Genomic DNA, 57,671 nt, shown 5'->3' with positions numbered 1-57,671 from the left:
CCCGACGCCCAGTTTTACGTAGGCAAGAACGATGTTTTCGATGTGTATCAAAGTGATGAAAACCTTACGCTCGATCTTTATCCCAGCAATGTGATGCAGACCTATACGTTTGAAGTTCGAGGTGTGAGCGGTACGAAGTTTATATCTGCCACCCGTGGAGCTATATCCGGTATGTCGAACTCATACTACCTCAATTCGGGAACGCTGAGCACTACTGTATCTACATTATTGTTTAATGCAACGGCCGATGTGAGTGGAAGTATGATAACAGGCTCTTTCCGTACGTTTGGGCGGATAGACAATACAACCAACAATTTCACCATCGAGGTGCTCTATCCATCTTCTACCGGAGGAATCTTGCAGAAGACGTGGGATGTGACCGACCAGATATCCAATGGAACCAATTTCCATATTATTATCGAAGATTCCGGCATTGATGTGCCCGATGAAGGCGGCAGTGCCGGTGAAGGTGGAGGTTTTGAAGCCGACGTGGAAGAGTGGGAAGATGAAGTGATCGAACTTAAGTGAGAACTAAAATATATTATTGTTAAACCCAATTTTTTTAATTAAAAGACAAGATTATGAGAAAAAGTTTAGTAATGGCGGCAGTTGCCGCAATGGTTTTGGCTGGATGTAGCAAGATGATGGTTTGAATCCGAACGTTGATCAAGGCAACGGTACGCCTATTGCATTTCGTACAGTAACGAATAAGACGAGAACTACAGAAATGGATAAAGATAACATTGGCGACTTTAAAGTGTCGACAATTAAGAGTTCCAGCACTAGTTTCGATTTCGCTGACGACGTAATGAATGGCATGGCTGTTATTAGAGGAATAAATGCTAATACATGGAGTTATTCTCCCATTAAGTTTTATCCAGATGTTGCTGATGTATCTTTCTTTGCTTACAGTCCTTCTGGATCTGTAAATGTAACAAAATTCGAAGGACAGGCACTTAAGAAAGCAACGATTGCTTATACAGTACCTACTAGTAATGCTGATGCGAAAAAAGCAGAAGATTTTCTTGTGGCTAGTACAAATGTTGTAAAAGATGATTATGATGAGAATGTGATTCTAACTTTTAAGCATGCTCTTTCTTTAGCTACTTTTGAAGCGGTGAATGCCAATGATGGTGCTACTTTTATTGTTGAGAAAATTGAATTTTCAAATATGGGTAATTCAAGTACTCTAACAGCTGATGCTGCTACTGCTGCAACTTCGACTTTTTCGTGGGCCCAGCCAGCTCAATTAGACCAAAATAAAACTTATGCTGTTTCACTTCCGGAAGCAGGGATTTCTATTTTGCCTAATGGAAATGGGAAGTTAACTCCCGAAAAGGAAGGCTTGATGATTCTTCCTCAAGAGATAATTGGTACAACAAGGCTTATCATAACGTTTAGGGCAATAGATGGTGAGTATAAAGATATTTACGAATCTGGTAGTGTTAAGGAATTTGAGATTCCTACGAATGTTGCTGCCCCGGCTCTTTTCACTTTTGCAATGAATACGAGGTATCATTTTAAATTTACATTTGATGCTTTGAATGATATTAAGTTTGAAGTTAAGATGTCTCCTTGGGAAACTGATCAGACTGTTCCAGTACCAACTCCTTAATCCCTAGCTCAAATTAACTAGTTAGGTATAAACAGGCCGGGCGGGGTTGAATGTCCCTTCCCGGTCACAAGAAGACTGCACGTTGCAGCCAGTTCTAAATAGAGAGAACAAAATTTATGAATAACCAACCGAAAACTAGAAAAAGAAGGTTAGCTATGTATGCAGCCTTAATAATGCTTAGTCTGGTAGGTACTATAGGCATAGCTTCATGTACGTCGGACTCCGACGACATGGATCAACCATCCGGTGGCAATACTGCCATTGGCTTCGGCTTTACTTCCCAAGCCACCAGAGGAACTTCCACAGAAACAGCTGATTTAAAAAAGATTGGTGTTTTTGGCTACTCACATACCAATGCATGGAGCGCTGGTAATACCGCAGGCAATTCTCCCGACTACTTTCTGAATAAAGCCGTAATAAAGAAAAATGGCACTTGGGAGTACGATGGAGTAATTAAATACTGGCCGAGCGACCGCAAAGTTTCTTTCTTTGCTTACGCCCCTTATTCCGATGTAGAGGGCACTTTTGATGAAGTGTATCCCGATAGAGAAACCGATGTAGCATCATCACCCTATATCAAATACCTTCTGCCAACTGACGTCACCAAACAGATTGACCTCTTGTACGCAAATAAGCTTGATATGACCTATGCTACAAGCAACGCAGGTAAAGTACCATTTACCATGAAGCATGCACTGACCAAAATAGGTTTTACTGCCAAACGTGATGCAGCCGATGCAAATAGTTGGCTGACAGTAAAAGTGACCGCAATAGAATACAAATATATTTCAGGCATCGGAACTTTAAATTTGGAAGATGGAATCTGGGATGTAACTTTTCCCGCTCCGGGAGATAACGGTAGGTTTCCTACTTTTACTTTAACTCCCGACAAAGATGGCGGATTGAATCCCAATACTGTAGAGATAAAGAATACGCAAACCTCTACTGTTCAACTCAACACTAATGATGGTTACTTCTTGTTTATTCCACAACAATTGAGTGGAAGAGGTACAGGCATTGAGAATACCATCTTGAATATTTATTATGACTTAGTTGAAACAACCTCCGGGAAGATTATTTCAGAGCAAGAAGTGAAGAAATATGAATTAAAGGGTTTCTATGAAGCGGGAAAGAGTATCGTCTACAATATGACGTTCAATACATCGAGCAATGAAGTCGATTTAACTTTATCCCAAACAATTGTTGATTGGGTTACAGGAGCCACAATGCCCAATCAACCTGGTGGAGAAAATAGCTGGTGGTAAGAAACTAAAAACCAACAATTATGAGAAAAATAATCTATATATGTTTATGTTCTGTTGCCCTTGTGGGGTGCAGCAACAATGAAAACGTTCTCGAACCAGGGAATGTTGAGATGCGTATTCTGCCCCAAGTAGAAAATACTTCTCCGGCAGATACCCGTACCATCATTACCGGGACTCAGTTTCCCAGTGGTTCTTCTGTGGGTCTGGCAATCTACAACAAATCCACTACTAATCCGCACAGAACCGGTTATGACCGAATAAAAGCTATATACAGCGGTACAAATTGGGCGTATTATGTGGACGGAAGTAATGCAAGCACCCTTTTGCAAGGGTATAATAATACGAACTTAGATGTTGTGGGCTATTACCCTTACAACGACCTGGTGACAGATGTTGCTAAAGTCCCGTTTCGCATCGGAAATACCGAAGCAACCAATGAAGACTATATGTGGGCATACCAGCCTAATCAAGCAATGGGAACAATTCCCCTTACATTCAACCATCTGATGACCTGTCTTGAGTTTAGAATACGTAAGCTATATGCCGGGCCTAAACTGACAATTAAATCGATCGTATATTCGATAGCAGGTCGAAAATTTGTTGTGGCTGGAACCTACGATGCAAAGAACGGCAAGATATCTCCTACTATGACCGAAGATAAGTTTGGAGTCGTATTCGATAAAACAATCAAGCAGAGTATTGATTATCCCAACCTTAATACCGAAGTAGCCTCATGTGCGGTGATGATGCCTGAACTGATAGTTTCAGATGGAGGCGATGCTACAGTTTCGGCAACGATCGATTTTGATAATGAAACGTTGCACAACAATGGTGGAACCTATACATTCAAGCTGTCTGAGGTGGTAGATGGCTCTGGTGCAAAGGGATTACTTGCAGGTAAAAAATATGTAGTGGCAGTAGACGTTAGTAATTTTGTGAAGTATGCCGGTTTTCCTGTTTGTGTAGATTGGTTGGAAGATGCTGATGAAACGGTCACAATTCCTATCGAAGTAGAATAACCTCTTTGTATGATGATAAGACAATTAATAAATATGAATCGAATAAAATATATCATTCCAATAATGCTTCTTGCCTTTTACGCGTGTAGTGAAAGTGATGAGGTAGGACCCGTGCAACCTGAACAGGAATTGCATGAAGTTGACTACTCTTTGGCTACCCGATCCGATGTTTTTCCTAGCACAGGCGATACCTATTCTTTTATAAGTACGACTTCAGATAAATCGAAAAATCCGATTATAATAAGAAATGATAATTGGAGAGGATATTACGCTTACGATGCAAACCAAACCATGCTTGTGCCTGTGGAGAATAAGTCGGATTGGCCGCATCAATATCCGGCTGATGGTATTGTTCGTAGGAATGCCTCCGGGCAGAAGTTGGGAACATACGGGTCAACAAGTACTGACTATTATACAGCAATCTTTTATCCCGGAATTCCAATGTTTGCAAGTGGAACCTATTATGATGCGACTGGAATTACTCTCGGACTCCTTGGTGTATTTTATAGACAGTACAACCGCGATAAAAATAATAAGGTATACGTTTCCAATCCTTGGGATAGAGACATGCAGGACAACAATCCTGATGATCCGTTTAAGATAACTGTTGAAAGAAATTCTACGATATATACAGTAGATGCCGGAGTGAAATTATATCCCATTACGGCTGCCATTAAAGTTTATTTTTACTCGTCTACGGGTTTGGACTTTTCAATAAATCCATCCGGTGCCCTTCCAAGACTGCTCGATGTAGGAGCTAATGGTTGGTATAATCCCTTCCAAAGGCTGACACATATTAATTATAATAATGTGAATTATCAATATCATGATGAATTGGTGGCAGGAGCCAATATCAATAGTTATGCATATGCTTGGCGTCGGGGTACAAGTGAAGACAAAGTGCCTGGCAATTGTGATGTGGAATACGTGATTGACGACGAACCGCTGTATGCGGCTAGATATAAGTCTGGAAATAACTTTAATGGTACCGGCAGACCTTATCTGCGGACTGTCACGCTAGAAGTAACTGTTCGCAATAAGATATCCAGTAAGGATTCGAATGTCACAATTCCTTTAGAAATAGATATGGAATCTGGCAAGCGGTATTCATTCTATGTAGATGTGAAAGAGAATGTGGTTACTGTGACTTGGGATGTGAGTTGGCAGGTAGAAAGTGGCGGCTGGGAAGATGGTGGCGGCGGCGATGAAGAAGTCGGAGGTGGCACACTGGGCAGTTTTATCTTAAGCGGAACATCTCCGGGTTGGGAAGATGGTGGTGACGACAATGAGGAAGTTGGTGGAATATCAGGAGAAACTTTCCCCTTAGGCGGATCACCCGGAGAATGGGAAGAAGGAAATGAAGAAAAAGAAGAGAGTATAGGCGGATAGCATATAACTCTTGTATACATTTAAGATATAGAAGAAACTAAATAATAATTGTTATGAAAAAATTAAATAATTACCAGTTCATACTGCTACTGGGTGTTCTTCTGCTTGCTTCGTGCACTGATGATCGCTATGAAGTGAATGACTCCCGCCCTACGGGCGAAACGGTTGAAGTATCGTTTACTTATACGGTAGATAAGATGCTGAATGTTGGAGAAAACGATATTCCATTGAACGGCGATGGCCTGCTCACACGTACGGTACCTGAAGACTTAGATGGTAATGACGGTGCAAATGCAGAAGTCAAGAAAATGACGGTTCTTCAGTTTAACGAACTAGATCGTTTTATACGAAAGTCTAATGCAACCCTGGGAGCCGGCGGAGCAGTTTCAGTTGATTTAACACAATGTACAGGATTATCTAAAGTGATTGTGTTGGCTAATGCGCCCGCTAAATTTAGTGCGGTGACTCCAGAACTCGGTGAACAATTTGCGGTTGTTGCCAAGAAAGTAATAGAGTTGACTCAGGAGTCGGACCTTTATTATGTAGATCCGGATGACTCTAAAAATTATCTCTTTATGAGTGATATAGCTACAATCGACTTTACAGCTCCCCCCGCTGCGCTCAATCTTACATTCAAGCGTAATGTGGCAAGAGTCAATTTGAAGTTAGAATTGAGTAGCTTTACGTTAAAGTCTGTTCGTTTGCGTAATGTTCCCAAACAGATGCTTCTTGCCGATCAGGTATCCGAAAAACAGAGTTTAGTGCCTTACGATACTAGCACCGGAGAGAATATCTTTCCGTTTGAAAGCGGACTGATCGATTATGATGTTATTACCGACGTATCTGATTATCTAAATGCCGGAAAATATTCGTTCTCATGGTATGTTCCTCGTAACGAGCAAGGCGTAATCACTGCTGCTACTTCGAAAGAAAAGACGAAGGAGAAAAAGCCTTATGCTACTTATTTTGAGATTGTAGTTGAGGACAATACAGGTTATCAAGCCACTTTTAGCATCGTGCCTGGGGCGAACAATGTAGTCGACTATAACTTAATGCCCAATAAAGTATATACTACATCCCTTAAAGTTGCCGGATTGGGCGAAGATGATGACCGTATTAGTAATTTGACTACTTTTGAGGGTTACTCGAACTCATATATACTGAATCCTCCGGCTGTTGGTAAGAGAACATTTGCTATTCCCATCAAGCAGGTATATAAATATTGGAAAGGCACTGCTGCCGGATATGGAAATGAATCCTCTGTCCTTACAGGCACATGGGAAGTATCTCATTTGTGGAGTGACGTGACAGCTACCGGCGTAACTGTATCAACGAATAGCGGCTCTTTCAATTCTACAGCGGAAGATGGAGAGTTTGAAGTGAAAGTTGAATCAAGTGCGACCAACGGTAATTATATTGTTGCGCTGAAAGCTGGCGGCAAAATACTTTGGTCATGGCATTTGTGGGTAACAGATTATAATCCGGATGCTTTTACAGGACCCGTTGATCAGGCTATATATAAATATAAGGTTAATGGTGGCTATGTGGATCGTTACGGCTCTTTTGGTACTGGCGGGCTACCATGGAATCCAGGCGGAGGTTATGGAAATGGTGTTATAATGGATCGTTATCTGGGAGCGTTAAGTGATAAGCATGTATTTAGTAAGACAGGTAAATCGGGGCAATTATATTATCAATTTGGGCGCAAGGATCCATTTTGTCCTCCTTTGAGTTCGACCAATATAAAGACATCTGGGGCGCTGAAGGAAATCAAGGAAATAGTTCAAGAGCCTCAAGCTTTCTATACAATTTCAGTAACAACTTATGGGTATCAATGGACATCTTATGGGAGTTCGATTGAGTCTGGTAATATTTGGTACGATTCCTCTCTGGTGGATGAAAGAAGTATATATGATCCATGTCCTGAAGGATGGCAATTACCTACCAGTAATGGTTTCTTAGGCGACTTTAGAGCAGGCAATACTATGTATACAGGCACTAATCTGGCAGCAGCGAGTGGGGCAGGTCGTACAGGAGTAGGTGTACGTTATTGGCCAGGTGGGGATGCTGAAGCTTCAAATACTAATGTAGTTTGGTATCCGGCTGTGGGTTATATTTCGCACTGGAATACCGCAGGGCAGCCTAATGGAGCGCCTATTGGAGAAATAACTCAGGCTTATGATGCCGGTACATGTTATATGGCAAATACACATACCCATTTAGGTATTCATTTGGTTTATCGTCCTGAAACTTCCTATTTTGTTGCAAATGCTACAATTGCTCCATCTTCAGCTAACCCTGTGCGTTGTGTGAAAAAGGATGTAGCTGAGTGATATTACTCGAATGTGAGACTGTAAGAGTCTAATCAGATAAAACTGATTTTTAGTAATAGGGGCTATCCAACTTTTTGGACAGCCCCTATACTTTATATATTCAATCTTTACCACTCTATTTCCTAGGGCTTACAAGCGAGCCTACTTTTATAAAAGTGCAAGCTCTGCTCTACTGCTTCACCTCCAGCATAGCCCGCATTAACATTAGCAGGTTATCCTTCCACATGAGGAGGAATGCTTTGAAATCTTCCTCGTTCTCCGAAAACAACCACATCGTGAGTCGCTTCGTCAGAAAAGGGAACACCAACTGACTGTAAAGGGTGAGGAACAACATTTGCATCGGCACACGCTTGATATTGCCTTGCTCCATCTCTGCATCAATCACCTTGCCAATCTCGATTATGTAATTGTCGAGCGACAACTCACGCATGCTGCCAACCAAGTGCGACAGATCGCGGTGGATCTCGTTGACAATGAATCGGGGGACCATGGGATTCTCGAGAAAAACCTCCAGGTAAATGTCGACCACCCGCTCCAACCGTTCGAAGAACGGGATGTTCTGATTGAAAATAGACTGTACATGTGGCAAGACCTTCGCGATGATTTCGCCGAACACCGCCTGAAATAGTTTCTCTTTGGTACGGAAATAATAATGTAGGGTAGGGCGGTTGATTCCGATCTGAGCCGCAATGTCACTCATGCTTGTCTTGTCAAATCCATTTTCTACAAACAGTTGTTTGGCAGTCTCTATGATACGTCTTTCTATATGGTCTTCGTTGTTTGGCATAACGCTTATTTAAAATGATTAGTAAAAAGTAAGAGGCGGTTGGCAATGTTGACATCGCTCACGCCACTGTCGAAATCTAGCGAGAGCAGATTCATCTGTGGATAAAGCTCCTTGATTTTCTTCTCTACCCCTTTGGACACGATGTGGTTGGCTATGCAGCCGAATGGTTGCAGGCTGATCACGTTGTTCACCCCGTTGCGGGCATACGAAACCACCTCAGCAGGCAGTCCCCAACCTTCGCCGAACTGTGCCGAGAGCGATATGATCTCCCGGGCGTGACGAGCTTCCTCGAAAATGTCGGTAAACGGTGTGAAGTGGCGGAACTGTGAAGCGAGCCGATTGACCTGCTTCACTTTTCGGGCAACAAGGGCGTAGGCGGCATTGGCGAGGAACTCCGGCATACGGCTCTTCTCCACATGCGTCTCTTTCCGCACCTTGCGGTTGACAAATCCTTGCATGAAGAATCCCAGCATAAGGGGAGGTTTCACTTCTATGTTGCGATGTGCCAGATAATCGACCACATTCTTATGCGCGAAGGAGTTGAACTTGAGATAGATCTCGCCTACAATACCCACTTTCGGCAGTTGACGGTCGACAACGGCGGCGTCGTTGAACGATTTGGCCGCTATACCGATCAATTCGTATAGCTCACCGATCTTATTACGCCGAATGATGTCCTGCGCCACGGTAAGGTAATAGTCGCGTAGCCCGTCGGCTACTCCCGGAACGGCTTCACGTGCCAGCGTAGCATAGTAGAACTGGGCAATACAATCCGCATAGAATACGATTCCCAAAGCAAGCGGGAGCACTTTAAGCCACGGAATGTTGAAGCCCGGTTGCTCGTTGGTCACATCGCCGCTCATGGCTACCGAGAGCACAGGCACTTGCGGGTATCCGGCATCGATCAACGCTTTTTTGATCAGGGCGATGTAGTTGGTGGCCCGGCATTGTCCACCGGTCTGTGTGATGGCAACCGCTGTGTTCTCCAAGTCATAGCGGCCGGAGACAAGCGCTTTCACCAAGTCGCCCACAATGAGCGTGGCGGGATAGCATACCTCGTTGTTGGCATACTTCAAACCATATTCCGCCGACTCGGTATCGCTCACGGGAAGCGTCTCGAAATGGTAGCCTGCCACTTCGAAAGCCGCTGGAATCAGTGGAGATACAAAACCGGTGAAGAAGGGTACAAGGATCGTTCGCTTCCGGTCGGCACGCTGAAACTTACGGGTGGTAACAAACGGTTGAGCCGCATGCAACTGCTCGCCGCGTTGGTTGTATTTCAGACTATCGACCAGCGAACGCACCCGTAGCTTGATCGATCCGATGTTGTTTATATCGTCTATTTTCAGCAGTGTGAGTGATTTGCCTTTGCGGTTGAGAATGTCGCGCACTTCGTCGGTCAGGAAAGCGTCGGGCCCGCAACCAAACGAAGTCATCTGCACAAAGTGCACACGTTCGTCCCGGTCGGCTACCCAGGTAGCTGCTTTGAGTATGCGATTGACATACGCCCATTGCTGCACCATGTGGCTCTCGTCCACTTGAATGGAGTGGTCGCCCCGAACTAAGTCATCGCTCACCACATTGACACCCAGCGAAGCGATCATTTCGCCTAACTTATGTTGTATCAACGGATCGGCATGGTATGGACGTCCGGCGAGTACGATGGTAATCTCGTCCTGTTCGCGGCTGCGGTCGTAGATGTTCCGGTTGAGTGCTACCAATTGCTGCTCGTAGCGTTCTTGTTCTTTCACAGCCCGTTGGAAGGCAAGTGGAATAAGCGCCCGGTCTATGCCGATGGAAAGCAGGTATTCGGTGCACGCCTTTTTCAGGTTGTCTTGTCGTTTGAACGAGATGGCGGGCGAATCGAGCGGGATTTTCATCTCGGTAACGTTTCGTATCACATCGGAATAACCTGTCACGATGGGGCAGTTGAAGCTGTTGTCTTCATGCTTGCCGTCTCCTTTAGCGAAAACCACGTAAGGCATGAAGATGCGGTCGACTTTCCGGCTGAGCAAATCGTCAATATGACTATGCACAATCTTGGCGGGAAAGCAGATGTTGTCCGACATCACAGCATGCACATGGGCTTCATAGCGCAGGAAGGTGGAAGGCGATGAGAGTACGACTTCCATACCCGCTTCGGTGAAAAGTGTATGCCAGAACGGATATTCCTCGTACATATTCAGGCAACGGGGAATACCGATGGTAGGAGCGTTGGGCGGAGGCGCTGCATTGCGGTCGAAAAGTAAATTGTACTTTAGCGGATAGCTGTTTTCGCCGGTTTGCCTGTCGGCTCCCCGGTTAGAAAAGATGCGCTCGCATTTGTTGCCCGACACGTACTGATTGCCATTCTCAAACTTATAGCGCTGCATATAACAATGGTTCTCGCAACCGCTGCACCGGCTATTCCGGCGTGTGTACTTGGCTGCCTGAATGAGATCGGGCAGGCTGACGTCGTGCTGCTCGACAGCATTGAGCGCATAGAGTGCACAGCCGTATGCACCCATCAGTTCGGGGCAAGAACTCCGGTGTACTTTTTGTCCGGTGAGTTGCTCGAAGGCGCGGACTACGGCATTGTTGCGCATCGTTCCGCCCTGTACTACGATATGCTCGCCCAATACGGCGGCATCACGCAGTTTCAATACCTTATATAAACAGTTCTTTACTACGGAGTAGGCGAGTCCGGCGGAAATATCGCCTATCGAAGCCCCTTCGCGCAATGCTTGTTTCACTTTCGAGTTCATAAATACCGTGCAGCGTGTGCCCAAATCACGGGGATAGTTGGCTGTACAGGCCATGCGGGCGAACTCTTCTACGGGATAACCTAACGAACGGGCGAAGGTCTCGATGAAAGAACCGCAGCCGGACGAACAAGCTTCGTTCAGTTCCATGCGGGAAATGACTCCTTTTTCTACAAAGATGGCCTTCATGTCTTGTCCGCCAATGTCGAGTATAAACGATACGTCGGGCGAGATTCGGCGTGCTGCCAGGTAGTGGGCGATGGTTTCGATGGCTCCGTTGTCGAGTTTGAACGCTGCTTTTATCAGGTCTTCGCCATAGCCGGTGGAGCAACTGCCTTTTACAGTGACGTCTACTCCGGCAAGGCGGCATTGTTCGTGCCATGCTTCCAGTCCTTTGGTCACCGTGCGGATGGGGTCGCCTTCGTTGCTGCGGTAATATTGGTAGACTATGCGTCCCTGCGTATCGATGGCTACAATTTTAGTGGTGGTGGAGCCGGAGTCGATGCCCAGATACACTTCCGTCGGCATGTGGTCGGCATAGGTTATGTTGTTGCGTTGTTTATCGGCTGTCTACGCATCCAGTTCGGCTTCGTCGGTGAAGAGTTGCGGCAGCGTAGGCGCAGAGGAGGAGACAGGCTGATGTGCCAGCGCATCCACTTGTTGCAACAGTTGCGAAATGTCGTGCTCTACTTGGTGAGAAGCGCACAAGGCTGTGCCATAGGCCGGTATGAGTTCGGCTTGAGGCGGAAGAATAAATTGTTCCTCCGTCAGGTCGAGGTAGTCGGCAAAGGCTTTACGCAGGGAAGGTATGAACGATAACGGTCCCCCACAAAACAAGATGGGAGGGGTTACTTCGCATCCGTGCGAAAGGGTGGTTATAGTTTGCACGGCTACCGCCCGAAAGATGGAGGCGGCAATGTCGTACCGGCTCACGTTGCGGGCCATGAGATTCTGTATGTCGGTTTTGGAAAACACACCACAGCGTGATGCGATGGGATGTGTTTGTTGTGCCCGGGCGCTTAACGCGTCGAGTTCGCTGACTTCTACTCCAAGCAGGATGGCCATCTGGTCGATAAATGCCCCCGTGCCTCCGGCGCAGTTACCATTCATGCGAAGGTCGGTGGCTTCGTTGTCTTTAAGATAGACTATCTTGGCGTCTTCGCCACCGATGTCGATCATGCTGCGTACCTGCGGATAGAGTGTGCGGACATACGTGGCGGCTCCTACTACTTCTTGTACAAAGGGGATGTTGAGACGTTCGGCAAGTCCCATACCTACCGATCCGGTGAAACTAACCGAGAGTCTGCGGTCGCTGTATTTCTTTTCAATGGCGCGTAGGAATTGCTCCACAACACCTGTGGCATCGGCATTGTGTCGCTCGTATCGGGTAAGAATAGCTTGGTTGTTTTCGTCGAGTAAAAACATTTTTGCCGTGGTCGAACCTACATCGATACCTAGTCGTATAGCTCTGTTATCTTCGTGCATATCTATTTTTAGTTAAGTGGAACATAGGTATGTAACACGTGTGTTTGACAGTAGTGTCAGATGCAAAACTATAAAGATTTATTTCATAGACAAACTTTATTAGTTTTATTTAACTATTTTGTTTGTGTAAATAGTTGACGAAGGTAGACGGTCTCACCATATGTTTTTACGCGTGCGAAAAGAGAGTTTGATGGTTTGGAAAAAAGATCAGGTTGAATTTTAAAAAGATCAGGATGTTTTATCGAAAAGATCAGGTTGAATTTAAAAAAGATCTAGCTCTTTTTTCTCAAATGGATTTGGACAAATAGACAAAAGGCCCTTATGACCACCTATAAAAATGATATTGATATCTTTTTTCTGTTAAGTTATTGATTATAAGTGTTTTGCGTTCTTTATGGGTGCTTCGTTAGTTTTGTAGCTGAGAATGGAATTTACCTGAAAATAGCAGGTGAGCCATGATGTATTTGTAGGTATATGCGCAGTCGGCAGTATATGAATGTCTTGATTTATTGAATATAATAAAGAGGTGTGTCCCCTAAGTGCATTTTTGAAGTAAAATAATATATACTTATTTATAAATGAATAATTGATCGTATTTTTCATTTTCGGAAAAATGCGTCAATGGGATTTACCCAATTTAGATATAGTTATATAGGCCTTTTGACCATTTGTCCATTCGGTAAAGAATGATCGTTGATGAATAAAAGGAATTTAATTTCTTTGTAATTTTAAGATAATCAATACTTTGATAATTATATTGTAATCTTATTTGATTTTACGTAGTGCTGAATCGATGCGAAATTGGCGTAATTTGTCTTTTTCAAAAACGGAGGAAAATGCTGCTAAAAACAGCTGGATAAGATGGCGAATGGTTCCTTTTATTACTTTTTTACTACTTCTTAAATTCGTACAATTAGTAGCCACCACTTTTTGGGACGATTGGCACGTGGGAGAGTAGCGCAGCCAAACCCCGAAAAACGGAAGAAAAAACGCTGAATTATGCGGAAATCTAAACTATTTGATTATTTTTGTCTTCTAATATATTCTAAAACAATAAATGTATATGGGAACAGTAGCTATTCTATTGATTATACTGGCGGTAATCGTCATTTTTTTAATTGCAGTTTATAACAATCTGGTGAAGTTGCGCAACAATCGTGAAAATGCTTTTGCGGATATCGATGTGCAACTTAAACAACGTTACGATTTGATTCCCCAATTGGTGGAAACAGTGAAAGGTTATGCCAAGCATGAGCGGGAGACGTTGGCTCGGGTTATTGAGCTGCGTAATCAGGCTGTGTCGGCTACCACGATTGATGGTAAGATTACTGCCGAGAATCAGTTGTCGAGTGTGCTTTCGGGTTTGAAAGTTACGCTGGAGGCTTATCCGGATTTGAAGGCTAACCAGAACTTTCTGCAACTACAGGAAGAGATGTCCGACATCGAAAACAAGCTGGCTTCGGTACGTCGTTTCTTCAACTCGGCTACGAAAGAGCTTAATAACGCTGTACAGGTGTTTCCTTCCAACCTGGTAGCTTCGATGTTTGGATTCCATAAAGCGGAAATGTTTGATCTAGGTACGGACCGTGCTACGTTGGATAAAGCTCCGACGGTAAGTTTCTAGGCCTATGACTTACGTAGGAATTCATACCCAGCAGAGCAGGAACAATACGAAAACGGCTCTGCTGCTTTTGATGTTTCCGGCACTGATCTTGCTGCTGGTCTATCTTTTCTTTTATGTGATCGCTTTCCAAAGCACGGAAGAGGTGCAACCGCATGAGTTGGCTTTGAACGGATTGTTGCATACGGCTCCGATTGTTTTCGGCGTCGTAGCCGTATGGTTCCTGATCGCATACTTTTTCAACACAAGCATGATTCAACGAGCTACGCAGGCTCATACGCTGGAACGACGAGATAATAAACGGGTTTACAACCTAGTGGAGAACCTTTGCATGTCGCAGGGAATGGAGATGCCGAAGATCAATGTGATTGAGGAAAATTCGCTCAATGCGTTTGCTAGTGGGATTAATAAGAAGAGTTACACGGTCACGCTGACGCGTGGAATTATCGATACGCTGGATGATGCGGAACTCGAAGGAGTTATCGCTCATGAGCTGATGCACATTCGTAACCGGGACGTCCGCTTGCTGATTGTGTCGATTGTATTTGTGGGGATTTTCATGTTCATCGCGGAAATCGCTTTCCGAATCGCCGCGACATCATCGTGGACTCGTGGACGTGATAAGAATAATGGCGGGGCTATCGTGGTCATTTTGCTGATCGCCTTGCTTGGTTGGTGGGGTATTTCTTCTCGATCTTGCTCCGATTCGCAATTTCACGGAAGCGTGAATATATGGCGGATGCCGGTGCGGCGGAAATGACGAAGCAACCACAGGCTTTGGCTTCGGCCTTGCGGAAGATCTCGCAACGCCCCAAGGTGGAATCGGTGGAACGTGAAGACGTTGCCCAGCTTTTTATCGAGCATCCGGCTAAGGGTGGGATACGCGGATTGTTCGCTACGCATCCACCCATTGAAAAACGAATCGCTATTCTGGAACAATTTTAATCGAAATGTGTTGTAGTGAAAATAATTTCGCTGCAACATGAAGCATTTTTTTATAGAAACTTTACGACGGTACGGCCCTGTTTCCAAAGAAACGGAACAGGAGCTGTTGCCGTATGTGCGGCATTGCTTTAAGAAGAAGGGGGCTTTGCTGACCCGAAAGGGACAGATCAACGATCGTCTGTATGTAATGGAGAAGGGTATCACACGCTTCTACTATTACCGGGGCGATAAAGAGATTACAAGTTGGTTTTGTACCGAGAATATGACTTCGTTCACTTCTTCGTCTTTCTTCGCGCACCTGCCTTCGGATGAATATCAGGAGGTGCTGGAGGATTCTTCTATCTATTATATATCCAAAAAATCGTTGAGCAAACTCTATAAGACCAATCTCGAACTGAGCAATATCGGACGGAAGATTGTTGAGGAGTATTGTCTGGCGTTTGAAGAGCGTATTGCTTCGCTGCACGCCCGAAGTGCGAAGACGAAGTACACGGCATTGATCGCTGACTTTCCGGAACTGTTGCAACGAGTTTCGTTGGGACATATCGCTTCTTATCTCGGTGTATCGCCGGAAACACTCAGTCGGATTAGAAGAAAAGTCTGATTTTGGTCGCTTTTTGATAAAAGTCAAAATCTTGCGTGCCAATCTGCCGTATCTTTGCTAACGATAAATAAATGAGTAAGATACTCTTAACTGAGTAATGATTCTATTGTTTTGAATAAATGTTCGTAAATTGGTATCCGCAGCAAAGTGATGCTGTGGGTGTATTAAATCCCTTTTTGTTTAATTAATACTACAAAAACACTTTTCCTAAACTAGACCTGAATAGCAACGTCGATTCTCGACGTTGCTATTCTTTTTTGTAGTTATTTCAACGGTTCTTATTGAAAATATATTATATTTGTCTGCTAACCTGAATATTTAGTAAAATTGAGATAGATGAAGAATATATTTAGAAAAAAAGGAAACTTCCGGAATGCCATTTTTGTGTTTCTAATCGCTTTCTCTGCTTTTCTCGCATTCGAACCTTTGTTTGCCAGTTTGAAACAGAATGCAGCTCAGGAGTTTGCTTCGGCCATCTTCGGGACTATATTTGCTGCCGTTATCACCATGGTGCTACTGAGTAAACAGACCGAAACGGAAGAAGAAAAGAGCCGGAATGAGAAAGTCTTTGAGGAGAAATTGACGCTTTATAATCTGGCTATTGATACACTGCAGGATATATTTAAAAAAGCAGATGATGACAATCAGGTGGAAATGAAGCGGTCGGACTTGGTCGATTTGGAATTTATTCTGGCGAAATTGATTATGATTGCGGATGAAAAGACCATACATGAATTTCGGATGATCTATCAGGCATTACGCGAAATTACGAACCGGAAACCCGTTTGCTTCGACTGACCTCCGCAGATAAACATACCATATTCCGCTTCTCGGATTATTGCCGTAAAGAGTTGGGACTGTGGGACAAAAACATCGAAGCGGAGATTCTGGAAGATATTGTGTTGGACGGTGAGTTATTCTATCATCTGCAAGAAGAGGAGCACTTTTCGCCCGACATATTAGGTACGCTGAAAGATATTTATGGTTTTCTGGTATTCAACTTATCGATCCCTCTGCAGCAGGTTACTTTTGGGGCGGATGGCTTTGAGGTATCTCGCAGTGATAATGAAAAAGAACCTTTTGTGAAGTGTAAGCTCACCGACGAAGGCCTGGTTGTGACATTGAAAAATACGAGTCATAAATTAAAGCATTTCAAATACGATCATGCGAATACGTTGCGTATCGGCAATAAAGACCGAACTAAGTTTCTGGAGGATTTCGCCAACCTGAAAAAGGCGTTGATTTTGAGCAAAAATAGTTGATCGATAAGGCTGTAAAATATAGATAAGTGGTTGGAACATTGAAAAATGGTATTGTTGTGATCTTGTGCGCTGTGTGTATCTGTTCGGCAGGTTATGCGCAGGATGAAAAAGCTTTTCTGCCTAAAGTAAGTTACACAGGCGATGTGATAAACAATTTCAGTGGAGGTGGCAGGCGTTCGTTGCAATACATGGGATTGCTCGACGTAGGTTTTCAGTTGAATACAGAAGCTGCCCGCTGGTGGAAAGGTGGGACGTTTAGTGCGGAGGTGCTAAGTACGCATGGTAAGGGAGTTTCCGCCACAACAATTTATGATATGCAGGCCATCTGTAGCATCGAAGCGGGCAACCATGCGTTGCTGGCGTGGGAGTTATGGTATCATCAGCAATTAGGCCGATTCGGTATTCGAGGAGGTTTGATGAATATCACGGATGATTTTATGTGTCAGCCCTTTACGGATGCTTTTTCGGGCAGTTCGTATGGCACTTTCCCTACATTGTCTCTCAACTATTCGCTGCCTAATTATCCTACTGCCGGATTAGGATTGGCTGCCTCTTACCAGATCAATGCGAACTGGTCTGCGTTGACTGCCTTGTTCAACGGCCGGGTGGCGGATATTGATGAAGATCGTTTCAACATGAAGTGGCGTGCTAATCCACGCAAAGACGGAGTTCTGTCCATGACCGAACTGAAGTATGTTTCCGACTCGACACAGTTCCCCGCTCATATGTTTGGTATAGGAGCGGTTTACCACAATAAGAGATTCCCGTCGATTCGAGATGTCGAGCGCAGTTATGCGAACAACTATACCTTTTACGCCTTTGGCGAGCACGATTTTTATCAGCGTGAGGGTCGAACGGCAGGTGCTTTTCTGCAAGGTTCGTATGCGGTGAAGAACCGCAACGTTGCGTATGGCTATTCAGCTGTTGGTTTGATAGCCAGTGGTTTCTTTTCGCGTTCGCGCACCGATGTCGCCGGCATTGGGCTTACTCAACTATATTATCAGTCGGCAGAGGAAGATGGTGTCCGGGACCGGACGGAGCATACGATTGAGGTCTTTGTGAGGTATAATCTGAATAAGTACGTGACCATCAAACCTACCTTCTATACAATCTTCTCGCATCCCAAAACGGTTGTCACGGCGGCTATGGTGGAGTTTGGTATTAATCTGTTCTGAACTCGTTTTTCTGTAAATAAACACTTCCTTGAGGATTTTTATTTAAGTAGAATAAAGCCGTATCTGTAGTGTGCGCTACTTGCTTCGAATTGAAATAAATAAGCATAAACTATACGTATGTTTGGCTTTTGGGAGGAGCTGGTGTCTTTTTGTCTGATAAAAAGACTGAAAAATAAAGAGATTGTATTTTATTTTTATAAATTTGTACGCTTTTGTTTTTCTCCGGTATTACTTATATCTAACATTAACGCACGCAAACTATGAAGTATTTAGGTTTATGTATGGCAGTCTTTTGCTGTCTCACGGTCAAAGCTCAACAATTGCAAGGCTATATATTCGATCAGGCGAAAGAACCTGTCGAAGGGGTGGCGGTTATGTTGCAAACCGTGGACTCGGCGTTTGTCGAAGGTACAATAACGGATGCCAATGGTCTTTTTCGGTTGACGAATCGTCCGGCAAAGTTTCGGTTGAAGTTGCAGCATTTGGCTTATCAAACAAAATTCGTGGAGGAAGGAATGTTACGAGATACGCTTTATCTGGAAGATAATACGGAGTTTCTGGATGAGGTGGTGATTAAGGCCGAACGCCCGTTGGTACGCGTGGAAGATGGGCGGCTGAGTTATGACCTTGCTGCTTTGTCGCAACGGAAATCTATCAGCAATGCGTACGAGGCTATCAAAGAGTTGCCGGGTATCAGCGAGAGCGATGGTGCTCTTTCGTTGGCAGGTGCGGCGAGCCTGGCGGTTATCATTAACGGAAAGCCGACTACAATGACTGCCGGACAACTGGAGACTTTGCTTAAAAGTACGCCGGTTGATCGTATCGAGAAGGCGGAGGTGATGTATAGCGCCCCTCCTCAGTATCACGTTCGGGGTGCTGCGGTGAATCTGGTGATGAAACGGGCTGCAACTTCTTCGTTTCAGGGTGAAGTGAAAACAGGATATAACAATCAGTATTACAGTTCGGGGTATATGAACGGGAACTTCCGGTTGACGACTCCTCAATATGCTTTCGATTTTATGTATAATGCCGGGCAGATGAAGGGCTTTACGCATATCAAAACGGAGTCGAATCACACGCTGAAAGATAAAGTCTATGAGATTCGGCAGGAGCAAAACCTGTCGGAAAAAGGTTGGCAGCATGATTTACGTGGAGCTTTTGAATACAATCTACCGGAGAACGGTTGGTTGAGTCTGGCGTATACGGGAAGTTTCTCTCCATCGGACAAAGGAGACAGCCGTACGTCGGGAAGCTATCAGGAGAGTCATGTATCGCGGCAGGGTGACAGTTGGATGCACAATGTGGCGGCTTCCTATCGTTCGGGCTTCGGATTGGACTTGAACATGGATTATACTTCTTATAAATCGGGCAAAGAGCAGCATTTGAAGAGTACGCTTCGGGATGAACAGGCGAACTCTTTCGACTTGTCCGGTGAGCAAACTATTTATCGCTACTCATTCATGGCAGATCAGAAACATGAATTGGCGAATAACTGGAAGTTGGGATATGGAGCAGCTTATGCATTGGTGAAGGATGATGACGCGCAGACTTATTCGAATGTAGCGGGTGATTTGGAAACACAGAACACTTCGTCGAAATTGGAAGAGCACACAGCTTCGTTTTATGTAAATGTGGATAAGAAGTTGTCCGAACGCACTACTTTCTCTGTCTCAGGCACGGGCGAATACTATACGATTGGCGATTATCACAAATGGTCGGTATATCCACAGGCATCTCTGACGTTTATGAGTTCGCCGGATCAGATCTTTCAGTTTTCGTTGTCTTCGGACAAAGCATATCCGAGTTATTGGGATATGCAGTCGTCAATTACTTATTTGGACGGGTATGCGGAGATACACGGAAGTCCGGAGTTGCGTCCCATGAGTAGCTATAATGTGAATGCGAATTATATTCTGAAGCGGAAATATATTTTCACGCTATTCTATACCCATAAAAAAGATTTCTTTACGCAGGCTGCCTATCAGGCTACGGACAGACTGGCACTTATCTATAAAACGCAAAACTGGAATTATATGCAAAACTGGGGCGTGAATGTAATTGTTCCGTTCAAAGCCGGGAGTTGGTTGGATTCGCGTTTCAGCGTTGCCGGTTTTCTGCTGAAAGAGAAGTGCGATGATTATTTCGACATTCCGTTCGACCGCAGCAAGTATGTGACGTCGCTCTCTTTGAAGAATAATTTCCGGGTGTCTAAACATATTAGCTTCGATTTGGACGCTAGTTATCAGAGTCCGGCTATTCAGGGTACTTATGACATCGAGAATGTTTTCAACCTAACGGTTGGTGGTAAGTGGATATTCTGTGGCGACAGGGCAACGCTGACTCTCCGTTGTACGGATTTGCTCGAACTGGGGACACCGAAAGCTACGATTGCGTATAAAGGACAGAACCTGATTATGGATTCCGGTTACTACAATCGCCGGGTGGCTGTATCGTTCAGTTATAAGTTTGGCGGATATAAGGATAAAGATCATAAAAAAGTGGATGTATCACGATTTGGACATTGAGTGGACTCCCTCAAAATCAATATTTAAGAAGCCGTTTGCTGACTGTACGATTACATGCTGCAAACGGCTTTCCGCTTGTAAAAAATAACCTCATTGAAGCTATCTGATCAAATTAATTGATAAGCAAAGAAATGCAATTACTTGTGAATTTGACTTAATTATGTGGCTTTATTGTATGAAAATAGTTGAATGTTTCTAATTTTACTTTACTGAACCTGCTATATACTAGAAAAATGAAAGATAATGAAAGACATATTGAAGAGAAATTTCAACGTTTTTTTAAAGCGAAATTTCCTCAAGTGAAGAATTTTGCCCGCATGTTACTTAAATCGGAAACAGAAGCGGAAGACGTGGCTCAAGACGTGTTTTGCAAACTTTGGTTGCAACCTGATACCTGGCTAAATAATGATAGGGACTTGGATGGCTATCTTTTTATTATGACCAGAAATATGATTCTAAATATCTTTAAACATCAACAAATCGTGCAAGAGTATCAACAAGAGGTGCTGGAGAAAACAGTGCTTTATGAACTCACTGAAACGGAAGATATACTGAAAAATGTCTATTACAAAGAGATGTTGATGGTTATCGGTTTGACGTTGGAGAAAATGCCGGAACGCCGCAGGATGATATTTGAAATGAGTCGCTTCAAGGAATTAAGTTATAAAGAAATAGCGGAACAACTGAATATTTCCGTTCGCACGGTAGAACATCAGGTCTATCTGGCACTGATTGAATTGAAGAAAATCCTCCTTCTTCTATTTTTTCTTCTTTCTTTTTAAGTAGTATGTGTATTTGGGGTGTATTTAATATATAACGATAGAAAAACAATGAAAAATTATATTCAACAAATTATCGATTTATTCAGTCGCAACGATTATTCAGCGAACACGCAAAAGAAGGTGCGCCAATGGTTGGCGGACGAAGAGCACGCTGAAGAAAAGAACGAAGCGCTCGGTATGTTGTGGAACAGGGCAGGTGAAGAGAAAGCTCCCCGCAATATGCAACAATCCGTGCAGCGTATGCAACGGAATATCGGTATGAGGGAGGCCGTTACTCCCGGCAGAAACTATCAGTTGCGTATATGGCAGGCGGTGGCTGTTCTTTTGTTGGCGGTGTCTACTGTTTCGGTCTATTTGATATTGGAACACGATAATGAACCTAAAGATTTAATAGAATATTATACGCCTACGGCTGAGGTACGGGAGCTGACATTGCCCGATGGTACGCGAGTGATGCTGAATTCTAAAACTACGTTGCTCTATCCGGAACAGTTTAATGGCAAAACCCGCAGTGTGTATCTGATCGGGGAGGCTAATTTCCAAGTACAGCCGGATAAAGAACATCCGTTTATTGTGAAAGCGAATGATTTTCAAATTACGGCTCTGGGCACGGAGTTTAATGTAAATGCGTATCCGGAGAATGACGAACTGATAGCGACTTTACTGGAAGGTAGTGTGAAGGTGGAGTTTAACAATCTGGCTACGCATGTTATCTTGAAGCCGAATGAGCAGTTGGCTTATAATAAGCATACGCAAAAGCATAGCTTGGAATTGCCTCAGGTGGATTATGTAACTGCTTGGCAGCGGGGCGAACTGGTTTTTAGCAATATGCATCTGGAAGATATTTTTACGAGTCTTGAACGTAAGTTCCCGTATACGTTTGTGTATAGCCTGCACAGTCTGAAGGATAATACGTATAGTTTCCGTTTCCGGCAACAGGCTTCTTTAGAAGAGGTAATGAAGATTGTATCGCAGGTGGTGGGAGATTTCAGTTATGTGATTAAAGGAAATAAATGCTATATAAACAATAATAAATAAAATAATTGTATAACCTATAAACGAATAACCTATGTAAAAAAACACCCGGAAAGAATGGCCGTTCTTTCCGGATGTGAAATCAAAATCTTTTAATACTAGCGCGTCTGGACGCAATTCTGAATGTTACAAGAATATTAACCAAATAACTAATACTAATAAAGATGCTACAAACTTACAAAAAAATAGCAGAAAAAATAGGCTTTAAGCGGGTCTTTCTCACTTTTTTAGGTCTGTTACTGTTTATGCAGACTCCTGCTTTAGCTCAAAATGATAGTAAAGTTACTATCCGGCAAGCAAACATCACAGTTATTGAGGCGTTGAAAGCTGTTGAAAAACAGTCTCAAATGTCAATAAACTATAGTGATTCGCAATTGAAGGGAAAAGAAATTCCTGATCTAAACTTGAAAAACGCGTCAGTATCTACTGCGCTTGATACAATCTTAAAGGGAACAGGGTTCTCATATCAAATTCAAGGTAACTATATCGTAATTATTGAGAAGAAACAAACGGTAACAAAACCCACTAAAAATGTCAAAGGAAAGATAATTGATGAGGGGGGTGAACCGCTGGTTGGGGTAAATATATCTGTGGACGGTGGTTCCACAGGTACAATTACCGACTTCGATGGAAACTTTGAAATCAAGGTTTCGGATAACTCCAAGCTGAAGGTGTCGTATATTGGGTATACAACCCAGACGGTGGCTATCTCCAAGCAGGACTTCTATTCCATCACCATGAAGCAGGACGCTGAACTACTGGAGGAGGTTGTGGTTACGGCATTGGGTATTAGGCGTGCCGAAAAAGCTTTGTCTTATAATGTACAGCAATTGAAAGGTGATGACCTGACTGCTGTGAAAGATGCCAACTTCATAAACACATTGAATGGTAAGATTGCCGGTGTGAGCATTAACAAAAGTGCAAGTGGTGTCGGTGGTGCTACACGTGTGGTTATGCGTGGAGCCAAATCAATCGAGGGAGACAATAACGCTTTGTATGTGGTAGACGGTATCCCTTTGTTTAATACCAATATGGGAAATACGGATAGTGGTATCATGGGTGAAGGTAGAGCGGGTACGGAAGGTATTGCTGACTTCAACCCGGAAGATATCGAGAGTCTGTCAGTGTTGAGCGGACCTTCGGCTGCTGCACTGTATGGTAGTAGCGCCGCAAACGGTGTTATCTTGATTACTACCAAGAAGGGTAAAGAAGGAAAAATGCAATTGTCTTTCTCTTCTTCGACCGAATTCAGTAAAGCGTATATGACTCCTGAGTTTCAAAATACGTATAGCAATAAAGACGGGATGTTCGAAAGTTGGGGCGACAAACTGGCAAAGCCTAACTCGTACGATCCGAAAAAGGATTTTTTTAATACCGGAACGAACTTTATCAATTCACTGACCTTGTCGACCGGGACAAAACAGAACCAGACTTTCGCTTCTATTTCATCCACTAATTCAAAAGGGATTGTTCCCAATAACGCTTACGATCGACTGAACTTTACAATTCGGAATACATCGACTTTCTTAAATGATAAATTGCAGTTGGATCTGGGTGCGTCTTATGTGAAGCAGGAGGATAAAAATATGCTATCTCAAGGGCAGTATTGGAATCCGGTAATGGCGGCTTATCTGTTCCCACGAGGTGAGAACTTTGAGGATATCAAGACGTTTGAACGTTACGACCAGAGCCGTAACATCCCGGTGCAGTATTGGCCGATCGCTGATGCAACTTATGGATCGCAGAATCCATATTGGACAGCTTACCGAAATGTGGCTACGAATAATAAGAGCCGGTATATGTTTAATGCGGGGTTGACTTACACCATCACTGACTGGCTGAATGCAGCTGCCCGTTACCGAATGGATGATACCTATGTGGAGTTTGAACGTAAAGTGTACGCTACTTCCGATCAGAAATTTGCTGAAGGAAAGAAGGGGCTTTATGATTATAATAACTACAAAGACCGGCAAGAATATCTGGACTTTATGTTGAACATCAGTAAGCAATTGAATGACTTCAATATCTCTGCTAACTTGGGATATAGCTATTCGAATTACTGGGGTATGCAAAGAGGCTATAAAGGTACATTGCAAGGAGTCACGAACTTGTTTGCTGCCAGCAATATTGACCCGGTCAACGGTCGTATTTCAGAAAAATGGAATGGGAGCGTACGTAATCATGCAATCTTTGCCAATATAGAATTGGGATGGAGGAGTATGCTTTATCTGACTTTGACCGGACGTAATGACTGGAATTCGCGTTTGGTTAATACTAACGAAGAGTCGTTCTTCTATCCGTCTGTCGGTCTGTCCGGAATCATTTCGGAGATGGTAACGTTGCCTGAGTTTATTTCGTACTTGAAGGTACGCGGTTCTTTTACTGAGGTAGGTGCTCCGGTTTCAGGACCAGGTCTTACTCCGGGAACTGTTACTACTCCCATTGTGGGTGGTGCGTTGTCGCCTACAGGTATCTATCCGTTTACGGACTTTAAAGCGGAACGTACCCGCTCGTACGAATTTGGCTTGAGTGTTCGTTTCTGGAAGAAGCTGAGTGCTGAGGTTACGTATTATAAATCGAATACTTACAACCAGACATTTGTTGGTGAACTGCCGGAATATTCGGGTTATAAACAAATTTATTTGCAGGCGGGTAATGTGGAAAACCGTGGATGGGAAGCTTCCTTAGGATATAATGATAGCTACGGAGACTTTAGTTTCTCGTCATCATTGATATTCTCACGCAATGTAAACAAGATCAAAGAGATGGTGGAGAACTACAACACTTCGATGAGCTTGGAACCGATCAATGTGCCGGAAGTCCTGAAGGATAATGGACGCATCATCTTGAAGGAGGGCGGTAGTATCCATGATATTTATGCCAACACTTTCTTTAAGAAGGATAGTCAGGGTTATGTTGATATCAAACAGGATGGTTCGTTCGGACTAGAGAAAGGTGATCCTGTCTACTTGGGTAAGACTTCGCCGGATTTCAATATGGGATGGAGCAATTCATTATCTTACAAAGGATTTGGAATGAGTTTTCTCATCAACGGACGTTTCGGTGGGGTGGTAACTTCTTCGACACAAGCTATTCTGGATCGGTTCGGAGTTTCTAAAGCATCAGCCGAAGCACGCGATGCGGGTGGAGCTTTATTTCCGTCGCAGGGTAGAGTAGACGCTCAGAAATACTATCAGTTGATAGGAACGGGCGACTATACTACATCCGGATATTATGTGTATAGTGCTACCAATATTCGACTACAGGAATTGACCTTAAGTTACAAATTTCCCAATATCTGGTTTAAGAATATACTGAGAGATGTTACTTTGTCGTTCATTGCTAATAATCCTTGGATGCTTTACTGCAAAGCTCCACACGATCCGGAATTGACGCCGTCTGTGGGAACTTACGGACAGGGTAATGACTATTTTATGCAACCGAGTGTAAGAAGTTTCGGTTTCGGTATTAAATTTAAATTATAATTGATCCATGAAAAAGATAAATCATTATAAACTATTGGCAGGTATCTGTGCTTTGGCACTTTTGACTGCTTGTAACTTTGAAGAGATAAATACCAACCCATACGAAATGACCGATGAAATGGGAATAAGGGATGGTATTGCCATAGGAGGATCTGTTACGGCTATGGAAAAATCGGTATTTCCCGTAGGTACGCAGGCTGATGATACAGATGTTATCAATCAGTATCAGACATCATATAATTTGTCGGCTGACTCGTGGAGCGGATTCTTCGGATAGAATAATAATTGGTTTAGTGGAAGTAATCATACAACCTACTATTTGCAAGATAATTGGGTTTCGGATACCTATAAGAATTCATATACGGAATTGGTTGCCTCCTGGAAAAAAATAAAACAAGATTCAGAGAAAACCGGAATTACCGACGTATTTGCTCTGGCACAGATTCTGAAGATTTCTGCTTGGCATAAAACGCTTGAGACTTTTGGCCCGATTCCATATAAGCATGTAGGGGAACCTGCATTGGTTATACCTTTTGATAGTGAAAAGGATGCGTTTAATCTGATATTTACCGAGTTGACGGATGTTATTGCCGAACTGACTCCGAAGGCTTTGCAGGGAGCGACTATTGTGGCAGACTATGATGCGGTATATGCCGGTGATGCTCGGAAATGGGTGAAATACGCAAACTCTTTGATGTTGCGCTTGGCGATGCGTATTAGTTATGCGGATGAAACGATTGCTAAAAAGTATGCTTTGCAGGCATTGAATCATGAGTTTGGCGTGATGACTTCTAAATCTGATGAAGCGCAAATGAGTAATGGTGCTGGTATGTCATTCCGTAACAATATTGAATGGTTGTCAAATCAATATGATGAGTGCCGTATGGGGTCTTCCATGTTCTCGTATTTATTGGGTTACAAAGATCCACGGTTGAGTCAATATTTTCAGGCTTCGGCCAGCGTGTATGCTGAAGAGGCTTTTGATGGTGAAAAGTATCAGGCAGTACCTCCCGGTAATGCGAGTCAACAAAATGCGATTTATACCAGTTTCTCTAAACCTAATATCTTGGCAACTACTCCGACTTATTGGCTGCGTGCTTCGGAAGTATACTTCCTTAGAGCAGAAGCTGCACTGAGATGGGGAGCGGACTTTGGAGATGCTGAATCGTTATATACGCAAGGTGTTGCAGCGTCATTTGATGAAAATGGGATCAATTCGTCTGTAGAAACATATTTGGCATCTGGTGCAACTCCGGTTGCTCATAATCTGAAGGCTCTTTATTATACGTATTCCGCACCTGCTCCGACTACTGCAACAACAGCATTTACTGGATCGACCGAGGAGAAATTAGAGAAAATCATAATCCAGAAGTGGATTGCTCTTTATCCCAATGGACAGGAAGCATGGAGCGAATGGAGAAGAACGGGTTATCCGAAACTAAATCCGGTGCAGACCAATCGGGGGCAAGGGGTGACTAAAGAAGGTGGAATTCGTCGCATGGTGTATCCGGTAAGTTTTTATCAGTCTGCTGATAATAGAGCTAACTATGAACAGGCTTTGCTCTTCCTAGGTGGTGTGGATAAAGACAAACCGACGACCCAGCTATGGTGGGATTGTAGAAAAAAAATCTATTAAACTATGATGAATATGAAAATCTTTAAGAAAATAATATATATAATTCCTCTTGTAGGAATGATATTCGCATCGTGTCTCGATGTGGAAAAGAAGGAATTTGAGCATCTCGGTGGTTTAAACACGATAGATAATCAGGAAAGTGAACAGTACTATGCCGATCTACGTGCGTGGAAGGCTACTGCGGAGAATTATGGACGTCCGGTGTCGTTTGGATGGTTCAGTAACTGGTCGCCCGAAGGTGCTATTCGCAAGGGCTATTTGGCCTCATTACCGGATAGTATCGATATGATTTCGATGTGGAGCGCTCCGTTTGAGTTGAATGAAGCCAAAATTGCTGATAAGAATATTTATCAGCAAAAGAAAGGTGGTAAAATCTTTGTCTGTTACATTCTGCATAACATTGGAACGGGAATTACTCCTAAATCAGTTTCAGAAGAAGTGCAGGCTGAGAATCCGGAAGCTAGTAGTGACGATCTTACTAAATTAATAAAGAAAGCTACTGAGGAATATTGGGGCTTTACTAGTGGAGTAAAAGGATCAGAAGATCATATTGCTTCAATCCAACGGTATTCCAAAGCACTAGTCGATACGATTGTGATTATGGGTTATGATGGTTTGGATATAGACTGGGAACCCAATGGTGGTGGAGATGGTGATGGTAGCTTAAAGGGAGCGGGTGGTAAATATCTTCATTACTTGGTAGAAGAGGTAGGGAAATACTTTGGTCCGAAAGCTACCGAACGTCCTGATGGTAAATACTACTACTTCTTGATTGATGGTGAGATTTGGAATGCAAACAAAGAGTCGGCTCCTTATTTTGACTACTTCATCACGCAAGCTTATGGCGATTCTTGGCTCGATTACCGGGTAAGTACTTTGCGGAATTGGTGTGGTGAATATTATGAGTATCAGAAGCATATCTTTACGGAGAACTTCGAATCATATTGGAACTCCGGTGGTGTCTTGTTGAAACAAGCGGCTTATAATCATGCAAATGGTCCGAAAGGTGGTGTAGGAGCATTCCGACTGGATAATGACTATGATAATACGCCGGATTATAAGTATACGCGTCAAGCTATACAGGAGAATCAGCGGGCTTATCAGGAATATATGGACTTACAATCTAACAATAATACAGAAGAGCAATGAAACGTATCAATTTATTATATGCAGGTGCACTAGTTGCATTGTCTTTCTTCCAGGCAAGTTGCAACGATAGCGAAAAAGATCTGCTAAAGCCCAAGCTTTATTTTGAAAGCAATGTGATAAAAGTAGAAGTGGAAGATGATACTTATGAGTGTGAGTTGGTATCACGTTTATCGGATATGGTGAAGAATGATGTAAATGTGACATATCAGATAGGTGGTCAAGATTTAGTGGACGAGTATAATCAGAAACATGGTACTACCGGGAAGCTTATGTCGGTTGGCAATTATGTAATGGGCGAAAGTGCTTCGGTGATAAAGGCAGGAGATCTTTATGCTGATGCCTGTGAATTATCTTTGAAGAATATATCCAAAGGCGAAGATGGCGTCTCTTATATACTGCCGGTTGTAGTAAATAGTTCGGATATTGCCAAAATAAACGCTACGGGGGTTACATTTGTAGTCGTAAAGAAACCTATTATTATTAATAAGGTCTATGACATAAATCCGACCTGGTTGGATGTACGTCTACCGGATGCTTTTAAAAAGGCGAGTACTGTGACATACGAGGCGTTGGTTTATGCTGATCGTTGGAAAAATCTGGGTACGATTATGGGAAATGAAGGCGTTTTGATTTTGCGTACTGGCGACCTAAATCATCCGGATAATGAACTTCAAGTAGCAGGAAATGTAGCCTTGCAGATACCTGATGTGTCTATTTTTCAGTTGAATAAATGGTATCATGTAGCGTTTACCTATGATGCATCTTCAGGAATGGCAACTCTTTACCTGAATGGAGAGAAAATTGTAGACAAGACTGTTGGTACACAAACATTCGACTTGAATGAACGTTTCTGTATTGGTTATGCCTACGATTATGACAGAAGTCGTCGATGGTATGGATATATGAGTGAAGTGCGTCTATGGACGGTTGCCCGTACGGCCAATCAGATCCGTGAGAACATGATGTATGTAGATCCGAAAACTGATGGTTTAGTAGGTTATTGGAAACTGAATGGCGAAGATTACGAGAAACGTAATGACCAATGGGTTGTACTTGATCAATCACCACATCATAATGATGCAACTTCGAATATTGGAATACGGGGTGAGAATCCAAATACTAGCCAAACTTTTGCAGAACCTACTGTGGTTGATATGAGAGTCGAACTATAAGCGTACTTTTTAAAGGTATTCAATAAATATACTAATTAGATGACTACGAGATTCGGGCTTTATGCTTGATCTCGTAGTTTCTTTATTTATGATTGTCTTGCTTCTGTTTTATCTATCAGTTCTTCTGCTATTTCTTTTCCGGTAGCAGTGTGATCAACTCTTCATTGCCTTCTAACAGATAGTATGCAATAAATACGAGAGGCTCGGAAGAAGAAGCATTATCGAAATGTAGGATCGGTTGGTTCTTGGGTTCATAAAACGCTTCTCCGGCACACAGGAATTGTTCCTTTTCTCCTTCTATTTGAAACAACACTGTACCTGAAACGATATGGCCGACTACCGAACAGGGGTGCAGGTGATAGTCTGCTTTCCCATTCGGAGGAATTACTATTTTCTTGATCTCTACTTTTGATACGTCTTGTTTACCGCCTAATTGGGCAGTGAGAAGATCGGCCCTGGTTACGTTTGTCTTTTCCATACTTGTACAGCAATTAAGTGTGATTTTCTTTGTTTTGCTGCAAAGTTAGGGCGAGGAAGATATTTATCTCATTGACCTATGTTAAGAGATTTGAGGCGACTTAAAGATTCGGGTTTTATACCCAGATAAGAGGCGATGTGATATTGTGAAATGGATTGTTCGATATGGGGATAGGTTTGTAGAAGTAGCTTGTATCTGTCTAAAGCACTATCCATGAGGAGAGATGTCTCTTTGCGACATTTTCGAATAAAGAGTGTGTCTGCGATATGTTTCCCTAATTTGTACCATTCACCGGATTCTTGCAGTAAAAGGTCATAGTTGGACTTGGATAAACAGAACACGGTGGAATCTTCTAAAGCTTGTATGCTGCCTACACTTGCTTCTTTTTGCAGAAAACTTCTATAGGAGGTTGTAAATGAACCTTGGAAGTAGAAGTCACTGATATAGTCTTCACCTTCTTTTTCGATAAAGGAACGCAGTACTCCGCTTTCAACAAAACCGATGAAAGTGCACACTTTTCCCTGCTGCAATAGAAAATCTTTCTTTTGGAGTAAGACCTTGTCGGATAGGTTAATAAGTCTCTCGTATAATTCGTGCGATAAACCTATTTTTTTTGTTATTAATTTCTCTAGCTCCATTCTTTTCGTTCTTATATAGTAGTAACCGGACAATTGGGGTTTCTTTCGATAAGACGATCGTGACTAACGAAGTTCACTTTCATCAGATTGGCGCAGTATGGCTTGAGTAATGATGTGATTTCGTCCTTTGACAAATCCGGAGCTAGCCACCTTTCTTCATCTCCCTTAGAGAGAATGACCGGCATACGGAAATTGGTGTTATGAATATAGCTGGTCAGCGGATTGGATTCGGTGGTTATAATAGCGAATGTACTATGGCCTTCTCCAGTGGCTTGATCTAACCAAAGATCAAATATTCCCGCCATAGAAAAGATCTCTTCTCCTTTTAGGAGTATGTGGTAAGGTATCTTCTTGTTGCCCTCGCGCCGCCATGCAAAATAACCGGTTGAGGGCACAATACATCGTCTTTTCATGATTGATTCCCGGAAAAGAGGTTTTTCGAAGATTGTATCGGCATGCGCATTGAAAGTCATCTCACGTATTTCTTTTGCTTCTTTTTTTGCTTTTGTCCAAAAAGGAATCAATCCCCAGTTGAATACTTGTATTTCTTCAGAGCTGGTAATGATGGGGTGTTTGGGGAAATTCCACGAGTTTATTTGATCTTGCTCACAAAGGTTATGCGGATGAGTCTCCACTATCGTCGATTTACGGCTATATCTGGAAGCCAGTTTGATGAGTTTTGCAGACATCGAATTATGTAAACACATGCTATTACAATTATAAGGTTGATATAATAGGTTCTTAAGACATAACGTTGTAATAGCAATTCTTGTTTAATGTTTTTATATTAAGTTGTCTCTTAAAAGTCTCACAACCTTTGTGTTTATTGCATTTTTAGTCTTTTTTTATTAGAAAGTGAAATGAAACAAAAGAACGAGCCGCGATAGTAACTTCGCGGCTCGTTTTTCTTAAAAGTAATTTTTGAATCAGTTTATGGAGTTTCTATTTTCTCTCCATGATTGTAGCTGGCAAACCGTCCGTCGCCTAACTTGTTTACGGGTTCGGGACTATCCCAAGGCCACCCACCGAACTCGGTTGACTTAAAGTCATTGATGGCTTGCTGTATTTCTTGCCGGGAATTCATCACAAATGGTCCGTAAGCTACAACGGGTTCATTGATTGGTTCTCCTTCGAGTAATAGCAATAAGCTATCGGTATTGCCGTTTTTTACAAGAATATTCTCAGAACCACTTAGTTGGGCACAATGGTAGAAGTCCACGGCTTCGTTATCAACCTGTATACCGGCACCCTCGATGTTGTATAGCATTCGATTGAGAGTGGGGGAGACGCTGGGGATTGTCAACTCTGCATTGGGAGATAATTTGATTATCCAGATGCCGACATGGTGACTTCTGTCAAAAGCCCAGGAGTTGGGTAACGGATCGAGAGACTCGATTGTGCCGTACTTGCCTGCAATAAGTTTTATTTCATATTTATTTCCATTTTTATCTGTCTCTGTTATCAGTGGAATTTTCTCATTCCACAGCATTTTATAGTTGGGTGATGTTTTCTTTCCTTTTGATGGCAGATTGAGCCATATCTGGAATAGTTCCGTTGGATTATCGGTGGTTTGGGAAACTACCGGAAACATTTCCGAGTGCAAAGCACCCGATCCTGCCGACATCCATTGTACATCACCTTGTCCGTAGCGGCCTTTTGCTCCCAGGGAGTCGAAATGATCGACGATTCCTTCCAGAACAACGGTCACTGTTTCAAATCCTCGGTGAGGATGATACGGAAAACCGGGAACTTTTTCGCCATGATACATCCTCCAAGGTGCATTCGGTTGAAATCTCGTCCGACTTGCCAGGTGGGAAGATAATGAACAGGTTCCATCTTTTCGTTTCCTTTCGGATAATGGTCATTGTGATGAACCGCCATAATAAAGGGATTATTGACCTGAAGAGGCGATTGGATTTTTTCGATACTCAATATTGTTTTCATGAATTAATAGTGTTGGTTTAAGTTTTAAATATTCTTTTTAAACGATTCTCTGTTTCTTTGTATCACTTCAATGTTTTTATGCCCCCAAGCAATCAGATTGCGAATGTTGGGCAATAGGTCACGTCCTAGTTCGGTCAATTCATATTCGACGCGAGGAGGAATCTCTGCATACATTTTGCGGGAAACGATGCCATCTGCTTCTAACAATCGCAAGGTGGATGTGAGCATCTTTTGTGAGATGTCTCCCAACACTTTGTTGATCTCGCCGAAACGCATTGTTCCTTTTTCTCCTAAAATATCTAATATAAGGATCGACCATTTTCCTCCGATGCCATCTAACACGGATCGTACAGGGCAGACTCCTTTGGATAAATTATTTGTTCTCATATGCTTTGCTTTTTAATAATCCGAGCCGTACGTTGTTTTCTCGTACGACTTGGATTATTTGTTTTCTGTTAGTAAGCAGCATCAGGCGTGGTCACACGTATTAATTTGGCATTGACAAATTCGTATATACCTGCGGGAGATTGTTCTCGCCCGTAGCCTGACTTCTTAGTACCTCCGAAAGGTAATTCGGGTGCAATACCGGTTACATGATTGATATAAACCATACCTGTATCGATGCGTCGAGCCACTTCTACGGCTTTATCGGTGTCGGTTCCGAAGACTGTTCCTCCGAGTCCGAACTCGGTATCATTGGCCAACTCAACAGCTTCGTCTATATCTTTCACTGCATAGATAGCTAAGACGGGACCGAATATTTCATCTGAGTATGCCAACATACCTTTTTTGATTCCGGTGAGGATGGTAGGTTCCATAAATGCTCCGGGACGATTGATACGTTTGCCACCCAATACCAATTTGGCGCCTTGGCTGACAGTTGTTTCTACTTGTTTGATGACGTCCTGAACTGCTTTTTCGCTACTCAGAGGAGCCAATTGAGTTTTAGGATCGAGCGGATCGCCTACTACAACTTGTTCGTATACGGCTTTCGCTTTCTCGATAAACTTGTCGGCAATAGACTCCGGTACGATTATTCTCTTGGGCGATACACAGACTTGTCCGGCATTCCACAAACGTCCGAATGCGGCTGTTTCGACTGCTTTGTCCAGATCGGCGTCCGGCATAACGATAAACGCGTCGCTACCGCCTAACTCGAGTGTCGATTTCTTGACGAATTTACCAGCCATCGATGCAAAACTAGCTCCGGCGGGTTCACTACCTGTCAATGCGGCTCCTTTGACACGGGGATCGGCTACCAACTCCGAAACTTTAGCTCCGGGAACGAACAGGTTGGTATATACCCCCTTGGGCGCACCGGCTTCGGTGAATATCTTTTCCATTATCTCCGCTGCTTGGGGCACGTTGGATGCGTGTTTGAGCACAACGGTATTACCTGCCATGATGTTAGGCGCAGCCGAACGGGTGATCTGATAGAATGGGAAGTTCCAAGGTTGCACACTTAGTAACACACCGATAGGTTGATAGCTTAAGAAAGCTTTTCCTTGTGGCGTATCGAGTGGTGAGTCTGCGAGAAACTTAGCTCCATTGTTGGCATAATAATCGAAAATATCAGCTGATAGTTCGACTTCGCCAATTCCTTCACGATGCAGTTTACCCATTTCGATTGAACACAGTTTGCCGAGTTCAGATTTGCGTTCGCGTAGTATTTCGGCTACACGATGAAGTAATTGGGCTCTTTGGGCAAACGAGGTTTTTCTCCAGGATTGGAATGCTTTGTCGGCATCGGTCAATATGGTTTCAATTTGTTGATCGGTCATTACAGCATACTCTTTCTCTACCTGATTGGTTGCAGGATTTACTGTTTTAATTGTTGACATACTATTAATTTTTTAATTATTACTAAATAAATTCACTAATATTCGATCGCTTATTGGGCTGGTTATTGGGTGATGAACTCGGTATACGCCTTCAGGTCGTTAGCCAATCTTTCGTCGGTATCGGCTGTATAGGCGCCAAGAAAAGCGTGATGTCCGATGTATGTGGCACCTACAAATTTAGTCGTCGATGCCATCGGCTTTAATAGTTGCTCTATCGTTCCAAAGCCGGATTCGGTATATACATCACTGATTCCCGCTGTTGAAATGGCAACTCCGATTTCTTTGCCAACCAATTTGTCACCTCCCTGACCGTATGCCCATCCTTGCAAGAAGACTTCGTCGATCCACTTTTTCAATAAGGGAGGCATGTTGTACCATTGGAAAGGATATTGAAAGATGATTCTATCGTATCCGCTTATCAAGTTCTGTTCGGCTGGTACATCGATTTGCCAGTCCGGGTATTTCTCATACAGATTGTGTATGCTTATTTCGGGATTGGTTTTACTCAATGTTTCGATCCATGACTTGTTGATGTGAGACGCTTGTCCGAAATAGGGATGTGCCAGAATTACTATTGTTTTCATTATCTTATAATATTATATGTTAGTTATTTCGATTATTTGTTTGGACTGAATTCTGCGTTAGCTACGATCTTGATCTTGTCACTGATCATAGCTTCGGGATATTTAGTGCCTAGATTGAAATCAGATCTTTTCACTTCTCCTGTGATTTGGAAGCCTGCTGTTTGAGCGTTATTCATTGCGTTGACCACCGATCCGAAGTATTGAACATCCAATGCAACGGGCTTCGTTATGCCATGAAATGTCAGGTTGCCGTATAGTTTTCCTTTATTTTTGCCCACTTTTTTCACAGCTGTACTTTTGAATGTCAAGGTAGGGTATTTCTCTGCATCGAAGAAGTCGGCGGAACGTAAATGGTTGTCGCGTGCTTCGATATCGGTGTCGATACTTGCTACCTTCGCGGTTACTTCTATTTGAGCATCTGAATAGTCGGCTTTTGTGGTCGTTACTTTAACTGAGAAGTCGGCAAACCGTCCGTCTATTTGGGAGATAGTAAGATGCTTAACTACGAAACCTAAGCGGGAGTGAGCGGGATCATTACTCCATGTCGTTTGAGAATGTGCTGCAAGTATGCTTAGCACGAATGCTGTTGTAAAGAATAACTTTTTCATTTTCTTGTTTTTTTTAATTGTATGATTCTGTTTTTTGAATGTCTTTTAATCCCAGAGATGTTTGTTGCTTAAAGCATATTTTCCACCTCCGGTGAAAACAAGAGCTACAGCCCCGAAGAAGTACAATCCTAATAGTTCAACAGTCCACCCTCCTTGATTGTTTAATGTGAAAAGGTCCTGTGAATGAACTAATAAGGCTGCTACCAGACAGTTACCGGCAAATACTACCGAGGCTGCCCGCGTGCTGTAACCCAAAATGATAAGCAACGGAGCGATTACTTCGCCTACATAAACACCATAAGTAATAAATGAGGGCAATCCTGCACCGGCTACTACTTGTTCTATAAAACCTACTCCATGCTGTAGCTTGGCTATACCATGTAATAACATTAATCCGCCAACGCTTATGCGTAGTATAAGCAGGCCTAAATCGACGTTTCTTTCTAAATACTTCATATTCGTTTCTTTTTTATAGTGTATAAATTCAGTGACAATTTCATAAGAGATATTACTCTCTTATGGAGAGCAAATGTATAATGTAGCGTTGAGATAAAAAAGAGCTTACTTGGAAGTAATGCAGTTACTTGAAAGTTAGTAATGCTAATAATGCGGGAGTTAGAAAAGTGATAAAAAATCATTTTAACTTTAAATAACTTTTATCGTTGTTCCCGCAGCTCGGTTTAGCCCCATTGTCGGGAGAAGATGTATGTGCTTTTTTATAAAACTAATGGTAAAAAGGAGTCGAGTAATTGAATAATGATTTATATTTGTATCATAAAACTGAGGACTGAAGATGAATAGCATTAAAGAAGTGAATTTCGAGAAGCATATGAGTAATGAGAAATGCCCTGCCCGGCAAATTCTCTCTACTATAGGAGATAAATGGTCGATTCTTATACTTATACTACTGGATACAAAAGAGACTATACGCTTCAATGAGTTGGCTAAGAGTCTCGAAAATGTATCTTCTAAGGTTTTGTCGCAGACATTGAAGTCATTGGAGAATGACGGCCTTGTTACTCGGACGGTCTATCCGGAAGTACCTCCGCGGGTAGAATATCGCTTAACAGCCTTGTCGAAGACTTTATTGCCTCATATTCTATCGCTGTCTGACTGGGCGCTGGAGAATATGGATGAAATATACCGCAATCGAATGAACAGCGGCAGTTATTCGGAAACAATCTAGCGATTGTGCTTCTCTTGATCTCAAATGTGCTCCCTTCTAAATAAAAGACTGGAAGAAATCAACTTGCTTGCAAGGGAGTAAAGTCGTTTATCTATGTTCTATATTGATTCTGGTATTCTTGTGGTGTCATTCCTGTGCATTGTTTGAACAGGCGGATGAAATAGGAGTAATCTTGGTATGCCAACCGATAGGCCACATTCTTAATTGGTATGCGATCGGTTATCAGAATCAACTGAGCCTTCTCTATCTTTTTCTGGTTGATATACTGATGCGGAGTGATACCAACTTCTTTCTTAAACAGCCGGATGAAGTGGTCCTTAGAAAGACAACACATGTCTGCCAGCAAACTGATGCTTATCGGTTCATGGATTTCCCGGCGAATGTGTGACAGTATCTTTTGAATACGATCATCGCTGACTTCTATCTTTGCTTTTGCATTCTTCAAAAAACGGGCAATCAGTTGGAAAAGAATACCTTGTGACTCTACTTTATCGCAGAAGGTACGCTGCTTGTTCTTATAGATGTTTTGAATCAGCGTCGGGTTATTATCATATGTCATCGGATCGGACTGAGAGAGTTTCATGGTAGGGTTGATATCACACAATCTTTTTATAAGTTCCAGATCTAGTGCTCGTGCGGGAATCTCGATCGGGAAGTCCCAACTCTCAAGTAGCTGATGAGGACTCATGATCTTCATAAATATGGAGATAGTAGTGACAGAAATGAGAATCGCACAGATAGCCATGGGTAACGAAAGACGGAATGAGATATAGATGGTCGGGGCGCAACTCTTGTGTACCAGCGGGCAGTATAATCTTGGCACTACCTTCTGTCACATAGTAAAGCCGTGTAAAGGGGCTGTTCACATTCTTCCAGTTCCAGTCGCCTTCGTGAACCGCAAGTCCTACATTTAGTGTTAAAAAGTGAAGTTGATCGATGGGTGTTGTCATACGATAGATATAAGTTGGTCTTGTCTATACAAAAATAAAGATAAATACAAATATCGCAATGGAATGTCGATAAATTATCACTTATTCGTGTTATTCTTCTATTTGCCAGATTAGATTAGTGTCCGAATGTCGATAATATCCTATCGGATGACGAATTAATGCAACGCTTCTCTACTGCCTTTGCTTATCTTTGCATAAATGAAATAGGATAAATACATGCATACTATGAAAACAAAAATCCTCTTTATGATTTCGTTGCTATCGCTATCTGCAAGTATAGTGACGGCACAAACCTATCCTGTCCCGGTATCAGAAGAAAATGAGAAAATGGCTGAAGGTGTATTTGCACCCAACTGGGAGTCCCTCAAACAATACCAAGTACCTGAATGGTTTCGCAATGCGAAGTTTGGTATCTGGGCACATTGGGGCCCGCAATGTGTGGAAGGGTCGGGAGACTGGATGGCTCGATCTCTGTATCAGGAAGGGAGCCACCAATACAAATATCATGTACAGCACTACGGTCATCCGTCCGAAGTGGGTTTCAAAGACATTATTCCTTTGTGGAAAGCTGAGAAATGGGATCCTGACAAGTTGATTGCCTTATATAAAAAGGTGGGCGCACAGTATTTCTTTGCTCTTGGCAATCACCATGACAATATGGACCTCTGGAATAGCCAGTACCAACCGTGGAACTCCGTTAACATGGGACCGGAGCAGGATATTCTGGCGGGCTGGGAGAAAGCGGCCCGCAAGCACGGTCTGCCATTCGGTATTAGTTTTCATGCCGACCATGCCTGGTCGTGGTACGAACCTTCTCAGCGACATGATAAAGAAGGGCCGAAAGCCGGCGTTCCTTACGACGGTAAATTGACTAAAGCCGATGGAAAAGGGAAATGGTGGGAAGGATATGACCCGCAAGAGTTATATGCACAGAATCATCCGTTGAGTCAGGATAGTTGGGACAACGGTGCCATTCACCGTCAATGGGCGTGGGGAAATGGAGTATGTCAACCCACGCAGGAATATTGCACCAACTTCTACAATCGTACACTCGATGCTATCAATCGGTACAATCCCGACTTAATCTATTTTGATGTGACCGGCGTACCATTCTATCCCATAAGTGATGGCGGATTGAAAATTGCCGCTCACTTCTACAATCACAACATGGCTACCCACAAGGGGAAACTGGAAGCTGTCATGTTTGGTAAGATTCTGGATGAGGATCAGCGCAAGGCTTTGGTATGGGACGTAGAGCGCGGTGCACCCGATAAAGCCTCGAGCAACCATGGCAGTCGTGCTCTTGCCTTGGCGACTGGCACTACAATACCTCTGTTTATGAGAACAACCGTTATAAATCGGCCGCAAGTGTGGTGAAGCTCTTGGTCGATATTGTCAGCAAGAACGGCAACCTGTTGCTTAGTGTTCCCTTGCGAGCTGACGGTACGCTTGATGATAAAGAAGAGGTGATACTGAACGATCTTGGCGAATGGATGTCGGTTAACAAAGAATGCATCATCGATACCCGCCCCTGGAAGGTATTTGGTGAGGGACCAATTGCCGAATCGGCGATTCCTCTGAATGCGCAAGGCTTCAATGAAGGAGCTTACAACAAAGCCACTGCCAAGGAAATTCGCTTCACGCAGAATGGGCAGAAACTCTATGCTACCGTACTTGCCTGGCCCGAAGAAAGACAAGTGCTTATCAAGTCGTTGGCGGATGGAAACTCTTTGTATCCAGGCAAAATTAAAAAGGTGGAGCTATTGGGTTATGGGAAAGTTTCCTTTACCCGCACACCCAATGGACTTCTCGTGAATCTGCCTGACAAACAAGTGAATAAGATTGCTCCGGTTTTCAAGATTAATTAAATGACATATCGTTTATAATAAAGGAACAGCATTCGATAAGTGCACACAGAAGAAAAGGGCAAGCGTTTCCGCATTGCCCTTTAATCGTTTTTTACAATATAAAAGTTCAGCGAGGAGGCTTTTGAGTCCGCTCGCTCGTAATTACATCTGTTTATAATCTTTAGCCAATCCGCCTTCGCTCGTTTCTTTATATAGAGAAGGAAGATCGTGTCCCGTCTGCTTCATGACCTGCACAACCTTGTCGAAAGAAACCCGATGAATGCCGTCGGTAAAAGTAGAAAAGAGGTTTGCGTCCAATGCACGGGCGGCAGCATATGCATTTCGCTCGATGCAGGGAATTTGAACCAGTCCGCAAACCGGGTCGCACGTCATTCCCAAGTGATGTTCCAGTCCCATCTCGGCTGCGTACTCTATCTGTGCCGGACTACCTCCGAACAGCTGGTTGGCAGCGGCCGAAGCCATTGCACAAGCCACACCGACTTCACCCTGACAGCCCACTTCGGCTCCTGAAATAGAAGCGTTGTGCTTGACGATGTTGCCGATCAATCCTGCAGTAGCCAAAGCACGTAGGATACGTATATCGCTGAAATTGCGGCTTTGTTGTAGATGGTTGAGCACAGCGGGCATTACGCCGCATGAGCCACAAGTGGGAGCTGTGACGATTTTGCTCCGGAAGCGTTTTCTTCACATACGGCAAGTGCGTAAGCGAATACCAGACCGCGCGACTGCAAAGACTGTTTGTAGCCCGTAGCACGTATGTAATAAGCGGCAGCCTTTCTGCGTAGGTTTAGCGGGCCGGGAAGAACTCCTTCCGCTTCCAATCCACGGGCAATAGCTTCCCGCATCGTAGTCCATACTTCCGCCAAATAATCCCATATATCAGAGTTCTCGCACTCTTTGACATATTCCCAGTAGCTTTTTCCGGTACGTTCGCACCAATCGAGAATATCTGTCATCTGATTCATCTCATACACCTCGGGACTCTCGATAGATGGCGAATCATTGTCTTCGGCTAGTGCTCCGCCTCCAACGCTATACACAGTCCAGCCTTCGGTCTCTTTGCCTTCCGCGTCAACTGCCTTAAATGTCATGCCGTTGGGATGGAAGGGGAGAAATATTTTCGGTTGCCAGTCTATTTCTACCGGTGCGCAAGGTTGCAGCGTATCGTTGATCGCTACATCCGTCATGTGCCCTCTTCCAGTGGCAGCCAAACTTCCATAAAGTGTAACCTTGAACGACGCAGCTTCGGGGTGACGTTCCAAAAACATTTCCGCTGCTTTACGAGGGCCCATGGTGTGGCTGCTCGAAGGTCCCGTACCGATACGATATAATTCTTTAATTGATTTCATAGACTGTTTCCTCAACTTATTAATACCATTTTTTCTTTCTAAAATACAAATATACAATAATCCCTATGATAGTCATAAGGAGCCAGGCAAATAGGTAGCCGTACCGCCAATCGAGTTCGGGCATATTCTGGAAATTCATTCCCCAAACTCCTACGAGGAAGGTGAGCGGAATGAAGATTGTCGAGACCACTGTAAGGCGTTTCATGATGTCGTTCATCCGCAAGTCATTGTTCGAAATGTAGAGATCGACTAGTGACGAGAGTGTTTCACGGCAAATCTCGATTGTTTGAAGCACGAATTGCAGGTGATCATTCACATCGTTGAAAAAGGCGCGATTCACTTTGTGCATCAATAAATTCTCGGCACGCAGCAGTTTTACATATTGTTCTTTCAATGGGAGAACCGCTTTCTTCATACTCATATACTGGCGTCGGAGCGACTGTATCTCGACTCCGATATCATTCCCGTCGGAAATAGTGAGCAACTTTTCTTCCAAGTCCTCTAATTCGTCGTCGATTGAAGATATGAGCGATATATAATTTCCGATAATGCTATTCAATAAGACACTTAGAAGGTAATCCGTTTGCCTTCCCCTTATTTTGAGAACATTGTTGCGCAGGGCCACCGTTACTTCATCGAAGAAGTCGGATTCATGTTCAAGGAAAGTAAGCACGTAGTTGCTTCCCAGAATAATACAAACCTGCTGACGGTTCAAGTCATTCGCTTCGTCCTCATCTTCCGGACCGCCGTACCTGAATATTTTCAGGATGAGCACAATGTACTTATCGTGTTCCTCTATTTTAGTGAGATGATTCGCATTCAGAATATCTTGTAGAACGAGAAAGTCTATTTCAAACTGACTACAGACTTCGCGGACTGTTTCGGTGTCTTTCAAACCATGTATTTGCAACCAATTCACCTGCTCGTTGTTCAGCGTGCCGCTGATCTCTTGCAAAGAAGAACCCGATGCTTCCTGCATTTCGGTAGCATTGTAGGTGCAAAGATGGAGATGGGTAGGAGTCTGGCTGACTCCTGTGTAAACGAGCTTTTCGCTCAGCAGGTTATTTCTCATGTTTTATTCTCCTAAAATTTAGAAAACCACTCCTACAAAGGTAATGGTTTTCTAAATGAGAACAAGTCTCGCGACTATTTTGTTTGATTTTATACCAAGTCCACCACGGTGATCCCTGCACCTCCGAACTGTACATGTTCGTCGGCGAAGTGACGAACTCCCGGCACTGTATCGAGATATTGCCGGATCAATGTCCGTAGGGTTCCGGTGCCTGTACCGTGTAAAATACGGACTCGATCCATACCTACCAGAACGGCATCGTCGATGAAGTAAGTAACTGCCTGTAAAGCTTCATCTCCTCGCATACCTCTCACGTCGATGTCTTGCTTAAAGTTAAGCTTTTTCTCATACATCTGATCGTGTGTCTGTGTGCTGACAAACGTACTCTTAACTCCTTCCTGCGGTTTAGGTGCAGCATTGCTGCGTTCCAACCGGTCTAACTTGACAGTCGTTTTAATACTACCGAATATGATTGTTGCATTTTTACCGTTGATTTCGGAAATCTTCCCGATGGCAGTCTGCCCTTTAATTTTCACATAATCGTCAACTGCGATGGGCTTAGCTTTAGGAGCTGCGGCTTGCGTTGAGGCCACCTTCGGATCAGGGGATTTCTTGTTTTTCTTCCGGTCCTGTTTCTCTTTAAGCTTCTCCATCTTCCGAGCCATTTTCTCTTCATGTTCTTTGGAGTCCTGTTTCTCCATGGAAGCTCGGAAGTCATTCAGTTCTTGACGTATCAGTCGGGTTTTCTCCTTTTCCGCTTGCGCCTCCTTGATCGTTCGAATGGTGTTCTCAATCCGGGCATTCGATTCCTGCAACAGGCGTTCGGCTTCTTCTTTCGCCTGGCGGAGAATCTCTTTCCGTGATTTTTGCAATTCCTCCATTTCGCTCTGATAGCGGGCTATGGTCTCCTCCATTTGCTTTTCACGTTGGCGTATTGTCTGGCGTTTGCCTTCCCAATAACGCTTGTCGCGTACAATGTCCTGCAAGTATTTGTCGGCATTGATATACTCGCTACCCACAATTTGGGAAGCATCCGCAATTACATCTTCCGGCAAACCGATTTTTCGGGCAATCTCTACGGCAAAAGAACTACCGGGGTTGCCAATCTGCAATTGGAAGAGTGCCTGCATCAGATGACGATCGTATAGCATAGCTCCATTAACAACTCCCTCATGATCTTCAGCAAAATGCTTCAGGTTCTGGTAGTGAGTTGTAATAACCCCGAATGTTCGCTTCTCGTTGAACCGAACTAGCACGGCTTCGGCAATGGCACCGCCAATCTGCGGTTCCGTTCCCCCTCCGAATTCGTCGATCAAAATAATACTTTTCTCATCGCAACTCTTCATCATGATTTTCATGTTGGTCAGATGCGAAGAGTACGTACTCAGATCGTCTTCAATAGACTGCTCATCGCCAATGTCAATGAAAATACTGCTGAAAAGTCCAGCATGACTGCGTTCGTGCATCGGCACCAGCATACCGCATTGCAACATATATTGTAAGAGTCCGACTGTTTTCAGGCAGACAGACTTTCCTCCGGCATTAGGACCTGATATGATCAGGATGCGTTGCTTTTGATTCAGTTCGATATCTAGCGGAACCACCTTCTTGCCATGTTTGGCTAGTGACAGTTGTAGTAACGGATGCACTGCCATCGTCCAGTCCACGAGTTGTTCATCCTCCAAAGCCGGTTTCAGGCTGCTGGTAGTAATGGCGAAATAACTTTTGGCACGGATGAAATCTATTTCGGCTAGAAACTCATACGACTGCAGTATTTCTGGGATAGTCGGACGCACTACATTGGAGAATTCCATTAGAATACGGATAATCTCTCGGCGTTCTTCTCCCTCCAGTTCGCGAATGCGGTTATTGGCTTCCACGACCTCTGCCGGTTCGATAAAAACAGTTTTTCCGCTAGCCGATTCATCGTGTACAATACCTTTTATCTTCCGTTTCAGTCCCGGAGCAACGGGAATAACCAGTCGCCCGTCGCGCATGGTAGGCGTAACGTCTTTGTCTACATATCCTTCTGACTGAGCGCTCCGCAGAATACTGTTCAGTGAACGGGAAATATTTCCATCGTACTGGCCAATTCCCGACGTATGCGTGCCAGTTCATTGGAAGCATTATCCTTTATCTTTCCGTATTTATTGAGTATCCCGTCTATTTTGCCAATCAATTGCGGAAATACGGCAATGTCTCCCGCTAGGTGTCGTAGGCTGGGGTAGGGGGAATCTCCCTCTTCCTCCTCACTTTCCTTGTGGAGAAAGCGTACGATGTCGCGTATTGTTTCCAGTGAACGGCGTAAATCGAACAATTCCTGTTCGTCGAGGTACATCCCTTCTATCCGTACTCTTTTCAAAGATGGGCGAACATCGAAGAAGAATTGATCCGGAAAGTTATCCTCTTCCTGTATGATTCGGACAAATTCAGTCACCTGGTTCAGCCATTCGTTGACCTCCGCATATTGATCGGAAAAGGCCATGTTTGTGACCCGTTCTTCGCCTAATGTGCTGAGACACTTATCTCTTAACAATTGCCTGATTTGGTCGAAACCTATTTTTTGCTCAAAATTCTGAGGGTAAATCATGTAGTTGTATCTTATTATTGTTTGCAAAAATACAATTTATTCACGAAAAAAGTATGAGAATGCTTGTATAATAAAAAATGATTTGTACCTTTGCAGCGCTTTTGGAGAAAAGCACTTCTGAAAAGGAGTTATGGAGAGGTGGCAGAGTGGTCGATTGCGGCGGTCTTGAAAACCGTTGAAGGTCATACTTCCGGGGGTTCGAATCCCTCCCTCTCCGCAAAACTGATAATCAAATAATTGTGATCAGAAAAAACTAAAAGAGGACTAAGATTTATTTCTTAGTCCTCTTTTTTTATTATGGACTAATAAAATCTACGCTTGTGTAATATACAACAAATCACTGTAGCATGGGAATTTGAGTATGAAGAACCCTTTGGGAAGGATATAATCAGATTAGTGAGTTTGTTTGTTGTTATATTTAACTTTATTGAAAATTTATTAATTAATACAGTCCCTTTTTTATATCATTATAATTGTGCTAATTTTGTCTCCTGCACAAACAAACTTTATGATATGAAATTTCTTTGCACACTTTTATCTCTAGCTATTTTAAGTCTTTTTTTCTCTTGCAACAAAAAGATAGATAATCCTAAATTGATAGAATCGCTACAGGTGCATATTGATAGTGTAGTGAAACAAGGCTATCAGATAGATAAGATCGCTATTTCGAGTAAAAGTTTTGCGGATCATGGTAAAGACGATCTGGGGTATTTGGAACATATGTTTATCTATGCAGTTGCTCCCGATTCTACAATAAAATATTTAGCTAATTTTAGTCTTTCTGGTGGCAGTGTTGACAATGAATTAATATTTCATGGATATCCAACAAATTCTTATAATAAGAAAAAAGAGATACGATATAGCTTCAAGCCCAATATGGTAGATGCACTGGCAAAGCTAGAAGATGTGAAAAAACTGATTCCGGATAATTATAAGTACGAGCATTTATTGAAGTTATCATACTTAGTGACCAAAGATGCTCAGCCTGTTTATGAGTTTAAGATGGGCTTGAAGCCCAATTCAAAAGATGTTTCGCATCCTAACGTAAAGCAAGAAGACGTAACTCATGTAACGGTTACCAACAGTACAAGAAGGCGGAAGTTTGGAATGACAGAAACCACACACAGCACCAATGTAGACAAGACGACTCAACACACGATTACTTTTTGGTTAAGGGGAGACCAAATTGAAATAATTTAAGATTATAATTACGAATTTAAACACAAACACAATGAATTTTAAACTAGTTATTCAGTTCATAATCGCTATGTCGATTATACTTTGTACATCTTGTATTGACAATTTAGGCCCGGGGTGGGAATATCAGGTAGACAACCCTTTGGATAAGGAAATTGTGATAAAAATAGATAAAAAGGAATATACCATACCTGCTCAAACGACACAGAATATCGAACTTGGACAAGGCAAACATACGTTGACATATGATGGAAGTTCAGTTAATTTTGTGACTAAGGTAAACAGTAATAAGTCGGTGACAATCATGAATCCTACGCTATCAAATTATATGTTACATGCTAATTTTTATATACGTACGAATGTTAAGAATAAAGATATATCAGCTGTTTTTGATGCAAATAGTTATGAATACAATTCAGATATAGGAACAGTAAAATTGCCTGTAAGAGTATTAAATACACTTTTTATTGAAAAAAGACATACCAACTGGTCATTCGGTTTGGAAGATGATGTGAAAGAGAAAGTAGGATCAAGCTATCCCGGGAAGAAAAAAGTCTTTCATAAACTATACAGAGAAGCGCAATATATGAAAGACCTTGCAGAAGAAATCCCTGCAGGTACTGTTTTTCCTGTCAATTCTAAAAAGTTGAGCGAGCAACCGCCCTATGTATTTCCGATAGAATCTTTGATGTCTGATTGTGATGCAGCTAACGAATTTGCTAAAAATCTGGAGAGCAGATGGAAGAAGACGATAGCCGATCCGTCAGATATATTCCAAGAGGTGGCAGCATTGGGTTTCGATACGACTGTAGAGCAAGGTCAACAATCTAAATTGGCTAAAGCATGCAGCACCCAATTCAATCCTGGGCGTGATGACAAACCATTTAAGGAAGCAATGAAGAGAATGAGTCGAGTGACTAAGTATCTGGTAGATGCCAGTAGTTTTATAGTAGAATAAACCGATAATATTATAATTATCTATATTTTTTTCAATCTGAACGAAATCAGATAACTACAAGAAAAACCTACAAGTCTATGATTTGTAGGTTTTTTTGTCTCCTTTTGCCCAATGCTAAACTTTAAAAAGTCTTTGATTATCTTTGGGGTAATGCTTTAAACTTTTTAAGATATGGTTGAAAAGATATATAGAAGTACATCGATGAGCGAGTGAAAAATGGCGCTAAGGCTCCAACTACAATTGAAGAGCTGAATGCTTATATTAGATAGTGGGATATCAAAAGTTGCAAAGGAAACCGATTCTCAGGCAGTAGAGCTAACTAAGATTCTGATCAAGCTGATGCGACTGGTAAAGCTTTGCAATAATGTATTGACGATGACCAAAGAAGGGGAAAAGGTTGCAGCCAACGATGAACTCTTGATGAAGACTCTAATGGTCATTTTATGTTGTGAGTTCAATAAAAACTATTGGGATGGCTTTGAGTCGGAGGATATTGGAAATGTAGGGGGTGGCTTTACGTTATTATTGCTGCACAAATATGGTTCGGAAAAACGCTTGGACAGCTTTTACGTAGATAGATATTTCCGAGCATTTCCGAAACTTTCTAATGATTTGCCGCCGAGTGAAGCGTTATCTTGCTACTCAATACGCACATTTGATCGCCTGTTACTACATTTGGGGCTTATCGAAGTTGAGGGAGAAGGTTATTTGGCAAGAGAAAAAGATATTATCAAAACTGAGCTTTTCGACAAACTGATAAGTGTTGTGCCGCCACGTAATATGTAATCGTCTGGGGCTCTAAAGAGGATATTCTTTTCCTGCATTAAAAGGAAGAGAAAAAATAATTCGCAGAGTATAGATAAAACTATATTATGCGAATTATTTTGCTGTTATTATAGATTTATCTATATTTGTGAGGAATGAAAAAAGTAAGATATGTACAGCGAACTATACGAAAGAACAGGACGTGACATCATCAAAGAACTGGGAAAGCGGTTTAGTGACTACCGGAAGCGGATGGGGTATACGCAAAAGGAAGTGGCGGAGAAATCCGGTTTGAGTGTATTTACTATAAGTTCCTTTGAAAATGGCTCTTCCACCGGAATTACAATGGCGTCGTTTATCAAGCTGCTTCGTTCTATTGATAGTTTAGACGAGATTGAGAAGTTATTGCCGGAACTGGCTGTCAGCCCGCGAGAAGTATTTAAGAAGCAAACCCGAAAATAGAATATGGAGACGAATGCAGTAAAGGTTAAATTGTGGGGGATGGATGTAGGCTATCTCTTATGGGATAAGAAAATGGGAGTAGCCGTTTTTGAATATGAACCTTCTTTTCTTGAGCAAGAATTGGATATAGCTCCGTTAACCATGCCTGTAAACTCACCACGTAGCCAGAAACAACTGCCGTGGACAGGCAATAAAGAAAAACTGTATCAAGGGCTTCCAGCTATGATTGCAGACTCTTTACCTGACAAATGGGGGAATTCTCTTTTTAAGGCATGGTTGCGGGATAATAATATCCCGGTAAAAAAAACGAGTCCGATAGACCACCTATCTTTTATTGGAAGTCGCGCAATGGGAGCATTAGAATATGAGCCCGCACGAAAATTAGGTGATAATTCAGCTTTTTCGGTCGATGTGCAGAGGTTGTATGAATTTGCTAAGCAAGTACTAGACGAAAGAGAAACCACAATCCTAAATCAGGAAAACTCTATTTTATGGCAGGATTTAGTAAAGATAAGTTCTTCACCAGGAGGTAAACGACCGAAAGCAATTGTCGCGTTGAATGATGTTACGGGAGAAGTTATTTCCGGTCAGGGAATAATACCGGAAGGTTTTCAGCATTATATTCTGAAATATGATGATAATTCGGTTTATCCGCTCGCCAAGTTAGAATACGTATATTACCGGATGGCGTTGGATGCCGGAATTGATATGATGCCTTCAGAACTACGCACTTATGGAAACAGAACTCATTTTCTTACCCAGCGGTTCGATCGTATAGATAACGCAAAGATACATACGCAAACATTGGCTGCAATGTCGCCAACGAGTGATAGCTACGAAGAATTATTTGCAGTAATTCGACGGTTGAATCTTCCCTACGAAGATAGCAGACAACAATATCTACGGATGGTGTTTAACATTATTGCCCGGAATGTAGACGACCATTCTAAGAACTTTTCATTTTGCATGAACCGTAGTGGAGTTTGGCGGTTATCTCCTGCATACGATTTAACGTATAGTGTGGACTTGACTGCACCCGCCTACTTAAATAGACACTCTTTGACTGTGAATGGTAAGAACGAAGATATAACCCGTGAAGATTTGGAAACAGTCGGACAGAAGAACGATATACAGGATTACAAAGCTTTGATAGATATCGTAGCGGGAGCAATTGACAATTTTGAGATTCATGCGAAGGAACTAGGTCTTGATAAAGAGTTAATTACAACCATTCATGCTGATTTTATAAAGTTACACTAGTAACATATATTTGATATACAGAAAAGTGTCTTTCTTTAGCTTATCAAAGTTTTATGCATAGGCCCACTAGATATTGGGTGGGTTTTAGGTTGCATTCAAAAGTAAAGCTGTTGTGTTTGCCTCATCTCGATCTTCTTCCAAATGGATTTTTTATGCCATTTATCGGATAAGGGTACAATAAACAAGAATAAATTCGTATTTTAAAAGAATAATATCTAGCTTTGCAGAAATATTCTTCGGGGCAGGGTGTAATTCCCTACCGGCGGTTATAGTCCGCGACTCCTCTTTATGAGGATTGATTTGGTGTAATTCCAAAACCGACAGTTAGAGTCTGGATGGGAGAAGGATAAATGTAGTAATTGCATTGTACGCAGATTAATTTCAGGATTAATCTGTACAGTGATGTAGTAAAGCACCTCCCGCATCAGCTCTGTAAGAATGATAAGTAATTTATTATTCATAAAAACGGAGTTTCTAATGAAAACAATTCAAGATTTTGGTATCAGCTATAAAGAACGTGTAGAAAATGCGATTCAGAAGTTCCAATTAGGAAAAGGGGTTTTGCTGGTCGATGACGAAGATAGAGAGAACGAAGGAGATATTATTTTCCCTGCTGCAACTGTTACGGTCAAAGACATAGCCTTAATGATTCGGGAATGTAGTGGCATTATCTGTTTATGCCTCACACCTGAGAAGAGTGAACACCTCGATTTGTATCCAATGGTAAGCCACAATACGAGTAAGAACCAGACCGCTTTTACCATTTCAATCGAAGCCAAGGACGGCGTAACTACAGGCGTTTCAGCTTCAGATCGACTTCAAACCATCCGGACAGCTGTTGCTGCAGATGCTCAACCTTCAGACTTATCCCATCCCGGGCATGTGTTTCCATTAATCGCCCAAGAGAATGGAGTATTCGAAAGGCGTGGACATACCGAAGGGAGCATCGACCTTTCCCGATTGGCGGGATTAGGAGATTCTGCTGTATTATGTGAGTTGACAAACGAGGACGGTACAATGGCCCGTTTGCCTGAGATTATTGATTTTGCAGATCGACACGATATGACCGTTGTGTCGATTGATGATATTGTAAAATACCGGACTTTGATCAATGACCGTGTGGTATTGAATGAGGTGAAAACGAAAGAATATAAGAACATATTCGTCGGATAGGTCCTGTTTGCGGAATAAGTCAATGTGAAAATATAGATCCTAAAGAATAGGAAAGCGATAGAATTGTATATATTACTATGCAACTCTATCGCTTTTTTATAACCTGAGCTCAGGTTAATACATTGGCTTTACATATTCTGTAACATCTGCATGAATTCCTCGAGATGTGCCTGATTATAGGTTTGAATCAAGGCAAATAGAGGAACGAAAACAACGATGCTGCATAATAGAGCTTTCCCCAGTGCTTCAAAATTCTGCTTTTTGAAGATAAGAGAAAGAACCCATAAAGCGTTGCAAGTTATAATGATATGAGTGATATGCGCAAATAAATTGCTTTCATTCCAAGGCATTATAAATAATCCCATGGTACCATAATAATACATCGGTAGTAAGGCTACTGATAGCCATGTGGAATTTCTCTTTACTGCGGATATCGTAAAACATATCAGATAAATAATGATAGCTACGGAACACGCATTGAAAGCCAGCCATTGGCCGATGCCTAATTTTAATATTACTAAAAAGAAATAGGCGCTATTCAGCAAGGTAAGTAACATAAAGATAGCTAGTACGATTCCGGTAATCTGTTTTTTATTATTTGAATTCATATAATTGTTTTTTTTATTATAAACACAACATTGGCTGACGAACTAGAATTCGTCAATTTAATTTTTATCTTATAAAAGACATAAAGAAACCTGTCCGGAAAGGAAATTCCAGACGCAAGGAGCATCAATCTGTGGTTTAGCTAAGATTGACTATGCAGTAATTACCAATTTAAGAATTGTGATCAAAATGTTGATTATTTAGAATTCAGGTTGCAAATATAAGTAATAATATTAGAAATTTATCAGGATATTAAAATAACTTCACTTTCATTTTAAGAGCCATATCCTTATTTGGTTGAAATATAAGATGTTATACTCAAATAGGGATAAGCGACTGTGTCGGATATAGAATACTTTCGCTTAAGAATTCTCAAGATCGACTACATAATTATGCTCTGCATGTAAGTGGATCTTATCAAATGAGATTTCATAAGGGATAATGTTACTGATATCTCCCGATTTGATATCATCAAACATCGATATCTTTTTAGAAATTTCCTCTAAAACCTCCATGGCACTCTTCGAGCTTCTTTGAATAATCGCATCTTCAACCCGGACAGCCAAATGCTCTTCGATGGGACATGTGGTGAATGCCACCCTTTCATTTTTCTCAAACTCAGCCATCTTAGGAGAGTTTTGGAATGTGCAGAAATATATTTTCTTGGTCGTGAAATCATAATAAAAGCACATCAGTCTGACATTCGGCTTCATCACTTCATCGGATGTGCTTAAGCTTGCCAAAGCTATTTGCGTACTTTCTTTCATAACCTTTTCGAATATTTTTTTACTATCCATTTTTCTTTTCACTTTAGAATTAAATAATTAGAATCTGATTGTGCATGTAAATATAGTATATAATTGCCATTATTGAAAGAGCGCGTTCCGATTATTACGGGTCAATTTAAAGATTATTGACGTATATGATCCAATTACAGCGTGCTTATACTGAATTAGCGTAAACTCATAGAAACGAAAAGCACCATAACAAAAGCGTTGTTATGATGCTTCTTTATCAGGATAAACACAAATCATTAGAAATGTGAATCTAAATGCTTCGTCTGTTATTTAAAAGAATAACTGGGAATTTAACTCCGGACGTTGATCCTGATGCCAATAAGGATATGATTTGGGTTGGCGACTGGCATCCTCCAATCGCTTCACTTGCTCTTCCGACAGATTCCAATCTATTGCGCCCAAGTTCAGCTTTAGATGCTCTTCCGTGCGAGCACCAATTACCAGACTGCACACCGTAGGCCGTTGCAGTAACCAATTGAGGGCTACCTGAGCAACTGTCTTTCCGGTCTCTGAGGCAATTTCATCTAGAACATCCATGATGTCGTATAAAAGTTCGTAAGATACGGAATTATCACGTACCGGTGCTCCTCCACGCGCTACCCGTCCGTCTTCCGGAATTGGAGTGTTTCGACGATACTTACCTCCCAAACGTCCGGCAGCTAGCGGACTCCAAACAAATGTGCCTACTTGTTGGTCTACGCCCAGTGGCATCAGTTCCCATTCAAAATCTCGATTCAAAAGCGAATAGTATGTCTGGTGAGCCACATATTTGTGCCAACCGTACTTTTCTGATATAGCCAGCGATTTCATCAGATGCCAGCCGGAGAAATTAGAGCAACCGATGTAGCCAACTTTTCCACTACTTACCAAATCGTCCAGTGCACGCAGTGTTTCTTCAACAGGCGTGTTGGCATCGAAAGCATGCATGTAATAAAGATCGATATGATCCGTGCCGAGTCTCTTCAGGCTGGCCTCACATGCTTGAATGATGTGGTAACGGGAAGATCCCGTATCATTGCGATCATTGTCACTCATCGGGAATGTGCCCTTTGTTGACAACAACATCCGGTTCCTCTTTCCTGCAATGGCCTTTCCCAGAATCTCTTCTGATAAACCGCGGGAATACACATCAGCCGTATCGAACATATTCAGTCCGGCATCCAAGCACATATCTACCATTCGGGTAGCTTCGGCCACATCCGTATGTCCCCAACCTTCAAATCCATGTGTACCGCCAAAAGTTGCGGTTCCTAATGTCAATGCCGGAACAAAGAGCCCCGAGCCGTTCAATTTTCTGTATTCCATGATCTATAATAATTAAATATATAACATTGTAACAAACTCGTAGCTATTAAGTTTACCTTTTCGTTTACCATCACTACGCATAATCAATTGCTTGATAGTGCAAAGTTAAGATTGATTTTTAAACAGAATTCTATTTGCGATAAATTCATTGGTGAGATGCAAAAGTCAGCAATTTCAAAGAGATGCATAAACAAGATAAAAACTTATAAAAAAGATTCTATTCTTTGGTCAAAAAGAGGTTGCCTACTGGATAAAACGTTAAATTTGACGAATTGAAAGCGAACGCTTATCTCATACTAGCCATGATCTAAAAAATGAAAAACTCATGAAATACAAACAATTTCTGTTTTTGCTCCTTCCATTGATTTGGTTTTCCCAACCACTTCATAGCCAAATCGAAAAAACTGGTGCCGCATCCAAAGTTGGGCGGGAAGATATAAAGAAAGAACTCCAATCCGATTATTACGAACGCTTGTACTCGAAGACCTACTATAGTTTGATAGGCCGGATGCGAGGTGACGGCTATTTGCCCGAATCGTTAACCGGTGCATACTCCGGAATGTTTCCCCGTACAACCGGCGCCTATGTACTTCTGTTGATAGAAGCGGGGCAGTATGATGCCGCAGAGCAGAATATCCGATATATATTGAAAAGTCTGGAAAACAATGATATGGAACGCATCCCAAGAGTGTTGGGGCCGGATTATAACATCGAAGATGATCAGTTTCAGATCGATGGACATGCTCATGTGGTGTTGGCATGGGCACGTTTGGCACTTGCACGAGGCCGCAACCCATTTGAAGATCAAACCTGGAAGCAAGTTCGGGCTTTGATGAAGTTTGCTACCAGTAGAGCGTTTTTCCTGCACGGGCATTGGTACGGCCATTGGTCTATCGAACCCAACTTGGTGCGTAATACGGCATTTGAACACTCCAAAGACGCACGCATGTGGGATGCCTTTGATCTGCTCACGCAAAGCTTCGTGGGTGCCGCTTTGACAGATATGATTCAAATCGCCGAAAGACAGGGCGATCCAAAAACGGCTGAACACTGGACACAGCAACTTAAACTATTATCAGATGGTATCCGTAAGAATCTGACTACCGATCATTATGGTATAACCACCTATTCCGAGATGCTTATTCCTGATGGAGACGCGGGAGTTCCATACAATGGATTGGGATGGGTCACCCTATCGCCGGTGGCTGCCGGGTGGGAGGGAGTCGAACATCAAATACTGAAAAACACGGTAGCCGTGATGAATGAGAAGTTGTTGAAACATAGCAATGGAGTAACATGGATGCCTACCGATGGGTATCCCGATGGCTCTTTTTCCAACGAAATAATAGGTAAAGGAATAGGATGGGAAATCGATTTCGCTAACTCAGAAAATGACATCAAACGCCTGAAAGAGATTCTGCACATGATTCGGATAGTCAATACCGACCACCCCATCTATATGGAAGGAGCCTGGTTGCAAGGTGATAATTACTCGCAAAACAAACGTCTGCATGAAACCGATATACCGAAAATGAAAAGCACTGTCTGGAAAGTAAAAGATGCCGGCAATGGCGAGCAGACTGCTTGGTGGTGTTGGGCTATGGCACGTTTACGAAAATCGGTAGGCCTATCCGCCCAACCGAAAAGATTCTAATAATCCGCTAATCTAACTCGTATGAAACTAAATATATTACTATCACTCGTGTTGTCTGTCTTTTGTCAGTTTTTGGTTGCCGGCAACCAGACACAAACCATTGGTAAAGAGCAATTAAGACAAATCCTGGAAACTGATGTCGAGCTAAATCGGCTTTATTCAAACACCTATCATAAACTACTCAGCCGCATGGAAGATGACGGTTATTTGCCGGAGTCATTAACCGGAGCCTATAAAGGCATGTATCCTCGCACAGTAGGAGCCTACACCTTACTAATGATCGAAACCGGGCACTATAGAGAAGCCGAGCTTACCCTCAACTATGTATTCGATGCCATGGCCGCGCATGACGAAATCTTCGTTCCCCATGTGGTCGGTAAAGAAGAAGGTAGAGGCACCATTATAGACGATCAGTATCAGAGTGATGCTCACGCCCACATGATCTTGGGATGGGCCAGACTCGCATTGGCCAGAGGAGATAGTCAGTTTGAAAAAGACACATGGCCGTATGTGAAAAGACTAATGAATAGACTTTGCGACCGGACCCTGTTCTTGTATGGAGGATGGAGTATCGAACCCGGATTAGTCCGCGCTGTAACGTTTGAGCATTCGCGCGATGGCAGAATGTGGGATGCTTTCGATCTGCTTACCCAAAGCTTTGTGGGAGCAGCTTTGACCGAAATGATTAAAATCGCGGATAAACACGGAGATAGCCGGCAAGCTTCGGTCTGGCGGGAAAAAGAAAAGATTCTTTCCGAAGGGATCAACAAGCATCTGGTCGTAGAACGAGACGGTATGCCTACATACGCCGAGATGTTTATTCCGAATGGCGATGGAGGCAACCCATACATGGGTATGGGCTGGGTTTGTTTTTCTCCCATTGCTGCCGGATGGGAAGGCGTAGGCCATCAGGTGATGAAAAACACGATGGCCTATATGGAGAACCATTACCTGCAAACTACGGGTGGCATAAAGTGGATGCCTACCGATATCTATCCGGACGGAGTTTTTGTGAACGAAGTAATTGGTAAAGGTATAGGATGGGAACTCGACTTCGCCCGGGCCGAAGCGAATTATGAAAGAGTGAATGAGATACTTCAATTAATCAAAGCGTCTAATGTAGGCAAGTCTATTTATATGGAATTCGCCTGGCTCGAAGGGAACGGATTTACTAGAAATAGCAAAATACGAAAAACCGATGTCTACCATGCAATGAACAACTCCCAATGGGTCTCGCGTGATGCCGGCAATGGCGAACAAAACACTTGGTTCTGCTGGGCAATGGCACGCTTACGTAAATCGGTCGGACTACCTGCCGAGCCTGCTGTCCACGGTTGAAAGTCAAGCTATACGTTTTAGGAATACAACTAACTTTAAAACAAGATCGAATGGAAATAAAATCACTTGCCGGAGTAGGTTTTGATGTTATCTTCAAAGCATTTGCACAAGCTTTCGCCGATTACGAGATGCAGGTTGATAGAACGCAGCTTCAAGTCATGCTAAAAAGGCGTGGGTTCCTGCCCGAACTCTCCTTTGCTGCTTTTGAGGGAGATGATATTGTTGCTTTTACCCTGAATGGTGTCGGACTCTTCAATGGAGTATTGACAGCATACGATACCGGAACCGGAACAGTCAAAGCATATCGCAAACAGGGACTGGCAACACAGATATTCCAATACTCCGTTCCTTATTTGAGAGAGAGGCATATACAGCAATATCTGCTGGAAGTCCTGCAACATAATACCAAGGCTGTTTCTATTTACACGAATCAGGATTTTGAAGTGAGTCGGGAATTTAATTATTTCATGCAGCGGAATGATGCAGTCCTTTGTGAATCGAAACAAACGGAGAACTTTTACTCCATTAGCCCCATGGATGTAGAAGCACTCGCTGCGATTCCTTATTTAGGCGATTTCCATCCCTCGTGGCAAAATAGCATGGAATCGATAGCCCGAACGGCTTCGGATTTTACTTTTCTTGGAGTGTTTGTTGGAACCGGACTTGTGGGATATTGTGTCTTTGATCCGATTTCGGGTGATGTTACGCAAATTGCAGTTGACCAGCCGTACCGAAGAAAAGGAATCGCGTCATTACTACTCGCCGAGATGCTTCGTTTAAACAAGAGTGAAAATATTAAAGTCTTAAATACAGCCATCTCGTGTGAATCGATAACAGCCTTTCTACAAGCAAAAAACATTCCCGTGAAGGGGCAGCAGTTTGAGATGATCAAGAAGATAGCGGTAAGTTCTGAATAGATATTCTTTTCATCATATTCTGCCATCTTTAGTATAAGTCAGCATACTGAATTCCTTTCTAAAAAAGATCTAGATCTTTTCAAAAAAGAACCTGATCTTTTGGTTG

Annotated in this window: 45 protein-coding genes, 1 tRNA gene, 6 pseudogenes and 1 riboswitch (1 of these 53 running past the window's edge); of the genes and pseudogenes, 31 read left to right on the top strand and 21 right to left on the bottom strand. The window is 42.7% G+C overall.

What is annotated here, in order from left to right; all coding sequences use genetic code 11:
* The 6 genes from JCM10512_RS11100 to JCM10512_RS11075 form a co-directional block, all read left to right on the top strand.
* Positions 1–528: the 3' portion of a DUF5119 domain-containing protein gene (locus JCM10512_RS11100; RefSeq protein WP_044163054.1), read on the top strand. The gene continues 396 nt to the left of window position 1, outside the view; the window shows 528 of its 924 coding nt (coding positions 397–924); its start codon lies off the left edge, out of view; it ends in the stop codon at positions 526–528.
* Between the two features lie 199 nt (positions 529–727).
* Positions 728–1,615 (top strand): fimbrillin family protein, encoded by an 888-nt coding sequence (locus JCM10512_RS11095; RefSeq protein WP_158332212.1) that lies wholly within the window; start codon positions 728–730, stop codon positions 1,613–1,615.
* A 155-nt stretch (positions 1,616–1,770) separates the two neighbouring features.
* The gene (locus JCM10512_RS11090; protein ID WP_044163050.1) at positions 1,771–2,880 is read left to right on the top strand and encodes a fimbrillin family protein; all 1,110 of its coding nucleotides are present in this window, start codon (positions 1,771–1,773) and stop codon (positions 2,878–2,880) included.
* A gap of 20 nt (positions 2,881–2,900) precedes the next feature.
* Positions 2,901–3,899 (top strand): fimbrillin family protein, encoded by a 999-nt coding sequence (locus JCM10512_RS11085; RefSeq protein ID WP_081741288.1) that lies wholly within the window; start codon positions 2,901–2,903, stop codon positions 3,897–3,899.
* A 33-nt stretch (positions 3,900–3,932) separates the two neighbouring features.
* Positions 3,933–5,288: a hypothetical protein gene (locus JCM10512_RS11080; protein ID WP_148298376.1), complete on the top strand. Its 1,356-nt coding sequence runs from the start codon at positions 3,933–3,935 to the stop codon at positions 5,286–5,288.
* Positions 5,289–5,341: 53 nt separating this feature from the next.
* Positions 5,342–7,621: a DUF4906 domain-containing protein gene (locus JCM10512_RS11075; protein WP_044163045.1), complete on the top strand. Its 2,280-nt coding sequence runs from the start codon at positions 5,342–5,344 to the stop codon at positions 7,619–7,621.
* A gap of 169 nt (positions 7,622–7,790) precedes the next feature.
* Here the strand turns inward: JCM10512_RS11075 and JCM10512_RS11070 are convergent, their stop codons facing one another.
* Positions 7,791–8,408: a TetR/AcrR family transcriptional regulator gene (locus JCM10512_RS11070; RefSeq protein ID WP_044163043.1), complete on the bottom strand. Its 618-nt coding sequence runs from the start codon at positions 8,406–8,408 to the stop codon at positions 7,791–7,793.
* Positions 8,409–8,413: 5 nt separating this feature from the next.
* Positions 8,414–12,634: pseudogene (locus JCM10512_RS11065) on the bottom strand (acyl-CoA dehydratase activase).
* A 1,063-nt stretch (positions 12,635–13,697) separates the two neighbouring features.
* Between JCM10512_RS11065 and JCM10512_RS11060 the strand changes: the two are divergent.
* The 13 genes and pseudogenes from JCM10512_RS11060 to JCM10512_RS11000 all read left to right on the top strand — a co-directional run bounded on the left by JCM10512_RS11060 (position 13,698) and on the right by JCM10512_RS11000 (position 30,025).
* Positions 13,698–14,258 (top strand): LemA family protein, encoded by a 561-nt coding sequence (locus JCM10512_RS11060; RefSeq protein ID WP_044163150.1) that lies wholly within the window; start codon positions 13,698–13,700, stop codon positions 14,256–14,258.
* Between the two features lie 4 nt (positions 14,259–14,262).
* Positions 14,263–15,200, top strand: a pseudogene (locus tag JCM10512_RS11055) (M48 family metallopeptidase).
* A 37-nt stretch (positions 15,201–15,237) separates the two neighbouring features.
* Positions 15,238–15,804: a Crp/Fnr family transcriptional regulator gene (locus JCM10512_RS11050; RefSeq protein WP_044163041.1), complete on the top strand. Its 567-nt coding sequence runs from the start codon at positions 15,238–15,240 to the stop codon at positions 15,802–15,804.
* Between the two features lie 336 nt (positions 15,805–16,140).
* Positions 16,141–16,602, top strand: coding sequence for a hypothetical protein (locus JCM10512_RS11045; protein WP_044163039.1), 462 nt, complete (start codon positions 16,141–16,143; stop codon positions 16,600–16,602).
* Positions 16,590–17,066, top strand: a complete 477-nt coding sequence (locus tag JCM10512_RS11040) for a hypothetical protein (protein ID WP_044163037.1) — start codon at positions 16,590–16,592, stop codon at positions 17,064–17,066. The genes JCM10512_RS11045 and JCM10512_RS11040 overlap by 13 nt, the downstream gene beginning before the upstream one ends.
* Before the next feature lie 38 nt (positions 17,067–17,104).
* Positions 17,105–18,241: a carbohydrate porin gene (locus JCM10512_RS11035; RefSeq protein WP_148298375.1), complete on the top strand. Its 1,137-nt coding sequence runs from the start codon at positions 17,105–17,107 to the stop codon at positions 18,239–18,241.
* A 260-nt stretch (positions 18,242–18,501) separates the two neighbouring features.
* The gene (locus JCM10512_RS11030) at positions 18,502–20,766 is read left to right on the top strand and encodes an outer membrane beta-barrel family protein (protein WP_044163033.1); all 2,265 of its coding nucleotides are present in this window, start codon (positions 18,502–18,504) and stop codon (positions 20,764–20,766) included.
* Positions 20,767–20,999: 233 nt separating this feature from the next.
* Entirely contained in the window at positions 21,000–21,548 is a 549-nt protein-coding gene (locus JCM10512_RS11025) for an RNA polymerase sigma-70 factor (protein WP_044163148.1), read from the top strand.
* 48 nt (positions 21,549–21,596) lie between these two features.
* Entirely contained in the window at positions 21,597–22,586 is a 990-nt protein-coding gene (locus tag JCM10512_RS11020) for a FecR family protein (RefSeq protein ID WP_044163031.1), read from the top strand.
* A 161-nt stretch (positions 22,587–22,747) separates the two neighbouring features.
* Positions 22,748–26,068 carry a TonB-dependent receptor gene (locus JCM10512_RS11015; protein WP_044163029.1) on the top strand — a complete coding sequence of 1,107 codons (3,321 nt, stop codon included), beginning with the start codon at positions 22,748–22,750 and terminating at the stop codon, positions 26,066–26,068.
* 7 nt (positions 26,069–26,075) lie between these two features.
* Positions 26,076–27,704 (top strand): annotated as a pseudogene (locus tag JCM10512_RS11010) (SusD/RagB family nutrient-binding outer membrane lipoprotein).
* Positions 27,705–27,716: 12 nt separating this feature from the next.
* A complete protein-coding gene (locus JCM10512_RS11005; RefSeq protein ID WP_183209280.1) occupies positions 27,717–28,853 on the top strand; it encodes a glycoside hydrolase family 18 in 1,137 nt (378 codons plus the stop codon).
* Positions 28,850–30,025, top strand: a complete 1,176-nt coding sequence (locus JCM10512_RS11000) for a DUF1735 and LamG domain-containing protein (RefSeq protein ID WP_044163023.1) — start codon at positions 28,850–28,852, stop codon at positions 30,023–30,025. The genes JCM10512_RS11005 and JCM10512_RS11000 overlap by 4 nt, the downstream gene beginning before the upstream one ends.
* 127 nt (positions 30,026–30,152) lie before the next feature.
* On the opposite strand, the gene JCM10512_RS10995 is transcribed toward JCM10512_RS11000, so the two are convergent.
* The 10 genes from JCM10512_RS10995 to JCM10512_RS10955 all read right to left on the bottom strand — a co-directional run bounded on the left by JCM10512_RS10995 (position 30,153) and on the right by JCM10512_RS10955 (position 36,574).
* Positions 30,153–30,503, bottom strand: a complete 351-nt coding sequence (locus JCM10512_RS10995; protein WP_044163021.1) for a cupin domain-containing protein — start codon at positions 30,501–30,503, stop codon at positions 30,153–30,155.
* Between the two features lie 68 nt (positions 30,504–30,571).
* Positions 30,572–31,141: a Crp/Fnr family transcriptional regulator gene (locus JCM10512_RS10990; RefSeq protein WP_044163020.1), complete on the bottom strand. Its 570-nt coding sequence runs from the start codon at positions 31,139–31,141 to the stop codon at positions 30,572–30,574.
* 11 nt (positions 31,142–31,152) lie between these two features.
* Complete coding sequence (locus tag JCM10512_RS10985) at positions 31,153–31,830, bottom strand: SOS response-associated peptidase (protein WP_317168570.1); 678 nt, start codon at positions 31,828–31,830, stop codon at positions 31,153–31,155.
* A 242-nt stretch (positions 31,831–32,072) separates the two neighbouring features.
* Entirely contained in the window at positions 32,073–32,909 is an 837-nt protein-coding gene (locus tag JCM10512_RS10980) for a pirin family protein (protein WP_244437129.1), read from the bottom strand.
* The gene (locus JCM10512_RS23865; protein ID WP_244437127.1) at positions 32,846–33,085 is read right to left on the bottom strand and encodes a hypothetical protein; all 240 of its coding nucleotides are present in this window, start codon (positions 33,083–33,085) and stop codon (positions 32,846–32,848) included. Before JCM10512_RS23865 ends, JCM10512_RS10980 begins: the two co-directional genes overlap by 64 nt.
* Positions 33,086–33,109: 24 nt before the next feature.
* Positions 33,110–33,472, bottom strand: a complete 363-nt coding sequence (locus JCM10512_RS10975; protein WP_044163016.1) for a winged helix-turn-helix transcriptional regulator — start codon at positions 33,470–33,472, stop codon at positions 33,110–33,112.
* Positions 33,473–33,540: 68 nt separating this feature from the next.
* The gene (locus tag JCM10512_RS10970; protein ID WP_044163014.1) at positions 33,541–34,926 is read right to left on the bottom strand and encodes an NAD-dependent succinate-semialdehyde dehydrogenase; all 1,386 of its coding nucleotides are present in this window, start codon (positions 34,924–34,926) and stop codon (positions 33,541–33,543) included.
* Positions 34,927–34,988: 62 nt separating this feature from the next.
* Positions 34,989–35,510 (bottom strand): NAD(P)H-dependent oxidoreductase, encoded by a 522-nt coding sequence (locus JCM10512_RS10965; protein WP_044163011.1) that lies wholly within the window; start codon positions 35,508–35,510, stop codon positions 34,989–34,991.
* 32 nt (positions 35,511–35,542) lie between these two features.
* Positions 35,543–36,118 (bottom strand): YceI family protein, encoded by a 576-nt coding sequence (locus tag JCM10512_RS10960; protein WP_044163009.1) that lies wholly within the window; start codon positions 36,116–36,118, stop codon positions 35,543–35,545.
* Between the two features lie 45 nt (positions 36,119–36,163).
* Positions 36,164–36,574: a DoxX family protein gene (locus tag JCM10512_RS10955; protein WP_044163007.1), complete on the bottom strand. Its 411-nt coding sequence runs from the start codon at positions 36,572–36,574 to the stop codon at positions 36,164–36,166.
* 337 nt (positions 36,575–36,911) lie between these two features.
* Here JCM10512_RS10955 and JCM10512_RS10950 point away from each other — a divergent pair, with 337 nt between their 5' ends.
* Positions 36,912–37,304: a winged helix-turn-helix transcriptional regulator gene (locus JCM10512_RS10950; RefSeq protein ID WP_244437125.1), complete on the top strand. Its 393-nt coding sequence runs from the start codon at positions 36,912–36,914 to the stop codon at positions 37,302–37,304.
* A 91-nt stretch (positions 37,305–37,395) separates the two neighbouring features.
* Here the strand turns inward: JCM10512_RS10950 and JCM10512_RS10945 are convergent.
* A pseudogene (locus JCM10512_RS10945) lies at positions 37,396–38,254 on the bottom strand (helix-turn-helix domain-containing protein).
* Between the two features lie 225 nt (positions 38,255–38,479).
* Between JCM10512_RS10945 and JCM10512_RS10940 the strand changes: the two are divergent.
* A pseudogene (locus JCM10512_RS10940) lies at positions 38,480–40,122 on the top strand (alpha-L-fucosidase).
* 141 nt (positions 40,123–40,263) lie between these two features.
* Here the strand turns inward: JCM10512_RS10940 and JCM10512_RS10935 are convergent.
* The 4 genes and pseudogenes from JCM10512_RS10935 to JCM10512_RS25075 form a co-directional block, all read right to left on the bottom strand.
* A pseudogene (locus tag JCM10512_RS10935) lies at positions 40,264–41,471 on the bottom strand (L-serine ammonia-lyase).
* A 19-nt stretch (positions 41,472–41,490) separates the two neighbouring features.
* A complete protein-coding gene (corA, locus tag JCM10512_RS10930; protein ID WP_044163005.1) occupies positions 41,491–42,543 on the bottom strand; it encodes a magnesium/cobalt transporter CorA in 1,053 nt (350 codons plus the stop codon).
* A gap of 89 nt (positions 42,544–42,632) precedes the next feature.
* Entirely contained in the window at positions 42,633–44,591 is a 1,959-nt protein-coding gene (locus tag JCM10512_RS10925) for an endonuclease MutS2 (RefSeq protein WP_439644373.1), read from the bottom strand.
* Positions 44,592–44,599: 8 nt separating this feature from the next.
* Complete coding sequence (locus JCM10512_RS25075; RefSeq protein ID WP_439644372.1) at positions 44,600–45,160, bottom strand: MutS2 family protein; 561 nt, start codon at positions 45,158–45,160, stop codon at positions 44,600–44,602.
* A gap of 105 nt (positions 45,161–45,265) precedes the next feature.
* Here JCM10512_RS25075 and JCM10512_RS10920 point away from each other — a divergent pair.
* The 7 genes from JCM10512_RS10920 (at position 45,266) to ribB (ending at position 50,948) form a co-directional block, all read left to right on the top strand.
* Positions 45,266–45,350: transfer RNA gene (locus tag JCM10512_RS10920), tRNA-Ser, on the top strand.
* Between the two features lie 101 nt (positions 45,351–45,451).
* Complete coding sequence (locus JCM10512_RS10915; protein ID WP_044163001.1) at positions 45,452–46,333, top strand: hypothetical protein; 882 nt, start codon at positions 45,452–45,454, stop codon at positions 46,331–46,333.
* A 31-nt stretch (positions 46,334–46,364) separates the two neighbouring features.
* The gene (locus tag JCM10512_RS10910) at positions 46,365–47,288 is read left to right on the top strand and encodes a hypothetical protein (protein WP_044162999.1); all 924 of its coding nucleotides are present in this window, start codon (positions 46,365–46,367) and stop codon (positions 47,286–47,288) included.
* Positions 47,289–47,540: 252 nt separating this feature from the next.
* On the top strand, positions 47,541–48,074 hold the full coding sequence (locus JCM10512_RS10905; RefSeq protein WP_044162997.1) for a hypothetical protein: 534 nt from the start codon (positions 47,541–47,543) through the stop codon (positions 48,072–48,074).
* 150 nt (positions 48,075–48,224) lie between these two features.
* The gene (locus JCM10512_RS10900) at positions 48,225–48,515 is read left to right on the top strand and encodes a helix-turn-helix domain-containing protein (RefSeq protein ID WP_044162995.1); all 291 of its coding nucleotides are present in this window, start codon (positions 48,225–48,227) and stop codon (positions 48,513–48,515) included.
* 3 nt (positions 48,516–48,518) lie between these two features.
* Entirely contained in the window at positions 48,519–49,775 is a 1,257-nt protein-coding gene (locus JCM10512_RS10895) for a type II toxin-antitoxin system HipA family toxin (RefSeq protein WP_044162992.1), read from the top strand.
* Positions 49,776–50,003: 228 nt separating this feature from the next.
* Positions 50,004–50,126: riboswitch (FMN riboswitch) on the top strand.
* Positions 50,127–50,252: 126 nt separating this feature from the next.
* On the top strand, positions 50,253–50,948 hold the full coding sequence (gene ribB / locus JCM10512_RS10890; RefSeq protein ID WP_044162991.1) for a 3,4-dihydroxy-2-butanone-4-phosphate synthase: 696 nt from the start codon (positions 50,253–50,255) through the stop codon (positions 50,946–50,948).
* Between the two features lie 128 nt (positions 50,949–51,076).
* Here the strand turns inward: ribB and JCM10512_RS10885 are convergent, their stop codons facing one another.
* The 4 genes from JCM10512_RS10885 to JCM10512_RS10875 all read right to left on the bottom strand — a co-directional run bounded on the left by JCM10512_RS10885 (position 51,077) and on the right by JCM10512_RS10875 (position 53,656).
* Positions 51,077–51,556 (bottom strand): hypothetical protein, encoded by a 480-nt coding sequence (locus JCM10512_RS10885; RefSeq protein WP_044162989.1) that lies wholly within the window; start codon positions 51,554–51,556, stop codon positions 51,077–51,079.
* 360 nt (positions 51,557–51,916) lie between these two features.
* Entirely contained in the window at positions 51,917–52,321 is a 405-nt protein-coding gene (locus JCM10512_RS10880) for a pyridoxamine 5'-phosphate oxidase family protein (protein ID WP_158332211.1), read from the bottom strand.
* 38 nt (positions 52,322–52,359) lie between these two features.
* Complete coding sequence (locus tag JCM10512_RS24835; protein ID WP_369346468.1) at positions 52,360–52,443, bottom strand: DUF6856 family protein; 84 nt, start codon at positions 52,441–52,443, stop codon at positions 52,360–52,362.
* Between the two features lie 178 nt (positions 52,444–52,621).
* Positions 52,622–53,656 (bottom strand): aldo/keto reductase, encoded by a 1,035-nt coding sequence (locus JCM10512_RS10875; protein ID WP_044162985.1) that lies wholly within the window; start codon positions 53,654–53,656, stop codon positions 52,622–52,624.
* A gap of 325 nt (positions 53,657–53,981) precedes the next feature.
* Between JCM10512_RS10875 and JCM10512_RS10870 the strand changes: the two genes are divergently transcribed.
* The 3 genes from JCM10512_RS10870 to JCM10512_RS10860 are packed head-to-tail and all read left to right on the top strand — an operon-like array spanning position 53,982 to position 57,565.
* A complete protein-coding gene (locus JCM10512_RS10870) occupies positions 53,982–55,310 on the top strand; it encodes a glycoside hydrolase family 15 protein (RefSeq protein WP_044162983.1) in 1,329 nt (442 codons plus the stop codon).
* A gap of 21 nt (positions 55,311–55,331) precedes the next feature.
* A complete protein-coding gene (locus JCM10512_RS10865) occupies positions 55,332–56,648 on the top strand; it encodes a hypothetical protein (RefSeq protein ID WP_044162981.1) in 1,317 nt (438 codons plus the stop codon).
* Positions 56,649–56,698: 50 nt separating this feature from the next.
* Positions 56,699–57,565: a GNAT family N-acetyltransferase gene (locus tag JCM10512_RS10860; protein ID WP_044162978.1), complete on the top strand. Its 867-nt coding sequence runs from the start codon at positions 56,699–56,701 to the stop codon at positions 57,563–57,565.
* Positions 57,566–57,671 lie beyond the last annotated feature (106 nt).

Source organism: Bacteroides reticulotermitis JCM 10512 (assembly GCF_000517545.1).
Taxonomy (GTDB): Bacteria; Bacteroidota; Bacteroidia; order Bacteroidales; family Bacteroidaceae; genus Bacteroides; species Bacteroides reticulotermitis.
The sequence above is the reverse complement of the archived record's forward strand: the minus strand, read 5'-3'. Positions and strand labels throughout refer to the sequence as shown.

Bases quoted from the DNA above. Each gene is read 5' to 3' on its own strand.
- JCM10512_RS10965 (WP_044163011.1), bottom strand. From the start codon at position 35,510: ATGAAAACAATAGTAATTCTGGCACATCCCTATTTCGGACAAGCGTCT.
- JCM10512_RS10975 (WP_044163016.1), bottom strand. From the start codon at position 33,472: ATGAGAACAAATAATTTATCCAAAGGAGTCTGCCCTGTACGATCCGTG.
- JCM10512_RS10860 (WP_044162978.1), top strand. From the start codon at position 56,699: ATGGAAATAAAATCACTTGCCGGAGTAGGTTTTGATGTTATCTTCAAA.
- JCM10512_RS11020 (WP_044163031.1), top strand. From the start codon at position 21,597: ATGAAAAATTATATTCAACAAATTATCGATTTATTCAGTCGCAACGAT.
- JCM10512_RS10995 (WP_044163021.1), bottom strand. From the start codon at position 30,503: ATGGAAAAGACAAACGTAACCAGGGCCGATCTTCTCACTGCCCAATTA.
- JCM10512_RS10955 (WP_044163007.1), bottom strand. From the start codon at position 36,574: ATGAAGTATTTAGAAAGAAACGTCGATTTAGGCCTGCTTATACTACGC.
- JCM10512_RS10990 (WP_044163020.1), bottom strand. From the start codon at position 31,141: ATGGAGCTAGAGAAATTAATAACAAAAAAAATAGGTTTATCGCACGAA.
- JCM10512_RS10970 (WP_044163014.1), bottom strand. From the start codon at position 34,926: ATGTCAACAATTAAAACAGTAAATCCTGCAACCAATCAGGTAGAGAAA.
- JCM10512_RS11025 (WP_044163148.1), top strand. From the start codon at position 21,000: ATGAAAGATAATGAAAGACATATTGAAGAGAAATTTCAACGTTTTTTT.
- JCM10512_RS10900 (WP_044162995.1), top strand. From the start codon at position 48,225: ATGTACAGCGAACTATACGAAAGAACAGGACGTGACATCATCAAAGAA.
- JCM10512_RS10885 (WP_044162989.1), bottom strand. From the start codon at position 51,556: ATGAATTCAAATAATAAAAAACAGATTACCGGAATCGTACTAGCTATC.
- JCM10512_RS11030 (WP_044163033.1), top strand. From the start codon at position 18,502: ATGAAGTATTTAGGTTTATGTATGGCAGTCTTTTGCTGTCTCACGGTC.
- JCM10512_RS11015 (WP_044163029.1), top strand. From the start codon at position 22,748: ATGCTACAAACTTACAAAAAAATAGCAGAAAAAATAGGCTTTAAGCGG.
- JCM10512_RS10870 (WP_044162983.1), top strand. From the start codon at position 53,982: ATGAAATACAAACAATTTCTGTTTTTGCTCCTTCCATTGATTTGGTTT.
- JCM10512_RS10865 (WP_044162981.1), top strand. From the start codon at position 55,332: ATGAAACTAAATATATTACTATCACTCGTGTTGTCTGTCTTTTGTCAG.
- corA (WP_044163005.1), bottom strand. From the start codon at position 42,543: ATGAGAAATAACCTGCTGAGCGAAAAGCTCGTTTACACAGGAGTCAGC.
- JCM10512_RS10910 (WP_044162999.1), top strand. From the start codon at position 46,365: ATGAATTTTAAACTAGTTATTCAGTTCATAATCGCTATGTCGATTATA.
- JCM10512_RS10985 (WP_317168570.1), bottom strand. From the start codon at position 31,830: ATGTCTGCAAAACTCATCAAACTGGCTTCCAGATATAGCCGTAAATCG.
- JCM10512_RS10880 (WP_158332211.1), bottom strand. From the start codon at position 52,321: ATGAAAGAAAGTACGCAAATAGCTTTGGCAAGCTTAAGCACATCCGAT.
- JCM10512_RS23865 (WP_244437127.1), bottom strand. From the start codon at position 33,085: ATGAAAACAATATTGAGTATCGAAAAAATCCAATCGCCTCTTCAGGTC.
- JCM10512_RS11085 (WP_081741288.1), top strand. From the start codon at position 2,901: ATGAGAAAAATAATCTATATATGTTTATGTTCTGTTGCCCTTGTGGGG.
- JCM10512_RS10950 (WP_244437125.1), top strand. From the start codon at position 36,912: ATGAATAGCATTAAAGAAGTGAATTTCGAGAAGCATATGAGTAATGAG.
- JCM10512_RS11005 (WP_183209280.1), top strand. From the start codon at position 27,717: ATGAAAATCTTTAAGAAAATAATATATATAATTCCTCTTGTAGGAATG.
- JCM10512_RS11000 (WP_044163023.1), top strand. From the start codon at position 28,850: ATGAAACGTATCAATTTATTATATGCAGGTGCACTAGTTGCATTGTCT.
- JCM10512_RS10960 (WP_044163009.1), bottom strand. From the start codon at position 36,118: ATGAAAAAGTTATTCTTTACAACAGCATTCGTGCTAAGCATACTTGCA.
- JCM10512_RS11060 (WP_044163150.1), top strand. From the start codon at position 13,698: ATGGGAACAGTAGCTATTCTATTGATTATACTGGCGGTAATCGTCATT.
- JCM10512_RS11075 (WP_044163045.1), top strand. From the start codon at position 5,342: ATGAAAAAATTAAATAATTACCAGTTCATACTGCTACTGGGTGTTCTT.
- JCM10512_RS10905 (WP_044162997.1), top strand. From the start codon at position 47,541: ATGCTTATATTAGATAGTGGGATATCAAAAGTTGCAAAGGAAACCGAT.
- JCM10512_RS10875 (WP_044162985.1), bottom strand. From the start codon at position 53,656: ATGGAATACAGAAAATTGAACGGCTCGGGGCTCTTTGTTCCGGCATTG.
- JCM10512_RS11095 (WP_158332212.1), top strand. From the start codon at position 728: ATGGATAAAGATAACATTGGCGACTTTAAAGTGTCGACAATTAAGAGT.
- JCM10512_RS11045 (WP_044163039.1), top strand. From the start codon at position 16,141: ATGAAGAATATATTTAGAAAAAAAGGAAACTTCCGGAATGCCATTTTT.
- ribB (WP_044162991.1), top strand. From the start codon at position 50,253: ATGAAAACAATTCAAGATTTTGGTATCAGCTATAAAGAACGTGTAGAA.
- JCM10512_RS10980 (WP_244437129.1), bottom strand. From the start codon at position 32,909: ATGTATCATGGCGAAAAAGTTCCCGGTTTTCCGTATCATCCTCACCGA.
- JCM10512_RS11090 (WP_044163050.1), top strand. From the start codon at position 1,771: ATGTATGCAGCCTTAATAATGCTTAGTCTGGTAGGTACTATAGGCATA.
- JCM10512_RS10895 (WP_044162992.1), top strand. From the start codon at position 48,519: ATGGAGACGAATGCAGTAAAGGTTAAATTGTGGGGGATGGATGTAGGC.
- JCM10512_RS11080 (WP_148298376.1), top strand. From the start codon at position 3,933: ATGAATCGAATAAAATATATCATTCCAATAATGCTTCTTGCCTTTTAC.
- JCM10512_RS11050 (WP_044163041.1), top strand. From the start codon at position 15,238: ATGAAGCATTTTTTTATAGAAACTTTACGACGGTACGGCCCTGTTTCC.
- JCM10512_RS11070 (WP_044163043.1), bottom strand. From the start codon at position 8,408: ATGCCAAACAACGAAGACCATATAGAAAGACGTATCATAGAGACTGCC.